Genomic DNA, 41,828 nt, shown 5'->3' on the forward strand with positions numbered 1-41,828 from the left:
GGAGAGATTCAGCGAGCCCGAAAGGCGGGCCAGGACGATGAGGGAGAAAAAGAGGGCCAACTCAGTGAAGCAGGCGAAGGTCACCTCGCGCACCGCCCCCATCCCCTCGAAGGCGGAGCCCGTGTCGAGGGCGGCGGCGGCGGTGAAGAACCGGCCCAGCGCGAGCAGGTAGGCGAACAGGATGAAGTCGCCCGTGAACCCCAACGGGGCTTCCACCCGCCCCACGGGGATGAACAGTCCCGCCAGGACCACCGAGGCCAGCCCCGCGGCGGGCCCCGCGAGGAAGACCCAGGTGGTGGTCCGGCTCAGAACCATCTCCTTCCGGAGCAGGCGCCAGATGTCGAAGTAGAGTTGAAGGAGCGGCGCACCCTTCCGTCCCGCGGCGAGGGCCTTCACCTTGACCACCACCCCGAGGAGGAGAGGGGCCCCGAGCAGGAAGACGACGGGGTGAAGGAGTCGCGCCGTCATGGCTGCAATCCCATCGAGACGGCCAGCAGCGCCACGGCGAACACCGCCATGTACAGGACGTAGACCTGGATGCGCCCCTGCTGGAGGAAGCGGAGCCGGCCGAAGGCGAGCAGGGACCACCGCCACGCGGGGAGGATCCCGCGCTGGAGCGCCACGTCCTCCACGTGTGTCTCGAACCGGGCGGGCGCGGGAAAGGGCCCTTCCAGCCGGGGCGCGTGGAGGCGGGGGCGCAAGGCCCAGGCGAACTGACCCACCAGGAACTGCCCGAAGGAGGAGGCCGTGTACTGCATGCGGGGAGAAGGTGCCACGTAGCCGCAATCCCACGTCCCGGCGAGCGGGGCGGAGCCTCCCCGGCGGCGGAGCCAGAGGAAGGCGAGCGCGGCGCCGCCGATCAGCGCTCCGCCCACCGCGCTGATCCAGCCCACCGGGGCCATGGACAGGAGCAGGGGGTCGGTTCCGGGCGCCCAGGCCGAGATCGCGCGCCCCATGAAGGGCAGGACCGCCCAGGGGAGCAGGCCGATGAGAAAGCATCCCGCGGCCAGGACGATCATCGGAGCGGTCATGGACGCGGGCGGCTCATGCGCGCCCCGGCAGGCGTCCGACCTCGGCTCCCCCAGGAACACCACTCCGTACACTTTCACGAAGCATGCGACGGCCAGGGCGCCCGTCATGGCCAGGAACGGCACCGTGAAGGCGGGCCATGCCCAGAACACCGCGGCATGGCTCGACTGGAGGACCTGGAACAGGCCCAGGTAGATGAGGAACTCGCTCACAAAACCATTCAGCGGGGGGAGGCCGCAGATCGCGGCGGCCCCGATGAGAAACAGGGCCGCGGTCCGGGGCATTGACTTGGCGAGCCCGCCCATGCGGTCCATCTCGCGCGTCCCGGTGGCGTGGATGACCGAGCCCGCGCCGAGGAAAAGCAGGGACTTGAAGAGGCCGTGATTCCAGACGTGGAGGAGGGCACCGGCCAGCCCGAAGGCGATCCAATCCCCCCTCCCGGCCGAGCGGCCCATGAGGGCCAGGCCCAGGCCCATGAAGATGATCCCGATGTTCTCGACGCTGTGATAAGCCAGAAGGCGCTTCAGGTCGTGCTGGGCGATGGCGTAGGCGACCCCCAGCACCGCGCTCGCGGTGCCCAGGAGAAGCAGGAGGCCGCCCCAATACACCGGCGGTGCCGGGAGGATGGCCGTCATGCGCGCCAGCCCGTACACCCCCATCTTGATGAGCACCCCCGACATGAGGGCCGAGACGTGGCTGGGGGCGTTCGCGTGGGCCCCGGGGAGCCATACGTGGAAGGGCATGAGGCCCGCCTTCAGGCCGAAGCCGAGCAGGGAGAGCAGAAAAATGGCCGTCCACGGCCCGGCCGCCTGAGGCGCCGTCTCCAGGGCGGTCGAGCCGGTCGCCGAGTTCCAGAGGGAGAAAGCCGCAATCAGGGCGAGAGAGGCCAGGTGGGTGGCCGCGAGGTAGAGCCAGCCGCTCTCCCGCACGCTCGGCGCCTCGTCCTCCGTCGTGATGAGGAAGAAGGCGGCCACCGCCATCACCTCCCACGCGATCAAGAACAGGACCGCGTCGCGGGCGATGACCACCATCCCCAGCGCCCCGGCCATCAGGCCGAGGAAAAACCTCAGCCTGGCGGCGCTCTCGGGGTGGCGGGCCTCGCTCCAGTAGCCCAGCCCGTATATCGAGGCCAGGGGCGCGGCCACAAGGGTGGGAAGCAGGAAGACGGCGCTCAGGCCGTCGAGTGCCACCGAGAAGCGGCCCATGGGGAGGTTCCAGGCCCAGGAGAGCGCCGGGACGTTCCCGGCCATCGCGGATGCGGTGAGCCCCGCGCCTCCCAGGGCGGCCCCGGCGATCATCCCGGCCGCCGAGAGCCGTTCGCTCCGACCCGCGCCCCGGAAGGGGAGCAGGCCCGGCAAGCCGCTCAGCGCCATGGCGGCGATGCCCGCCAGGATCAATGCCAGGGAAACCCATTCATCCATCAGCGAACCTTTCTTCCGCCCGGCGCGAGCCGGAACGGGGCGAAGCCGGAGGCCGCCTGCGGGGCGCCTCCCCTCGCGGAAATTCATGCAGAGCCGGTATTTTTAGCGTTCTCGGCGGCGAAAAATCCTAAAGAGGAGGGCCGTGGGGCCGCGGAGAGATGTGCAGGGAGCACGGAGGGGCGCCGGCCAGCGGAACGAACTCGGGGGGGAACTGAAAACCCCGGGGCGATGAGGCGCCCCGGGGGGAACTTGACGGTTCTTCTTGCGCTTCCAACTTGCCCTGCCTCCGGAAAAACGGACCCGTTCAGGGCGCAGACCCTGAACGGACCATGCAAGCACGAACTATTGCCCCCCGGGGCGAAAAAGTCAAGCCGCAACCGGGAGCGAGGCCCCTCGTGGAATTTCAGGCCGGGTCCGGCGGGAGCTGTGCATCCGTTTGCCCGGCCCGGAGCCTGTGTCTTTGCTGGCGAATCGGGGAATTGGGGCTCTGCCTCGCAAGGAAGTGAGCAAAGGCTTGCGCACGCGATCTCCTGATAGCCTTGAAATTAAAGGCGCATGGGACGGCACGCGATATGCTCTTGCCGGGACAAGGGAACGTATGTTCGCCACCCTTCTCCCGGAGGAGTCGAAAATGTCAAAAGCGAAGACCGCCTTGCTGGTGCTCGGAATTGCCCTGGGATTGATCTTCACGGCCCTTCAACCCTCTCCCGCGCAGGGGGCGGAGAGGGTCATCTACGTGCAGGCGATGGAGCCCAAGGGGGGCGTCACCGTCGACAAGGAGCCTTTCCCCGGCGGGGAGCTGCCCAAGGGAGGCGGCTACGTCCTCAAGAAGCCCGACGCGAAGGGCCGGTGGGAGGTTTCCACCTACACCTGGAATCCCTCTCAGATCATCGTCCGGAAGGGCGACCGCGTGACTCTCAAGATCATCGGAATCAACGGTGAGAAGCATACGGGGCTCATCGAGCACTATCATCCGAAGCAATTCACCGTGAAGCGCGGCGTCATCACCACGGTGAGCTTCACGGCGAATAAGGCGGGACGGTTCCGGATCGGATGCGACGAGCATAAGCCCAGCATGGAAGGCGAGCTCATCGTCCTGGACAACTAGGAAGGGCCACCCGGGCGCGCCCTTGCACAAGAGGCGCGCCCGGGTCGTTGGGGGCCGGAAAGGGGAGACGAGATGATGTGGCGGGCGGGTCCCATCCTCTTCTTCCTCCTCGTTTCCTTCATGGGGGGGATGACGGACCCCTCCGTTCTCCGCGCTTCGGAATCCGCTTCAAAGTCCATCGCGGAGGCGAGCCTGCTCTTCCGGCGCTATTGCTCGGCCTGCCATGGGCTGGAGGGGCGCGGAGACGGGCCCAACGCGCCTTCCCTCGGGGAAACCCAGCCGCGGGACCTGACCGACCCGGGTTACATGCGGAAGCTGAGCGACGCTCATCTTTTGAAGGTGATCGCAGAGGGCGGCCGGGCGGTGGAGCGTTCGCCCTTCATGCCCCCCTTCGGGCGCACCCTGCCGCCCGGCAGCCTTCGGGCGCTGGCCGCCCATGTCCGCTCCCTGCACGCGCGCAAGGAAAACACGGGCAAGCGGGAGGCGGGCCCCGAGGAGCTGGGTGCCCGCCTCGTCAAGGAACTGGGCTGCGCGAACTGCCACAAGATCGGAAACCTCTCCCCCCAGCCTGTCGCGCCTGCTCTGAAGCGCGCGGGAGAGAAATTCCAGGCACCGTGGCTTGTGGATTTCCTGAGGAAGCCGTCCCGCATCCGCCCCCATGGATATTTGCCCCTTTCCTATTCGAGGATGCCGAGTTTCCGGCTCTCCCAACCGGAGGCGGAGAAACTCGCGGCGTATCTCCTGGCCCAGGGGAAACCGGCCTCCTCGCTCCCGCGGGAAGCCCCGCAGGAGGAAGGGAAGGGGTTCCAGCTGCTCCTGCAGCATGGTTGCCGGGCCTGCCACAACTACGATGAAAACGGGGCCGTGGCGGGGCCCGACCTCGAAAAGCTGAAGGACCGCCTTCGGCTCGAATGGACGGCCCGCTTCATCGAGGACCCCCGGGCCTTTGATCGGGAAGCCTCGATGCCGGCCCTGGGCGTCCCGCCCGCGGATGCGCGCCAGATCGCCGCGCTGCTCGTGAAAGCGGCCGCGCCGAAGAAAAACAGGCCGGAGCTCGCGCAGCAGGGCCGGACCCTCTTCGAGAACCTGGGTTGCCCGGCCTGTCACGAGGGAGCGGATGCCGCGAAGCGGCCCCAGGGCCCGCCCGATCTGACCCACCTGGGGGACAAGCTGCAGCCTGCATGGCTGCGCGGCTTCTTGAAGGACCCCCATCCCTTGCGGTTCTGGCTCAAGGCGCGCATGCCGGATTTCCGGTTGAGCGATCGGGAGGCGGATGCCCTCGCCCGGTATTTCGAGCGCCACGGGAGGGATCCGCGGGCGAAAAACCGTCCCCTCGGCGAGCGGGCGGGGCCCGCGAATCCACTCAGCGTGGAAAAAGGCAAGGAGCTTTTCGAACTCTATGAGTGCGCGAAGTGCCATCCGTCTCCAGGTGCCGCCGTCCAGGCGGACGAGGACGCCGCTTCGCTGGCGCCCTCGCTCCGGGACGCGGGCCGGCGGCTGAAGCCGGGCTGGGTGATGCGCCTTCTCCGGGACCCTCAGTCCATCTACCCTGGAACGAAAATGCCGGACTTCTTCTATAGCGGTGGCCAGCCCATCGAAGAAGACGCCGACGCCAAGATGGCCGCCCTCCGCGACTATCTCATGTCGCTCAAGCCCTAGAGATGACACCCCAGGCCGCCGCCGGGGCGGAGCCCGACCGCCCGGACATCCCCACGCCGAACCCTTTCTTTTCGAAGGGATGTTTCTATAATGGCGGCGATGGCAGCCAGGGGTGTCTTCTGATGAGCGGCCGCGTCCTGAAAAAATTCTCTCTGCTGGGCGCCCTGATATGGGCAGGTTTGACCCTTGCCCTGGCCGTTTTTCTCACATATTTCATCGAGCGCCAGATGTTCCGGGACACCTCCCTGGCGAGCCTCGATTACTTCCAGGCGGTGACCGCCACCCTCCCCACGGAGGCCGAACTGAGGCGGTTCCGCCAAGAGGTCGGCGCCGCCAGGCTGGAGAAGGCGCTGGCGCCTCTCCTGGATGAGCGGAAGACCGTGGCCGTCAAGCTCTACGACGGATCGGGCCGCCTTCTCTACCATTCCCGCGCCCCCGAGCAGGCTGGAAAATCCTTTCCGCGCCACCCCAATTTGGAGAGGGCTCTCGCGGGAGAGAAGACCTTCGGCATATCGGACCTCTCTCACCCGGAGAACGTCGCGGAGCGCCGCCTGGGGATCGGCCATCTGCTGGAGATCTATCTTCCCATCCGCGACTCCGCCACCGGGGCCGTCACCGGGGTGTACGAGATTTACACTTCCTTGGCTCCGTTCTATCAGCGCCTTTGGCGGCAGCGGATGGTTGTCTGGAGCATCGTGGTAGCGGGCGCCCTCACGCTTTACGTGGGGCTATTCGTCCATTTCAAGCGGGCTTCGTGGACCATTCTCGGCCAAGCCCGGGAAATCGGGGAGAAGGCGGAAAACCTGGAGCAGACCCTGGCGGAGCTCAAAAGCGCGCAGGCGGAGCTGCTCCGGAGCGAGCGGTTGGCCACCGTCGGAAAGCTTGCGGCGGGCGTCGCGCATGAGGTGGGCAATCCTCTCGGATCCATCATGGGAATGGCAGACCTCCTCCTTCGCTGCCAGGGCCGCTCCTGCGACAAGGCGGAGTGCGAGGAATACCTTGAACGGATCAACTCGGAGGTCATGCGGTTGAAGGGGATCATCCGGGCCCTGCTGGATTACGCGCGGCCCGTCCCCGCCCGGCTGGAGCCTCTGGACCTGAACGCCATCGCGGAAAAGACCCTGCCTCTTTTCCGAGTGCAGAAGGCCTACCGCTCCGTCCATGTCCGGACCGAGCTTGCGGATCCCGCTCCCCGCGCCTGGGGGGATGAGACGCTTTTGCAGCAGATATTCTTGAACTTGCTGCTCAACGCGGGCCAAGCCATGCAGGGCGAAGGGAGCCTGCTGATTCGCACGTGCAGCGATCCTCCCGAAGGAAGGGCGGACCTCCGCGTGGGTCCTCTCCGGCCAGGGGAGCGGGGAATCTGCGCTCTGGAGGTGCGCGACGATGGCCCCGGCATCGCCCCTGATTTGCTGCCTCGGATTTTCGAGCCCTTTGTGACCACGCGGGGCGCCGGTGAGGGCATGGGCCTGGGCTTGGCGGTTTGCCTCCGCCTCGTCGAGGAGCTGAAGGGCGCGATCGAGGTGGAAACCCGCCGGGGGGAAGGATCGTCCATCCGGATCTTGCTGCCGGGCGCGGGGACGGCCTTGGAAAAGCCAATCTTGGAGAGGCTCCCCGTTGAATAACCGGGAGCGCCTCCTGGTGGTCGACGACGAAGAGAACATTCGCCTTTTTCTTCGGAAGCTCCTTTCCTCGGAAGGCTATGAAGTGGAAGTCGCGGCGTCCGGCGAAGAGGCGGTGAGCGTTTCGTCGGGAAATCCCTTCGACCTGTTTATCCTCGATCTGTTCCTCCCCGGCCAGGATGGGCTCGCGACCCTACGGAGACTCCGGAGAGGGTCCCCCGACGCGCCCTGCATCATCATCACGGCGCACGGCACCATCCCCTCGGCGGTGGACGCGATCAAGTCGGGCGCCGAGGAATATGTCACCAAGCCGTTCCGGGCGGAGGAGATTCTGCATGCGGTTTCCCGCGCGCTGGAGCGGATACGGCTCTCGCGCGAGGTCGCCCGGCTCCGCAGGGAGCTGGAAGACCGGTATGGCATCGGCGGCTTCATCGGAAAGAGCGTTCGGATCGCCGAGATGCTGCGGCAGGTGGAGCGGGTCGCCGCCTCCGTCGCGCCCGTGCTCATCTACGGAGAGAGCGGAACGGGAAAGGAGCTTCTCGCGCGGGCCATCCATTTCGCCAGCCCGCGCCGGAAAGCCCCCTTCGTGGTCATCGATTGCACGGCGATCCCGGAGAATATCCAGGAAAGCGAGTTGTTCGGGCACGCAAAGGGGGCCTTCACGGGCGCCGTCGCATTGAAGCGGGGCCTCCTCGAGGATGCGGACGGCGGCACCGTCTTCCTGGACGAGGTGGGGGACCTCATGCCCGCCACGCAAGGGAAGCTCTTGCGCGCGCTGCAGCAGGGGACGTTCCGCCGGGTGGGCGACAACCGCCCGATCACTGTCGACGTCCGCGTGGTTTCGGCCACGAACAAGGACCTGGCCGAGGAAATCCGCCATGGGCATTTCCGCGAGGATCTTTTCTATCGTCTCTCCGTCGTCCGCCTGGAGGTTCCTCCGTTGCGGGAGAGGAGAGAGGATATTCCGATTCTTGCGGAGCATTTCCTGGAGAGGGCGGCGAAGCGCGGAGCCTCCAGGCGGAGGATCACCCCCGAAGTCCTGAACGCCCTGCTCGCGTGGGATTGGCCCGGGAATGTGCGGGAACTGGAGAATGCGATTGAGCGGGCGTGTCTTTTGTCGCAGGGCGAGGCGCTCGCGCTGGAGGACTTGCCGCCGGAGGTGACCAAGGGAGCCGGGGAGCTGGAGTTGGGGGAGGGCTCCGGGCGGTATTCGTTGGCCCATGCCCTCGCCCGGATGAGCCGCGGGGTGGAGCGCCAGATGATTTCGCGGGCGCTTTCGGCCTGCAAGGGGAACCGGACGGAGGCCGCCCGGTCTCTCGGCGTCAGCCGCCGAACCCTTTTGTACAAGATGAAACGGCTGCACATTAAGTGAGCCGATGGCATGCGTTCCTCGCGGGCGCCGAAGGAGGCGCGCCGGCGTCCCGCCGCCCGAGGCGGGCCTTCCCCGCGAAAGGCCGCCCGCATCGGCCCTTCCCGAATGCGCATGGCGGGGGCCACCGCTTGATGGCGCCTGCGCGTTCGGCACTTTCGGTGCCCAAAGTTTATAAAAACCTCTGTAAATCCGGCCCATTTCCAATTACGGGGGCAATGCCATGCAAAGCCGGTTTCGATTGCCTTGACAAGATGGAGGACAGTGGCGCATATATAAGAGTATAAGTTCTTGTAGTATTTTTTTGCAAACTCATGATGTCTCACCTTTCATTCGGTGAAAAATATAAGGACTACACGCCGCTGATTTCATTCGGGGAGGGCCGCGGCGGAGGAACGGACAGCGGCTCCGGGAATATGAGCCGCCATGGACAGCGACAGCCGGTTTTCCCGGCGAGATGTGAGATCGCCTTTCGGGCGGAGGGTCGAGGCCGTGAGCTTGAACAGGGCGCGCCTGAAATGGCTGACCATTCTGGCTCCGATTGCATACATGCTCATTCTCTCCGTTTTCTTCCTCACCGAACATACGCATACCAATAAGCAATGGCTCCACAACATCTCCATGACGCTGGGCCTGGGATTGATTGGGGTGGTGCCGTTTTCTCTTTTCGTGTTCCACCGTGTCCGGCTGCAAGAGGAGGAGCTCGTCCGCCGGAGCGAGGCGATGGCCGCGCTCGCGGCCATCGGGAAGGCGATCACGGGTTCCTTCGATCTCGAGGTGAATCTTCGTTCCCTCCTCGAGAGGGCGAGGGCGCTCATGGACGGTGAGGTCGCCGTGCTTTGCCTCGTCAACGGCCGGAGCGCATTGGTCCCCAAGGTCCGCCTCGGTCCCCAGGAAATTTTCAGTGAGCACCCCACCGACAGCGATTCCCCCTCAGGCCGGATGGACTGCATTCCCGGCCACATGAGTTCCCTCGGGATTTCCAGGGAAGATTTGGCGTGCTTCGGAATCAAGGATGGAGCGGTCAGGACGCTCTTGAAGGCGCCCATGCTGAACGAGGGAAAGATCATAGGCGCGCTGTGCATCGCCAGGACGACGTACCGCCTTTTCTCCTCCATCGAGGAGGAGGTGTTGAACGACCTCGCCACTTTGGCCGCCATCGCGGTTGAGAATGCCAGGCTGCAGGAGCAGCTGAAGAGCATGGCGCTGATAGAGGAACGGCAGCGAATCGCCAGGGAGATGCACGATGGGCTGGCGCAGGATCTGGCCTACCTTCACACCAAATTCGCGCATCTCGAGCAAAAGATCGCTTCGAGGCAGATCGACGAGTCCCTGGCCGATCTCAAAGAGATGAAGCAGGTCGCCCGGGAGGCATACGAGGAGGTCCGCCAGGCCATCCACGGCTTCCGAAGCATGGTTCCCCGCGGGCACGGCCTGATCGCCGCCCTGACCGATCATCTCGATCAGATTGAGGAACGCTCGGGGATCTCCATGAAACTGGCGGTGGCGGACGACGCGGCTTTACGGTTCCGCCCTTGGGTGGAAATCCAGCTGTCCCGGATCATCCAGGAGGCCTTGGCGAACGTCCGCAAGCATTCTCAGGCCAAGCATGCCTGGGTGGCCTTTCATGCGGAAAATGAAGTCGCGAAGGTCATCATCCGGGATGATGGCATCGGCTTTGAGCTGGACGGACCGGCCCGTGTCCATGGGCGGTCTTTCGGATTGAAGATCATGAAGGAACGGGCGGAAGAAATCGGCGGGGATCTCTTCATCTCCTCCGAGCCGGGGCAGGGGACGACGGTTGAGGTGCAATTGCCCCTTGGCTCCTGAGAGGCATCCATGGATTCCATCAGGCTGCTTTTGGCCGATGATCACGTCCTCTTCAGGCAAGGATTGGCCCGCATGCTGCGGGAAGAACAGGGCTTCGACATTGTGGGGGAGGCCAGGGATGGGAGGGAGGCGATAGAGAAGGCGAGGGAGCTTATGCCGGACCTGATCTTGATGGACGTGTCCATGCCCCATATGAACGGCATCGAGGCCACCCGCCGGATCAAGGAAGAGCTGCCCTACGTGAAGATTGTGATGTTGTCCGCCTCGGATGAGGATTCGGACCTTTTCGAGGCCGTCAAGAACGGCGCCCAAGGATATCTTCTGAAGGACATGGAGCCCGGGGAGCTATTCGACATGGTGCGCGGCAGCTTTCGGGGGGAAGCGCCCATCTCCCGGAGAACCGCGAGGAAGATTCTCGGCGAATTGAGCCGTCATCCCCTGCCCCCCCGGGGGGGACACCCGTTTCAAGAAAAACTGAGCCCCAGGGAGCAGGAGGTCCTCGAGCACCTGACGAAGGGCCAGACCAACAAAGAAATCGCCTCCTCCCTCGGCATCAGCGAGAACACGGTGAAGAATCACCTGAAGAACATCCTGGAGAAACTCCACCTGAAGAACCGCGTCGAGGCGGCCGCTTACGCCTTCCGGGAGGGCCTGGCCGACGAACAAAAGCACAAGGCTTGAAAGGCGCGGCGATGGCTGCCTGATCGCGGTCCGGAAAATCGCGGGATCTCTAACCCCGCGATGCCGCTTTCCCGCTTCTCGAAGGTAAATCCCCCCGCGTCCTAACCCACTGTTCTTAAAAGAAAAATCAACGCGCTGGCCCGATAGGGCTATCCGGCGGATAGCCCTTTTTATCTTTGCAAATGACCCTTCGGAGCCTTGGGAAAAGGGGGGGAAGTGCTAAATTATAGATAAACGGGTCTGATACTACACATTTCCGCTGTTGAAGAAGAGAAAAAGAGAAAGGGGCCTGGCCCGGGATGAGAAGGGTGGCAAGCTGGTTCATCGTTGCCGTGGCCGTGATGAGCGGCGCGTACTGGCTCAACGCGGGCGCGCGCCCGGCGGTGGTCCAACCAATCGACTTCAGCCATCAAAAGCACCTCGCCATCAAGCTGCCCTGCGCCATGTGCCACAGGTTCTACGCGGCCCGCCAAAGCTCGGGCCGGCCCGGGGTCGCAATCTGCGCCATGTGCCATGCGGCGACGGCGCCCAAGAGTCCGGAGATGGTGAAGCTCCGCGGCTTCATCGACCAGAAGCGGGAAATCCCTTGGCAGCGGGTCTACAAGGTCCCGGAGCACGTCTTTTATTCGCACCGGACGCACGTGGTGGATGCGAAGGTGGAATGTGCCGTCTGCCACGGAGCGGTCGAGAAGCAAACGGCCGCCCTAACCGGCCCCCTCAAGCCGATCTCGATGGATGCGTGCATGAGCTGCCACCGGGATCGGAAGGTGACGAACGACTGCAACGCGTGCCACAAGTGAGGAATATTTGAGACCCTTCAGCCGGAGAAACTTTCTCAAGATAGCGGGCGTCGCCGCCGCCGGGACGGCGGGAGTCGCCCTGGGCCGGGAGCGCGGGCCTCTTCCCGAAATCGGCGATCCGTGGCCGGACCGGGACGAGCGCTGGGCGGTTTCGGTCTGCCAGCTCTGCCCCGGCGGATGCGGGATTCGCGCCCGGGTGGTGGACGGGCGCGTGGTCAAGGTGGAGGGGAACCCCTTCCACCCCGTGAACCGGGGGCGTTTGTGCCCTCTCGGGCAGGCGGCTCCCCAGCTTCTCTATCATCCCGATCGGTTGCGAGTCCCCCTGGTGCGCGAAGGAGGGGGGGAGCTTCGTCCCATGCCGTGGGAGGGCGCCATCTCCCTGGTCGCGCGAAAGCTGAAAGAGTTGCGGGATCGGAGAGAAGCCCACACGGCGGTTTTTCTTTCGGGCTCCTGCCGCGGCCTGAGGGAGAAGTTCCTGCGGCGCTTCATGGCGGCCCTCGGCTCGCCGAACTATATCAGGGCCGGGAACATCTCCGCCGAGAATCCCGATCCGGCGCATGAGATGGCATGGGGAGCCGACCGCCCTCTCGCGCCGGATCTTTTCGCGGCCCGCTCCATCCTCTCCTTCGGCGCGCCCCTTCTCGAGGGCGGCCCGTCGCCCGTCTACCAGATGCGCGCCTACGGCCGCCTTCGCCAGGGAGATGATCGCCCGAAGGGGGTCCTGATCCAGGTCGAGGCCAGGCGGTCGGCCACGGCCGAGCGGGCGGACAGATGGGTCACGGTCCGCCCGGGAACCGAGACGGCGTTCGCCCTGGGAATCGCCCACGCCCTCATTCTGGAGCATCTCTACGACGAAGATTTCGTGGAGCGCTACTGCGAGGGTTTCAACGACACGGCCGGGCCGGACGGCGCGGCCGTTCCCGGGTTCCGCGCCATCGTGCTGCGGGAGTTCACCCTGCCCCGCGTGAGCGAGGCCACGGGCGTCTCGCCGCAGACGATCCTGCACGTCGCGCGCACCTTCGCCAAGAATCAGCCGGGCGTGGCCGTCGGGCCCTCCGAGCTGGCGGCCGGGTCGCCCCGCCTGGGATTTCGGCTCGCCGTGGAATACTTGAACGCCCTCGTGGGCAACTTCGGCAAGGCGGGAGGAATGCTTCTCCAGGGAAAGCCGCCTCTCGGGGAATGGAAAGCTCCCAGGAGCGACGCGCTCACCAAGGAGTCGCTCGCCCAGCCCAGGATTGACGGGGCCGAGGAGGGCATCTACGCCCTCGCCGGCGATTCGAGCGAATCCCTGCCGGAGCGGATCCTCTCGGGCAGGCCCTATCCCGTGAAGGCCCTCCTCGTGGCGGGGCTCGATCCCCTCTTCGACCATCCCCGCGCCGGGGATTTCACGAAAGCCCTCGATCGCGTGCCTTTCGTGGTGAGCTTTTCCTCGATGCCCGATGCGGTGACCCGCAAGGCCCACGTGGTTCTGCCGGACGCGGTGTACCTTGAGCGCTGGGCCGAGGATTCCGTCGCCCACCTCGCCGGCTTCAACGCCGTGAGCCTGGGCCAGCCCGTGGTCCGCGGGAACGACTCGCCGCCCGCGCTGGAGGACACCCTTCTCGCGGCAGCCAAGAAGATGGGCGGCTCGATGGCCGGAAGCTTCGAATGGAACACATTCGCCGACGCAATCCTTGAGGCGGTGAATCCTCTCGCCGAGGCGGGCCGCGGATATGTCGCCTCCGATCCGGTCAAGGAACGGTTCCGGATGATCCTCACCCGCCAGGGGTACTGGCAGCAGGAATTCAAGGACGCCGGCCAGTTCAAGGAGGCGCTCTTGAAAAGTGGCGCGTGGTGGGAACCGATGGGAGAAGGACAAGGCGCGGCTTCGTCGCCCGTCCATCCCGTGCGCAAATTCCAATTTTTCCCGGGCCGGCTTGACCGCCTCCTCTCGGGTTTCGAACCCCGGGCCCGGCGGGCGGCCGAGCCTCTCTTCGGCATGAAAACGACCGAGTCAAGGCTCCTCCCTGAAAACCCCCTTCCGGCGCAGCGGGCGAAAGGGGAATTCGAACTCATCCTGTTCCGCCCCTTGCCTCTGATCTCGGCCGTCTCGGCGGAGCTCCCCTGGATGCAGGAGCAGCTGGCCCCCCATGCGATGGGCAAGTGGGACAGCTGGGTGGAAATCCACCCGGACGACGCGGGACGCCTCGGGCTGCGGAACCACGACGAGGTCGAGCTGCATTCAAAGGCCGGGCGCCTTCGCACGAAAGTGCGCGTTTTCACGGGGATCAGGCCGGGGACCCTGGCCATGCCGGTCGGACTGGGCCGCGAGGAAGGCGGCCGGTGGGCGAAGGGCCGGGGAGCCGACCCGAGAAAGCTCGGCCGGATGGAGAAGGACCCGGTCTGGGGAATGGGCGTCTTCGACGCCGCGCCGGTTCGAATTCGACGGATTTCCTGAGGATAAGTCTTCATGGCGCGCTGGGGAATGGTCATTGATTTGGACCGCTGCACGGGCTGCGGCGCCTGCACGGCCGCCTGCAAGGCGGAAAACAACATTCCTTTCGTGGGTCCTGAGGAGTCCGCCCGGGGCCGCGCCATCAATTGGATGGAAATGATCCCGATGGAAGAGCACGGCGAACACGGCGCGGAGGCGCCGATGATGCCGCGTCCGTGCATGCACTGCGACGACCCGCCTTGCACGAAAGTCTGCCCGGTCTACGCCACGTATTCGACCCCCGAGGGCATCGTGGCCCAGAATTTCGCGCGCTGCATCGGCTGCCGCTTCTGCATGGCCGCCTGCCCCTACACGGTCAAATTCTTCAATTGGTTCGAATACCGCGCAAACGGCACCCTCGGGAACCCCGACGTTTCGACGCGGCCCGCCGGAGTCGTCGAAAAATGCACCTTCTGCCATCACCGGCTCCAGCAGGCCCGGGAGCGCGCCCGGGCGGCCGGCCGCCCCTTCCGGGCCGGGGATTACGTCCCGGCTTGCGTGGAAACCTGCCCGTCGGAAGCCATCGAATTCGGGGATCTGGATGATCCCCGTTCGCGTGTCTCAAGGCTTCGGCGCAGCCCGCGGGCCCGGCCCCTGCTCCCCGAGCTCGGAACCAAGCCCAAAGTCGTCTATCTGGTGAGAGAGGAACGGCATGAGATCACGTGACGCCCTGGGCTCCGACGCTCATCTCCTCCGCCCGATCGAGGAAACGGGAAGGGGATTCTATGTCGCCGTGGGCTTCCTTCTCGCCGGAGTGGCCGCCGGCGCCGCCGCCTACTGGTTCCAGCTCACCCGCGGCCTGGGGGTGACCGGGCTGAATCAGCCCGTGAGCTGGGGCTTCTATGTGACCAATTTCGTCTTTTTCATCGGAATCAGCCATGCCGGCACGCTCATCTCCGCCATCCTCCGGATGAGCCAGGCCGAATGGCGCCGGCCCATCACCCGCATGGCCGAAGTGATCACTGTCATGGTCCTTTTCATCGGCGCGGGAAACATCCTTCTTGATCTCGGGCGCCCGGATCGCGCCTTGAACGTCCTCCTTTACGGGCGCTACCAGAGCCCGCTGCTCTGGGACGCGACGAGCATCTCCGCCTATCTGACCGCCAGCGTGTTCTACCTGTACCTGCCGCTCATACCCGACATCGCCATCCTGCGGGACCACTCCTCCAAATACCGCCTCTTCTACACGGTGCTCGCCCTCGGGTGGGCCGGCACAGAGGGGCAGATACGAATACTCAACCGGGCCGTCGCCATCATGGCGGTCTTGGTCATCCCCATCGCGGTGTCGGTGCACACGGTCGTTTCCTTCGTGTTCTCGATGACGCTCCAGCCGGGATGGCACAGCACGATCTTCGGTCCCTATTTCGTCGTCGGCGCCATCTTCAGCGGAATCGCCGCCCTCATCATCTTCATGGTCGTTTTCCGCCGCGTCTACCGGCTTGAGAACTACCTGCGCCACGTCCACTTCAACTACCTGGGCCTCCTGCTCATGACAATGAGCTTCCTGTGGTTCTACTTCACCTTTGCCGAGTACATTACGGGGTTCTACGGAAACGAGCCCGAGGAGATGAAGGTCTTCTGGGTGAAGTTCACGGGCAATTACGCATTCTTCTTCTGGGCGATGGTGGCCTGCAATTTCGTCGTGCCGATGATCCTGCTGGGAATCCGCCGGTTCCGCACCATCCTGGGCATCCTCGTCGCCTCCATATTCGTGAGCGTCGGCATGTGGCTCGAGCGCTTCATCATCATCATTCCGACGCTCTCCCACCCGCGCCTTCCCTTGGATACGGTCGGTTATATGCCGACCCTTGTCGAATGGGGCCTCATGGTGGGGTGCTTCTCCTTGTTCAGCCTTTTCTACCTGCTCTTCACGAAGATATTCCCCATCATCTCGATCTGGGAGATCAGGGAAGGACGGGAGGCCGGTCTCCGGGAAGTCGAAGAGCGCATTCGAAGCTACCTGCCGGAAGAAGGGGAGCCGGTGGCGGCCAGGCGCCTCATCGCAGAAGGAATCGAAAATGAATGAGGAGACGCCGGAAGCGGGAAAGGTCTGGATGATTCAGCTGGGAATCCTCGCTCTGTTCTGGGTGTTCGTCATCGGCATCATCGCCTGGATCGTCAGGCTCATCCGGATATCGCTCCAGCTGCGGGATATCCCTTCCGCCTCCATCGGAATCTCGCTGGTCGCCATCCCCGTCTTTATCCTGCTGCTGAGCCTCGCCAACTACGTGTTTTGGGGACTGCGTTCGGCCGCCTCGCAAGGGGAGCGGTCTGCCCATGCAGGGAAAGGAGGCATCGATGAACGCTAAGAATCGGCTTCGCTGGACGCTCATGTTCATCATTCTTCTTGCTTCCGTTCCTTCCGCCTCCCTTGCCGCCGGCCCCGCCGCCGTCTTGCCCGACAACCCTGTCGGCGGAAGCATGGTATTCGTCGAAAAGAGGTGCATCCTCTGCCATTCGATACAGGGATATGGGGGGACGAGGGGACCGGACCTCGGGCGGCTCCAGCTCAGCGGGGGCTTCCTGGCGATGGCGGGCATCATGTGGAACCACGCGCCGAAGATGATCTCCGCCTTGGCCCAGGAGAACATGTCGTTCCCGCAGTTCTCGACCTTGGAGATGAGCCAACTCGTCGCTTTTCTCTACACGCTGAACTATCTCGATCCCCCCGGGGATGCGCGCGAGGGAGAGGAGGCCTTCGCCGCGAAGCGGTGCGTTTCCTGCCACAGCGTGGGCGGGGCGGGCGGAAAGGTGGGTCCCGCCCTCGACCAGTACGGGCGTTTCGCTTCGCCTGTCTTTGTGGCCACGGCGCTTTGGAACAAGGGGATCCCGATGTCGGAGGCGATGGAGCGGGAGCGCATCCTCCGGCCCACGCTCAGCGGCCGGGACGTGCGCAATATCGTGGAATTCATCCAGGCCCGTTCCCGCATATTTCCCGCTCCAGAGGTGCTGTTGCCGGTGTTCGTCCGCCCGGGAAACCCGCGCGAAGGAGCCTCGCTGTTCGTATCGAAGCAGTGCGTGAACTGCCATGCGGCCGACGAGATGAAGCCGGGGATTGGCCCCGCCTTGGCGGCGCGCAAGCTCAAGGTGAGCCTCTCGACCATCGCGGGCCGGATGTGGAATCACAGTCCGGAGATGTGGGCGGTCTGGAAGAAAAAGGGGATGTCTCCCATATCGTTCACGGTGGATGAGATGGCCGACGTGACCGCGTTCCTCTATTTCCTGCAATTCCAATCCCCCCAGGGAGATCCGGCCAGGGGCGCCGCTGTTTTCGCCGAGCAGGGGTGCGCGGGATGCCATAGCGCGGAGGGAAGCCGGAAGCCCATGGCGCCGGACCTGCGCGCCAAGGGGCCATGGGCGAGCGACATCGATCTCGCCCGGGAGATGTGGAACCATGCGGGCAACATGTATGGCACCCTCCTCGGCTCCGCGCGCGAGTGGCCGAAGCTCACCGAGCGGCATGTGGCCGATCTCTTGGCCTACGTCCGTTCGATTGGGGGGACACATAGGGCGAAGAAATAAACCGCCGTCTCCATTCGCCTGGAAGAGCGGCGGATGGGCATGCGGATTTCCCGCGGCCGGAGGAGCTTGGCCGAGGCCGGCATGGGCGGGCGTGGCTCTAAACTTCGTGCCGGGAATTCCGGCGGAGGAGGATGAGATGGGGCGTTGTTTGGCGGCCGGCGGAGCGGCGGTTTTGGTCTTCTCCTGGCTTGCGGTCGGAGCGGCATCCGTGCAGGGCGACTCGGCCAAAGGGAAGAAAACCTACGACACGCTGTGCGTGGGCTGCCACGGGGAGACGGGAAAAGGCGATGGGCCCGCCGCGGCCGCCTTGAATCCCAAGCCGAAGGATTTAAGCAATAAGACCCTCATGTCGGCCCTGACCGACGCGTTTCTCTATGAGATTACCGCCAAGGGCGGCGCCGGCGTCGATCGATCCCCATTGATGCCCGGCTGGAACGGTACCTTGAAGGAACAGGACATTTGGGATGTCGTCGCCTACATGCGGAGCTTGGCCAAGTAGGCTGGTTCCCATTGGCGCGCGTCCCGGGCGTTCTCTCACGGCTTTCCCGCCGGCCGATCGAGCCGGCGGTAGGGGAGCCTGGCGAGGTGGATAGGGAGAGAGGATAGGGCGGAGAGGGGAGAACGGTTCCGGCCAGGCTGAAGAAGCCCCTTATGCCTGCCCAAGACGAAAAACGCGGACAGGCTCGGTGACGTTCTTGAAGTTATGTTCACCTAATGACTCCAGCCGGAACCTCTCATGCAATCGATCCGCGGTTTCCGGCCCGAGAAGCGCTTCCCCTCCAGCGGCCTGGGCGCATAGCCGGGCGGCGATGTTCGTCACCTGCCCCGTCGCCGTGAACGTCCATCTTTCCCCCGAGGCCCCGCGTATCTTCGTGGAGCCGACCAGGCATGCGCCCGAGTTGACGCCGATGCGCACCCGGATCGGGGGAAAGGCCGGATCGCGCTCGGCGTTGAGCGCCTCCGCCGCCCGCTGGATGCCGAGAGCGGCCCGGACGGCCTCCTGGGGGTGGACGCGGGGGGAGCCGGACCGGAATAGGGCCATCAGGCCGTCTCCGGCCGTCTCGGTGACGTCCCCCCCGTGGCGGCGGATGAGGTCGAGGAAGCGGGCGAAGCAGCGCTCGATGAGGCAGTTCAACTGCTCCCCCGCCATCGCCTCGCTGAGCGAGACGTAGCCGGCGATGTCGAGGAACATGACAGTCACGTCCTGTTCGGTCTTTTCCAGGGCGGCGTCCGGCTCGCGCTCCAGCAGCTGAACCACGGCCGAGGGGACGAACTTGTTCAGGACATCCCGCGCCCGCTCCAGCCGGCGCAGGTTCGAATGGGCGAGCTGGTAGCCCTGGAAGACGAAGCTCACGAACACCGCCCCGACGCCAAGCAGCCCGCCCACCAGGAGTATCAAGGAGGTCTGGCGGAAGGCCTGCTGGCGGATCTTCTCGAATTCGGCCACCCGGATGGCCGCCACCGCGGTGAGCTTCTCCATGTCTTCCGGCCAGGCTTTTTCGGGCCTCCCGCCGTGCATGGTTTCCATGCCGGCCGTGGGAACCTCGCGGCCGCCTGCGTCCTTTAGGCGGCGCCCGAAGACGACGACGCTCCCGTCCCAGGGTGTCCGGCGGGCTTCTCCTCCGCCGCCCTCCGAAACAAAATCCAGAAGGGAAGGCATGTGCTGCCCGGTCTGCTCCGGGTCGCTGTGGGCGAGGATGGCGCCCGCCTCGTCCAGGATCGCCAGGTATTGGACATCCTCTTTCTTGGCCAGTTCCCGGAGGAGGACCTCGAAGCCCTCCCGATTCCAGCGCAGGTGCATCTCGGCGTGGACGGAGGCCTCGAGCGCGCTGATGAGGGCGGCGCCGCGAAGCGCCACCATCTTCTCGACGAATTCCGTCTGGCGCCGCGAGGAGCTGTAGAAAAAGAAGACGAGCAGCGTCAGAAGGACGCCCGTCGCGAAGGCGATGCCCCAGAAGGACGCAAAAGGCCGGTCCCTGAAAAATCCGGCTGCGCGGTCCATCGGCCCTCCGGTGGTTCCGCTCAATGCGAAGAATGCCCCGCGTCCCCGCCTGATGGCGCGGCCCGCAGGCTCTCCGCCCGCAGGAAGAAGCTTCCCTCGGTCACCACGGACTCCCCGGGAACGAGCCCTTTGAGGACGGCGTAGAAGTCCCCCATCAGCGGGCCGAGCTGGACCATGCGCTGAATGAATTTGCCCTCGTCGTCCTTGGCGGGAATGTACACCACCTGCCGCTCCCCGATGGTCTGGACGGCGGCCCGGGAAACGGTCAGCACCTTTTTCCCGTCCGGCGTAGCGAAGGAGACCGTCATGTACATGCCGAGCCGCAGCCGGCCGCCGGGGTTCGGGACCTCCAGGCGGACCTTCGCCGTCCGCGTCTGCGGGTCCACCCGCGGGTCGATGTAGGTGACGCGTCCCCGGATGGAAAGGCCGGGATAGGCCGGGGAGGTCAGGCTGGCATCCGACCCGACCGCCACCGCCTCGAAGTCCCTCTCGTAAATATCGGCCACCACCCACACATCCGAGAGATCCGTCACCGTGAAGAGCTCCTGACCCATCCCCACCACTTGGCCCAAGTTCGCCGTACGGTTGATGATCACGCCGTCGATGGGGGCCGGGACCGTCACGTGCGAGACGATCTGGCTGGGACTCTTGAGGCCCTCGACGTGGGCGCGGCTCAATCCCAGGATGAAGAGGCGTTGCCGCGCCGCCTCGATCTCGGTGACGCGGCTCTCGCGGACGGCCGTGATTTCCTCGAATTCTTGACGGCTGGCCGCCCCAATCTCGACCAACTGCTTCACCCGCTGGAGCTTACGTTTGTCGGCCTCCGCCATGGCGGTCAGGGAGAGGTATTTCGCCTGGGTCTCCGCCAGGTCGTTGCTGAACAGGGTCGCCAGGGGCTCCCCCCGCCTGACGGGCTTCCCGAGCTCCACGTGCACCTTGATCACGATTCCGCCCACGATGGGGACGACCTTGACCTCCTTGTAGCTGTTGGGCGTCACGACCCCAGGCACCCGCACGTCGCTCTTGGATTCGACGGCCCGTACCTGGGCCGTCTTGATGCCGGCCTTCGAGACGGACTCGGCGGTCAGCGTGACCTCGGCCTCCGCCGGGACCTGTGCCTCGGCGGGAGGGCCGGGCGGGGCGGGGGCCCCGGAGGTGCCGGCGGGCGCCTGCACGACGGAGGGAGTGCGGGCCAGGCCGTCAGTCCCCCTTCCATACGAGAAGAGACTTGCGATCAATGCTCCCGCCGCGATCAGGGCGGCTCCGCGAAGAACTCTCATCCATCTTCCCGCGCGGCTGCGCGGCGAACGGGACTCCCCATTCCGTCCGAAGTTCCCAGGCATCTCGTCTCTCCTGTCAACGGGCTGCGCCCGCGTGGGCGCGCTCGATTTCGGTGGCGGCGTCGAAAATCTGCTTCAGGGCCTCCGTGAGGCCCATCTCGACCTCGATGTATCTTCTCTGCTCGGCGATGGCGTCGAGCAGCGACGTCCGTCCCAGCTCGTATGTCTTCCACACGACGTCCAGGTTGCGGCGCGCGATTTCCCAAACGCCCCCTTGGTAGATCTCCAGCGAGCGCTTGGCGGCCTCGTACTGGGCCAGCGAGGCGGCCACCTCCTGGCGGGCGGTGAGCCGGGCGTATGCGAGCCGGCGCTCGGCGGACTTCGCCTCGGCCATCGCCGCGGCGATGTTGCCCTGGTTCTGGTTCCGGAAGGGGAGCATGATCGTGAGGCCCACGCCCACGAAATGGAACGTGTCCTCGATGTCCCTCATGGCGCCGGCTTCGGTCAGCCCCATGAGGTTGAAGCCCGACTTCATCCGCTGATAGCCCACATTGAAGCTCGCGTCCCACTTTCCTTCGGCCTTCTCCTTCTCGATCTTGGCCCGGGCCAGCTCCGTCTCCGTCCGGGCGAGGGCCACGTCCGGCCGCGCCTCGATTTCCGCATTCGGGACTTCCTTGCGCTCCAGGGCGGGGGGGAGATTGGACAAGGAGCCGTTGAGCGCGAGAGGCGACTCGGGAGCCATGCCGGCCAGCGTCTTGAGCTGCAGGGTCGCGATCTCTACGCGGCTCCGGAGAATGCGACGGCTCGCCTCCAGGCGGTTGACCTCGACCTGGAGCAGGCTCTCCTCGAGCGAGGGCGCGGCGCCCTTGCGCACCCGTTCGCCGAGGACCCCCTGGGCGCGCCGGTTCGCCTGCAGGAGCTCCTCCGTGAAGCGGAGATTCCGCCGGGCGGCCAGCACCTCGCCGGCCTTCATCCGGACCTCGGCCCGCATCTTCCGTTCTTTGTCGCTGAGCTGCTTCCGTTTCATCTCGGCCTCCCGCTCGGCGACCCCGACCCGGCCCTCCAGGCGGCCGTTCAAATCCAACGGAATCGTCACCCCGACCCCGACATTGTTGTCCGGGCTGTAGACGCTCTTTTGCCCGCTGAATTCGAGCATCGGGTTGGGACGGAGCCCCGCCTGCCGGAGCCGCCCTCCCGCGGCTTCCACCTCGGCGCGCATGGCCTGGATCTCCGGATTTTGCGCGAGGGTTTGGGTCACCAGCCCTTCTACGGTGAATTCGCTCTTGCCCTCCAGCGGCTGCGCGCCGGGCGCTCCCGCGCCCATGAAGGTCCATCCGAGGAATATCGAGACGAAGAGGAGCTTCCGCATCGCAGCCGCCCGCCTACCGGACCGGGACGGAGAGGCGCGCGGAGCCTTTCCCGGCGGGCCCGTCCCACGTGATGGTCACCTGCCGCGTGCCGGAATCGGGGAAGCTGATGGTTCCGAGATACTGTCCCGGTGCTTTGCCCGGCGTCAGGGAGGCCCCGGCGATCATGGGAGCCATCCCCGGCATCGCCATGCTCGTGCTGAGCGTGACCTTGCCCGCGTCGATGGGCTTCTGGTTCGCGGAGGACTTGAACTCCAGGATGAATGAGTTCTTCCCCTGCTTCCACTGGCCGGACTCGCTGAGAAGGGCGATGGCGACGTCTTTCGTCTTGTGGGAGCGGATGGGTTTGAGCTCCGCCCCCGAGGCCGCGCCTCCGGCGAGGGACACGGACAGAAAGAGAATTCCGGCGGCGATCCAGAGCGGGGAGCGGTTCTTAGGCATCGTGTTTCTCCTTTGAGTTGTGCGCCTGGCGGCCAGGCGAATCGAAGCTAGACAACGGCATCCTGCGACTGCTCCGCGCGCGCCTCCTCGTGCCGCAGCTCGCGGCTCCTGAGCCAATAGAAGATGACGGGCGTGACGATGAGCACGTGGGCCAGGGAGCTCACCATGCCGCCCAGGACGGGGGTGGCCAAGGGCTTCATTATCTCGGCGCCCGTCGAGGTGCTCCACATGATGGGCAGGAGGCTCGCCACGATGGTGGAGACGGTCATGACCTTCGGCCTCAGGCGAAGCAGTGCCCCTTCGATGACCGCCTCCAGAAGGGTCTGGGGGGTGAGGCGGCCGCCCATCTCCTCCCGCTTCCGCTCCACGGCCTCCTCCAAGTAGATCACCATCACGACCGCCGTCTGGACGGCCGTTCCGAACAGCGCGATGAAGCCGACCCAGACGGCCACCGAGAAGTTGTAGCCAAGGGCGTAAAGGAGGAAGACCCCCCCGACGAGGCTGAAGGGCACCATCAGGAGCACATGGGCCGCCTCGAGGAAGGAGCGGTAGGTCAGGTAGAGGAGCACATAGATCACCAGCAGGACGACGGGCAGCACAATCTGGATGCGCTCCTTCGCCCGGATCTCGTTCTCGTACTGGCCGCTCCACTGGAAATAGTACCCTTGCGGCAGATTGACCGCCCGCGCGACGACCGGCCGGGCCTCGTCCACAAAGCTCCCGACGTCCCGCCCCCGCACATTGAGGAGCACGGCCACCACGAGCAGTCCGTTCTCGCTGGAGATCATGGAGGGGCCGGCGACACTGCGGATTTCGGCGAGCTGGGCGAGGGGAATTTGCGTGCCGTTGGGGGCGGAGACGAGGACGCTGCCGAGCGCGTGCGGCGTCGCCCGGAATTGGGGGGCGTAGCGGACGCGCACGGGGAAGCGCTGCCGTCCCTCGATGGTCAGGGTCAGGTTGTTCTCCCCGATCGCCGTCTCCACGACATCCTGGATGGCGCCGATCGTGATCCCGTAGCGGGCCGCCGCCACCCGGTTCACGCGCACGTCCAGATAGGGCGCCCCGGTGACCTGCTCCGGATACACGTCGGCCGCGCCGGGAATCTTCCTGAGGACGTCGGCCACCGCCCTCGCCCTCCCCTCCAGGGTCTTGAGGTCGCTTCCGAATATCTTCAGGCCCACCTCGGAGCGGATTCCCGTCGAAAGCATGTTGATCCGGTTGATGATGGGCTGGGTCCAGATGTTCGAGACGCCGGGAAGGGTCGTCGCCTCGTCCATCTCGCCGATGAGCTTCTCCCGTGTCATCCCCGGCCGCCATTGGGACTCCGGCTTGAGGCTGATGATGGTCTCGGTCATGTTGACGGGGGAAGGATCGGTCGAGGTATCCGCACGCGAAACCTTCGCCACGACCGAGGCGACCTCCGGGAACTTCTGGATGGCTGCATTTTGCTTCTTGACGATTTCGGTGGCCTGGGGAAGCGAGACGGCGGGATCGGTGACGGGCATGAACAGCAAGTCCCCCTCGTTCAGGGGAGGCATGAACTCCTTTCCGATTCGGGGGAAGAGCGCCGCCGCGGCGATGATGAGCAGGAAGGCCGCGGCGATCGTCAGGACGCCGTGCCTCAGGGACCAGTTCAGGATCGGCCGGTAGAGCGCCATGAGAAACCGCATCACGATGTTGTCCTCCTCTCCCCGGATACTGCCCCCGATCAGCAGGCTGCACAGAACCGGCACAAGGGTGACGGAGAGGATGGTCGCGCCCGTCATCGCCAAGGTTTTCGTATACGCCAGGGGATGGAAGAGCTTTCCCTCCTGGCCGGTGAGGGCGAAGACCGGCACAAAGGCGAGGATGATGATCACCATCGCGAAAAAGATGGGCCGGCCGACGAGCCGGGTGGATTCCAGGACCGTCTCGAAAACCCGGCGGCGATCCTTCGGGTCCACGCCCCGCTTCTCCATGAAACGGTAGGCGTTCTCTGTGACGACGATGCCCGCGTCCACCAGAACGCCGATGGCGATGGCGATGCCCGCGAGCGACATGATGTTCGAGCTGATCCCGAAATAGCGCATGAAGAGGAAGGAGATCAGCACGGCGAGCGGAATCGGTATCGTCACGATGAAGATGGAGCGGATGTTCATCAGGAAAACGATGTTGATCAGGGTGACGACGGCGGCCTCCTCGAGGAGCGTCCACTTGAGCGTGTCGACCGAGCGCTGGATCAGCGCGGATCGATCGTAGAACGGGACGATTTTCACGCCCGCCGGGAGGCCCGCCTCTAGGTCCTTGATCTTCTCCTTGACGCGCGCGATCACGTCGATGGTGCTCACCCCGTAGCGGGCCACGACGACGCCCCCCACCGCCTCCTCGGTGCCCTTGACGAGGGAGCTGACCCGGAAGGCGTTCCCGATCTTCACCTCCGCCACCTGGCGGACGAAGATGGGCACTCCGTTTTCCGAGCCGACGACGATCTCTTCGATGTCCTTCACGCTCTCGATCAGGCCGAGCCCGCGGACCACGGACCACGTGCCCGCCGCCTCGACGACGTTTCCGCCCACGTTCCGGTTGCTCCGCATGACGGCGTCCACCACCATCGAGAGCGGAATGCGGAACGTCCGCAAGCGGTTCGGGTCGACGTCGATCTGGTATTGCTGGATTTCCCCCCCGATGCTGGCCACCTCGGCCACGCCGGGCACGGCGTTGATCTGATAGCGGATGAACCAGTCCTGCAGGGAGCGCAGGTCGCGCAGGGAGCGGCCTTTTCCCTCCACCGTGTACCAGAAGACGTGCCCCACCCCGGTCGCGTCCGGGCCGAGGACCGGGACGACGCCCTGCGGGAGGTTCTTGGAAACCAGGTTGAGGCGCTCGAGGACCCGCGTGCGCGCGAAGTAAAGATCCACGGAGTCCTCGAAAATCACGTAAATCATCGAGAAGCCGAACGCCGAGGAGGAGCGCACGACGCGCACGCCGGGGAGGCCCTGCAGGCTCACCGTGAGGGGATAGGTGATCTGGTCTTCGACTTCCTGAGGGGACCGCCCCGTCCAGTCAGTGAAGACGATGACCTGGTTGTCGGATAGATCGGGGATGGCGTCTATCGGCGTCGTCCGGAGGGCCCAGTATCCCCATCCCCCGATGAGGACGAAGAGGCCGATGACCAGAAAGCGGTTCCGCAATGAGACTTCAATGAGCCAGTTGATCATGAGTGACCTTCTTCAGGGCCCGTCGCATGACTCCAGGCCGGAAGTTTTTCCCTTGGCGGATCTTCTCAGGCGCCGCCCGAGCCGGGATGAATGTGGTTCCAGGGGTTCCGGCGCTCGGGGTTGCGAACTTCCCGGCCCCAGTGAACGAGGGCGAACGCCGCCACGAACAGGAGAACCGCGATCCCGAACGGCGCGAACTGCCAGAACATGATTCCCTCCTTGCGGCCGGCGGCTTCTCGGGTTTTTGGCGGAGAAAGGGCCTCCGGAGGCATCGGTTTCCCCGCATCCTGGATGAGGGCGCGGAGCCGGTCCGAGCAGGCGCTTCTTCGCCATGCGGGAGTGGCGTCGTTTCCCTCGCGGACCACCGCTGCCGGACCGCGCTCATGGGAGCAGATGCTCTCCGGGCGCGGCTGTTCCTTCACACGAGGAACAGGCTGCCGCGGACGCCTGTCGGGCGTCAGGCCTATGAGAGGAAAACTACGCCTGGAGGAGGAGGGACTTCGGAACGGGATCGGGGATTTGAGGAAGCGCCATCACCGGATTCTGGCTTGGGCGCGGCGCATAGGCTGCATAGGAATCGCGGAACTGCAGGGATTCGCCGGGGGAGGGAAACAGCATGCATATCCCGAGGGAGCATAGCTTTCCGGTGGTTTCGTGCATCGTGTTGGCGTCGTGTCCGGACGGGTGGGGCGTGCCCGCGTCATGGACCTCGGAGGAGGCCATGGCGCACATGGGCCGGCCCCCCGCGGCCATGTGAGAGGCCAGCGCGAACGGGCTCCAGAAAATCCAGAACGCCAGCAGCACAATCGCCGTTACGGTTCGCGTATACATACCCGCCTAATGTACGCCCTCACGATATGGCGTCAAGCGAAAAGGAATATGGGTCGGTATCCCTTCTCCCGCTCATGCGCCGGGCATTGGAAGCGTCGTCCCTGCCCGAGACTCTTTGGTTCTTAGTTGCAAATCCAGGGCCAACGAAAGGGCATGGCCGCGAGACTGAAGGAGGGCAGGCTTTTTCCCGGTCGTCTGGATTTGGATTGAAAGAAAGTGACGGAGGGGAGGGGTCTATCGAAAGATCGGACGAGGCGGGAACAGACATGGGCCGGCACTGGCGAGACATTTTGCCTCGCGCATATGGCCGGGTCCTGCCCTTGGGCTAGACCCTCACGGGTGCTTCCCAGCCACTGGTGTTATGCGGGCTGCCCTTGAGCACGGGGGCCTTTCTCACTTCGCTGCCACCCTATCGAGTTGCCGGTACTGGATGGCCTCGGCCAGGTGGGCGGGGGCGATGCTCGCCTCTCCGGCGAGGTCGGCGATGGTCCGCGCGAGCTTCACGCCCTGGGATGGGAAACCCAGGAATCTGGGGAGCGCCTCAAGGCCTACCGCTGGGCAAGGGGCCTGACCCAGGAGGAGATGGCCCGGAAGGCCGGGGGGACCCTGGCGAGATGGGAGAGGGGATGGGGAGCCCGCCCCTAGCAGATTTTGAGAGAGAGGAGATATGAGACAAAAGGCCTCATTCCCTTGGGGGTGACCCTACTCTATTTGGTTACACACTAGCGCTTCGGATTATCGGGTGACTCCAGCTATATTACACATTATCAAGCATTTTCCTGCCTTTCTTTTTTGTCGGCTTCGGGTTTTTGTGACTTTGATTCACCAGGCCGGCATTGGAACAGATATTGCCTGTCATTCCTAAGCCAGGGCAAATCAATTGGCTAATGCGGGGGGCGGAATGGTTGTCCGGTCATTGAAAGCGAAACTTTTCGTGGCCGTGGTTCTCCTGGGGGTATTGCCATTTTCTTTGAGCGTGGTGGTGGAGGCCTATCTGGCCCATCGGAGGCTCATTGCCGAGACGAGGGAGAGGCTGGCGACGGCTCCTCTGCCGGTTCTCCGGCGGATGGAGATTCTCCTCTTCGCCCGCTGGAATGATGTGCACCTCCTTTCCCATATGCCGCTCTTTCAGGATTCGGAAGGTGTGGGATATCAAGCCGCGATTCTGCGGCGCGCGGCGGATCTCCATCAGCCCGATGCCTGGCTGGCGCTGGCCAACGAGAGGGGGCGCATTCTCGCTTCCAGCGATGAAAAATTTATGGACACTGATGCAAGCGAATCCCGCTGGTTTCGAGAGGCGGGTAAGATATCCTTCCGCGATTGGAGGGAAGCCGCCCGTTCCATGTACATCAGCGAGCCTTATGTTCCCCCCTCCGGCGACGGGCGGCTGGTGATGTGTTTCAATTCCCCCCTATACGACACAGGGGGGCGCTTCCGAGGGGTGGTCCACAGTGAGATTAAGCTGAGCGCTCTGATCCCGTTCCTCTCCAGTCTGCGCATGGGCAAGACTGGGCGGGCGCTGCTCGTCCGGGGAGACGGAAAGATATTGCTCGACGACCAGAACCTCCTCCCTCCCATAGCGAGGACCGTCGCTGGCCATCCAGCCTTCGTCCGGGTTCTCGCGGGAGAGATGCCGGTGGTGCGCGACCGCGATCTCGATGGCGACGCCGCTCTCGTGAGCGCCTTTCCCATCAGAGGATTCGGGCAGTATCCTGGAGTCAAGTGGTTCGTTCTTGTTTCCCAGAAGGAAAGTGAGATATTCGCCCCAGTGAGATCCATGTTTCTCATTCACTCCACGGTGGGTCTTCTGGGGGTAGGTTTCATCTTCCTAGGAGGATTTTTCCTCTTCGACCGAAAGATCTCGAAGCCGGTGGGCCAGCTCATGGAGCGCGTCCACTCCCTGGAGACGCAGGGACCCATGCCCGAGGAAGACACAATGAACTATTCCGAGGATGAGATCGGGCGGCTGGAGCGCGCCTTCAGCGACATGGTCCACAGCCTATCGATAAAGGAAAAGGCCCGGAAGGAACTCCAGGAGCGGCTCGTCCAAAAAGAAAGGCTGGCCGCCATCGGAGAGATGGTGGCGGGGGTGGCCCATCAAATCAAAAATCCCCTAGCCACCATCAAAGTCGTGTCACAGGCGCTTAGTGAGGAATTCTCCTCTCATGCTTCTACCCAAGTCGCTCTTTCTCGGATTGACAAAGAGGTCAATCGGCTGAATCGCCTCCTGCGAGCATTCTTTGACTTTGCGGCGCCCGGGGAGCTCCAAAAGAGCCCGTGCGATCTTCGGGCACTCGTCCAGGAGGCGCTTGCCCAGGTGGAAGAGAAGCGGGTGGAAGCAGGCGTGGAGGTCAAGGAGAAATACGCTGGTCCATTTCCCCTTCTTTTGTTGGATCCGCAACAGATGCTCCAGGTGTTCATCAATCTTTTCCACAATGCGGTTCAAGCCATGCCGACAGGCGGTGTCTTGTCCATCGACGCCGGGGTGGACGGAGAAGGGGAGGGAGCGGCGCGCGGTGTAAGGGTCAGGGTATCCGACAGCGGGATCGGGATTTCGTCTGAAAATCTGGGCAAAATCTTCCAGCCATTCTTCACCACACGGTCCTCGGGCATCGGGTTGGGGCTTTCCCTCGTTTTCAAGGTTGTCCAGAAGCACGGGGGCGAGGTGCGCGCCGAAAGTCAGCCGGGGCGGGGAACCACATTCGAGCTTTTCCTTCCCTGCGGGGAGCCGCTTGCCGGTGCAGGAGGCCAGACCCGATGAAGAATTCATCTTACCCTAGCCGGCGGGAAACGATTGGCGCCACAGAGAGGGGAGAGAGCCCAGGGGCCGTCCGGTTCCCGCGCAGGGTGCTCGTTGTCGAGGACGATCAAAATTTGCGGGAGAGCCTCCGGGAAGTTCTGGAGAAGATGCAATGCAAGGTGGAGGCGGTGGAGTCGGGGGAGGAGGCTCTCGGGCACCTTCGAAGCCAACCAGTGGAGTTGATTCTACTGGACAATCGTCTTCCAGGCAGGAGCGGTATTCAGGTTCTGCGGGAAATCCGGGAGGCGGATGAGGACACCTTGGTCATCATGATGACGGCGTTTCCGGAGATCCGCATGGCGGTCCAGGCCATGAAGGAAGGCGCCTATGATTATATTCATAAGCCCTTTGAGCTGGAGGAACTTCGCATCCTGGTTGAAAGGGCTTTGGAAACCACGAACTTGAGGAACGAGGTGATCCGTCTGCGTCACATGAGCGGACTCCGGGAGACGGAAACCACGCTCTGGGGCGATTGCCCGGCCATGCGCGAGCTTCGAGACCTCATCCAGGTGGTGAGCCAGACGCCCGATACCACTGTGCTCGTCCAGGGAGAGAGCGGAACGGGAAAGGAACTCGTGGCCAATGCCATCCACACGCTTAGTGAGCGGTGCAAGGGGCCGCTGGTGAAGTTGAACTGTGGCGGAGTCCCCGAAACCCTCTTGGAATCCGAGCTCTTTGGCCATGAGAAGGGGGCCTTCACCGGCGCCGGGGCGGCCAAAAGAGGGCTCATGGAGCTCGCCGACGGGGGGACTCTTTTCCTGGATGAGCTGGATAGCATGAGCCTCGGCATCCAGCCGAAGCTGTTACGCGTCCTGGAAGAGCGTGCTTTCAGGCGCGTGGGGGGGATAAGGGAAATTCCCGTGGACGTCCGAATCGTCGCGGCGACCAACCGGGATCTGAAGGCGATGATCGCGAAAGGCGAGTTCCGGGAAGATCTTTTCTACAGGCTCAACGTGATGACCGTCTTTCTTCCTCCCTTGCGCGAGCGGGCAGGGGACATCCTCACGCTCGCCCATCTCTTCTTGGCCCGGCATAGTTCAAAATTGAGAAAAGAAATCACCGAGATCAGTCCCGCTGCCCAGCAGATATTGCTTCTTTACCCGTGGCCCGGGAACGTTCGAGAGCTCGCGAACGTGATGGAGCGGGCGGTGATTCTGACGCGAGGCTCGAGCATCCTGCCGATGCACTTGCCCATTGAAATGCAGCGTATCGATGCCCTTCCGGAGGCGGCCGGCCTGCCGGCCGATCTTTCCGAGACTGATTTATCGCTGGAGGCTTGGGAAGAAGCGCATATCCGCAGGGTCCTCGATCTCTCAGGGCGTAATAAGTCTGAGGCGGCGCGGCGGCTGGGCATCTCTCGTTCGACTCTCCTTGAAAAGCTGAAAAAAGCGCAGCTCCCAAGTTCTTTCCCTGAATGATTTTCAGTCAGGCGCCCGGAAATCGGGCGATCCGCAAAACCTCCCTGAAGTGCTTGCTCTCTCCGGCGAATTTCCCTGTCGCTCGTTCATGCTGTACGGAATTCGGCCAATCCTTCGGGAAGCGGGCCTCCCTCCCTGTGCGCCTTCGCCCGCCAGACGGCGGCCGGGCCCACTTACGAACCGCGTCAAATTCAGGGAAAAAGGCCTAAAAGAGCCTTTGGTCGTAAATTCTTTCCCCACCCCGCCCCCCGGCACCTCCCTTGCTCTTCCATGCGTAACTGAATCCGGGGTGCGCCCCCGTATGGATCGGCGCGGCCGGCAGGTCTGAAGAGGAGGCTCGATGATGAGGTATGGAAAGGTGTGGTTTTTGGCTTTGCTGCTCGGGGGGAGCCTGCTTCTGGCGCCTCCCGGAAGTCAGGCGGGCGGCCTCGACGCGGTCAAGGTAGGGGCGCCCGCTCCCGATTTCACGCTGCGCGATTGGAGCAGCGCCCAAAAGGAGCACACCCTGAGCGAGCTCAAGGGGGAAAAAGTGGTGGTGCTCCACTTCGGGAGCTCGAGCGACTGGGGCTATGTGAAGCAGATCGGCCCCATGAACGAGCTTTACAAGAAGTTCCGCGGGAAAGGGGTCGCCTTCTACACGATTTACGGCCCTGAAACGGACGGAAAATGGCAGCCCAAGACGGACTTCGACCGGCTCGAACGGGCGAGAGGCCTCCGTTTCGCCTACGGCCTGCAAACGCATGGGCGCATGCTCGTCCCTGTCCTGGCCGACGAACTCGACAACCGGACTTTCAAGGCCTACGGGGAGACGCCCAACAGCGTGATCATCATCGACAAGGAGGGGAAGATCGTCTCCAAGATGGCCAATGCGGATGTGAAGGCGGTCGAGAAAGCCCTCAAAAATCTGGTCAGTGAGTAGGGAGGAGAAGGCATGTCTAAGTTAACGCGGTTCGGTCTGGGCCTCGCCGCTCTCGGCCTTCTGGGCTGGGCGGTTCCGGGGCACGCGTACACCCGGGAGGAGCTGGCGAAGTACGAAGAAAAGGCCATGATGGCGCCCGAGTGGACCCTTCAAGGCATGGACGGCAAGACATATAGCCTCAAGGACTACCGGGGCAAAGAGTACGTCGCCATCCAGACCGGGAGCTCCACCTGAACGATGTACAACGCGCAGTGGTCTGCTGCGCAGAAGCTCATCAAGAAGTGGGACGGGCGCTTCAGCAAGCTCCCTCTCAAGATCTTCACCCTGTACAACCAGGAAGCCCACCTCGACTGGCAGGCGAAGACCCTCGATGAGCGCACCGAGCGCGCCAAATGGCACGGCAAGCTCTGCGCCCTGACCACGAGCCAGGAGCAGATCGAGTCGGTCGTCGTGGACAACCCCGACAATAAGACCAACATCGCCTACGGCCAGAATCCCAACGGCATCACGATCATCGATCCGGACGGGAAGATCATTTATTACCGCGACTGGTTCCGCTACGGCGAAGTGGACAAGTTCTTCGAGGATCTCTTCAAGAAGAAGACGGCGAGTCAGTAATTGATGTCAGAACCCTTCACCCGGGTTGTTCACGCGCCCGGGTCGAAAGGACATAAACCCGCTCTTGGCTTTCACCGAGGGCATGAGGTGCCGGGCGATGAGACAAATCTTTCGGATGTTGAGCGGTGTTTGGATATTGGCGCTGGCGCTCGGTCCCGCCGGCGCGGCGGCGGCGGAGAAAATCCCTCTCGCCTACAAGGGCCAATCGGCCGCTCTCAGCTACCAGATCGACGTGAAGTCCCACCACGTGGTTTTCGACCATGGCGGGGGCGGCTGGCGCGGAAAAACCCCCGAGCGCTCCCATCACGAGATCCTGAACTTCGATCTCAAGTCGCAGAAGAACCCGGGCGGAGTGTTGAGCCAGATCAGCACCTTCACCGGCGTCAACGGCAAGGGTTCAAAGCTTTGGGGGAAAGAAGGCGATGTGCCCGTCCTCTGGCTCAAGCGCGAACAGATCGTCGGCAGCAGCCAGCTCATGGACATGGACGCCCTGGGGAAGGTGGTGAAGGCCACCGGCGCCCCCCATTTCATGTCGCCGGGCTATAAGCAGAAGCCCGACCCGGATGGGCCCCCGATGGACCTGTACCGGGTCCTGACGATGATTTTCCCGCAGTTTCCGGCTAAGGCCGTCGGCGTGGGCGACTCCTGGGTGGTGCGGGACAGGTTCATCGTCGGTCCCGCCGAGGACAAGGCCGACGCGAATATCCAGCAGCGGAGCCACAAGCTTGAGGCCAAGATCCGGCGTGACTTCCGCCTCACCTTCAAGGGATTCGAGGAGCAGAAGGGTTACCGGGTGGCGCGGATCGCGTTCGAGGGCAAATTCGGCACCGACATCAAGGGAATCGAGCCGAACAACGGCCACTACATCACCGCCACGGGCACGGCGGCGGGGGAGTTCCTGTTCGCCCCGGAGCAGGGCCTGCTGGTCGGGGCCGACTTCAAAAGCAAGTTCGACTTCAGCTACGCCACCGACGGTGTGCTCGTCGGGTACTACCTCACGCCCAAGGAGCGGATCAGCCTCCTTCTCGAGGACCGGACGACCCCGCCCATCCCTTGGCGCGCGGAGCAGCAGGTCCGGTTGGAATTGAAAAAGCAGACGGCGGGTATCGATCCGTCCGTGAAGAGAGCGTCCCGCTAGGGCCTTGGCGTGAAGGGGAGAAGAAGGATGTGGAGCCGGCTTGTTAGGAAAGCGGCCGCCGTCGCGGGATCGGCCCTCCTGATGGTTCTTGCGGCCACGGGAACCCAGGCGGCAGGTGTGGGCGAGCCGGCTCCCTCCTTCACCCTCCTCGACGCAGTTTCGAAGCGGGAAATCCGGCTCCACGAGTTCCGGGGACGTACCGTGGTGATGTGGGTGTGGGACACGGTTTGCCCCCTCTGCCTGGACGAAGGCAAAGCCATTGACCAGTTTATCGCCGGGCGCCCGGACCTCGCGGGACTCCTCGTCATCGAGCGGGGCGACGAGATGGATCTCGAAATCGAGGGGCAGATCTACCAGCCCCGGATGCATCTCCTGGTGGACAAGAAGGCGGCGGTCGAGAAGAGCTACGGCCTCACCCGGCTGCCCGTGCTTATCATCGTGGATCGGACCGGGCGAGTTCGATACCGGGGATCGTACGACGGGAATTGCCGGCTGGCGGAGCACATTGCCCGCATCGAGGCCGCAACGGTTTTACGTGGCTGCCTGTGACTTTCAGGAGAAGGAAATGATCGTCTTGAATCGCCTCAAGGGGGCAAGTCTGGCGGGCCTCTTTCTGCTCGGGCTGACAGGTCTCGCGCTGGCGGCCTCCCCGCCGAAGTCCAAGGAGCCGCAGAAAAAGGCCGCCAAGGAGGCCGTCGCGGTACCGGGCGCGGCATCGGCGGACCCGAGGTGGAGCGAGAAGCACCGGAAATATGAAGAGAAAAACTGGGCATTCGATATCGTGAACGGCAACATCCGCTTCTCCCACGGCAATCACAAGAACCGCGACCGGTGGTTCCGGGCCTACTTCCGGCAGGGGTACTCGTGCGGAATCTGCCACAGCACGGCCGTGCCCCAGGATGACGGAAAAGGGTATGTGAAGATGAGCAAGGGGGACCCCCTCGCGACGGTTGAGGATATCCGGGACGCGAAGGACGAGGCGTACGCGTATGGGGTATCCATGCTCACTTGCTTGGGCAACTGCCACAACGGCTTCACGGCGCCCAACAACTGCGACTGGTGCCACCTGCCCCAGAGCAAGCCGATCAAGGAAGGGCAGAAGGAGATCAAAAAATGGTAAGGGGGAAAACGCGCTGGTTTGCCTGGACGGGGGCCCTCCTCCTGTCGGCGTCCCTGGGCTTTATGGCATTCCAGTATCTTTTCGCCCCGGCCGGAGAGAGTGCCCCCGACCTTCGCCTCCAGAATCTCGCTGGTGAAGAGATTCGCCTCTCTCAGTTGCGGGGGAAAACGGTGGTGGTCAATTTCTGGGCCACCTGGTGCCAGCCTTGTGTTTACGAGATTCCAGAACTGGCCCGCTTCTCCGAGTCCCAGCGCGACCGGAACGTGGTCGTCCTCGGGGTGGCCATGGACAAGAACGTGGACAAGGTGCGGGACTTTGTCCAGCGGTTCAAAGTCTCCTATCCGATCGTGATCGGAGATATCGCCACCGCCCGGCTTTGGCAGGTACGGGGGCTTCCGATGACCTTCATCATATCTCCGGCGGGGAAGGTCGATCGGGTAATACCGGGAGGAATCACCCAGGCCGCCTTGGAGGCGGCCATCCGGCCGCGTGCGGGAGGAGCCTCCTGATGCATGCCCGGCGGGATTTCCGGAAATTCTTCTCGGCCCTGTGCGCGGCCCTCATGGCAGTGGCCGTGTCGCCCGCGCCCTCGCTCGCGGTGGAGCTTTGCCAGCAGGCCCCCAATTTCAAGGCGTACGAGGTGGTGCAGGAAGAGGACTTCGACTTCCACGCCTACCGGAAGGGAAGCGTGACGCTCTTCTGGATCTGGGATTGGGCCAAGGAGTGCCCCGTCTGAGGGCCGGCGGGGAAGGCCCTCGGTGAGAGGGTCCAGCGTTTCTCGAAGCGGGGGGTCAAAGGCGTCCTCCTCGTCGAACGGGCGGATGAGAAGATGGTGGCCCTCGCAGCATACGGCATCTTCGGGGACAGCGTGCCCTACGCGACGGCGGTGGATCGCGGAGGAAAGACGGCGCGCGCGTACGGGCTCGATCCCGATCGCCTTCCCGCTATCTTCATCCTCGATCGGGCGGGCCGCATCCGCTACATCGGTTTCGAGGAAGACGTGAAGGCTCTCCTCAAGCAAACTGATTCCGAAATTGACCGCGTTGCAGATGCGCTCCTGAGAGAGAAGGGGCGGGATGCGGCTGACCTCCAGGGGATAAAGGGATTCAGTCCCCGCTGCGAAACAAAAGGGAGATCGTAAGATGAAGGGCTTCCGCGGCCGGTGGGTGGCGGCAGGGGTGCTCGCCGCAGTCGCCTTCTTGCCTTTCCAAAACCCCGTCGTAGCGCACGCGGAAACCGCCTCGAAGGGCCCCGCCCTCGATGGGGAGCGGCTGATACGCGATCTCAACTGCGCGGCCTGCCACCAATTGGGAAAGGGCCTCAAAAGCTCCTTTCCCGAGAACCACCAGGTCGGGCCGGATCTGAGCCACGAGGGAGAGAAGGTGCGCCCGGAGTGGCTCTTTGACTTCCTGAAGGATCCCCGCCCTCTCCGGCCTGGAATCGAGGCCCGGATGCCCAAATTCCGGCTCTCCGACGAGGCCGCGCTCGGCATCACGCTTTATCTCTCTTCGCTTCGCCCGAAGGGCGCCGCCGCCGAGGCGGATTCGCGCCGGAAGCCTTCACCGCCGTCCCCTGGCCATCTGGCGGAGGGGAAAAAATATTTTGACGACCTGGAGTGCGCCAAGTGCCATTTCCCGCCCGGCCAGCGTCCGGCGGCTGGCCTTTCCGTGCAGGAACTGGGGCCCGATCTGGGCCTGGCGCGCGCCCGTTTGAATCCCGACTGGGTTCTCCGCTGGCTCAAGACTCCTCAGGCGATCCAGCCCGGGACCAAGATGCCCAATTTCTTCTATGACGACGCCGGCCAGCCCCTCGACGAGAACGCCGAGAAGATGATGATCGGTGTGCGGGATTATGTGATGCAGGCTGGAGAGGCGAAGCCCTCCCCGAACTTCCGAAAGGCCCTGGAGCGCCTCCCTTGGGTGACCGTGGCCCGCGGGCGGGAGCTCATGGTGGAGCTCAACTGCGTGGGCTGCCACCCGGTGGAGGGCCTCCCGAAGCCGAAGAAGGTGGGACCCGCCCTCGCCTTCGAGGGGGACCGGGTGAAGCCGGACTGGCTCGCCCAGTTCCTGCGCGAGCCGCGGGTCATTCGTCCGATGGAGCCGGCCGCCATGCCCGACTTCCGGCTGTCGGGGGGCGAAGCGGCAGCCGTCGCCGAGTTCATCGCAGCCCGCTGGAAAGAGGAGGCCCGCGACGCTTCGGCGGTGGGAGAGCAGAGCCTGACGGCCGCCCTGGCCGTCAAGGGAAAGAGCATGTGGGAGCAAGAGCTGGGCTGCTCCTCTTGCCACCGGTTCGGAGAGAAGGGCAGTATCGGAGGGCCCATCCTCACCGGCCTAAGCGAGCGCCTCAATCCCGCATGGCTGTTCCGTTGGGTGAAAGATCCCAAGCACTTCCTGCCCAACACTCCGATGCCCAGGGTTCCTCTCACGGACGATGAGGCGAAGGCGATTGTGGCCTATCTCTTCAGCCGGAGATAAAGGAGCGCCGACGTGCCGGTTGCCACAGTAGGCCTGACGACGGCGTTTGCGGCCGGGCTGCTCTCCTTCCTTTCTCCTTGCGTTCTGCCGCTGGTTCCTGGCTACGTGGCCTTTATCTCAGGGGTTTCCCTTGAGGAAATGGAAAAGGCGGTAGACCGGACGCGGAATATGAGGAAGGCGGTAGCCGCTTCCTTGCTCTTCGGGGCGGGTTTCACGGTCGTTTTCGTCCTCATGGGCGCCACCGCCACTTTGGCGGGGCAATTCCTCTTCAGCCGGTTCCTCTTTCTCCAGCGCGCGGCGGGGGTTCTTATCATCCTCTTCGGACTTCATGTCCTGGGGATTCTCCCGATTCGCTTTCTGTACCGGACGATGGCGGTCACTGTCGAGCGGCGCTCCGTAAGTCTGGGGGGAGCCTTTTTCGTTGGGGTGGCCTTCGCATTCGGATGGACGCCCTGCATCGGCCCCGTCCTCGCGGGCATTCTGGCATTCGCGGGCACCCAGCAGACCGTTCAGGAAGGAATGCTTCTGCTTTTGACTTACTCTTTCGGGCTCGGCATCCCTTTCCTCCTCACCGCCGTAGCCATGAACATGTTCCGGACGGTCCTCCAGCAGGTGCGCAAGTATATGCGCCATGTGGAGCTGGGCAGTGGCGCCCTGCTGATCCTCATCGGTGTTCTCATCGCCACTGACAACCTGTCTTGGCTCGCTTACACGCTGGGCATACCGGGAATCGCTCAATAAATCTCTTTTTCACCTTCCCGCCGGCCTGTCGAGCTGCCGGTACTGGATGGCCTCGGCCAGATGGGCGGGGGCGATGCTCGCTTCTCCCGCCAAGTCGGCAATCGTTCTCGCCAATTTCAGCACCCGGTGGTAGGCCCTGGCCGAGAGGCCGAGCCGCTGGACGGCCATCTGGAGGAGCCTTTTTCCCTCGGCGTCCGTCCGGCAGAAGCGGTTGACGAGGGCCGCCCCCATGTGGGCGTTGGAGTGAATCCCGGTTATTCCCTCGAAGCGGGCGCGCTGCACGGCGCGGGCGGCCTCGACCCGGGCGCGGATGGCTTCTGAGGATTCCCCCTCGGGCTCCTCGGCCAACTCCTTCCAGGGCAGCCTCGGCACCTCGATGTGGATGTCGATGCGGTCGAGCAAGGGCCCCGAGAGGCGCGAGCGGTAGCGCTCGACCAGCTTGGGGGTGCAGGAACAGGCCTTGGCGGTGTCTCCCAGGTGGCCGCACATGCAGGATTCCGTGGCTCTTTGGGCGGTTCCGGTTCAAAGCCACGAAACCGGTTTCGTGGCGGTACCCGAAAACCCTCGATTCCATTGGCGATCACCTCCGGCGGGTCCGCCTCGACCGGGGGCTGCTCCAAAAACAGGTAGCAGAGCAGCTTGGCGTGAACGCCCAGACGGTCACCAATTGGGAGCTGGGCCGGACGCCGCCAGATTTGCCCTTCATTCCGAAAATTATCCAGTTCCTGGGATACACCCCCTGGGACGGAAAGGCCCGAGCGCCCGGCGAGCGCCTGAAGGCCCTCCGGTGGAGTCTAGGAATGACTCAGGAGACGATGGCTCGGCGGCTGGGGATGGACCCCACCACCCTGGCGAGGTGGGAGAGGGGAGAGAAAGGACCGACGGTCAAGAAATTCAGATGGTGCGTTGAGACCATTTTTCTGCTGACCGGGGTACCCCTTACTGACGGAGGCGCTCCCGGTGCCTGACCCAGGAGGAGATGCCCGGGGGCTGGGGGTGGACCCGGGGACACTGGTGAGGTGGGAGAGGGGGAAGGGGAGGTCGGGGGACGACTTCAAAAAGCATGATCGCCGGATTCCTGGGCTTCTGGCGGGGATGATAACCTTCAAGAAACTTAAAGGCCTCAGCCCGGAGTCTCAGAAGACGGACCGGCGGGCGAGGGCAGATGCTCCTCCTTGCGGAGAGGCAGCCGGATGATGAACGCAGTTCCCCTCTCAGCTTCGCTCTCCGCCCAGATTTTCCCGCCATGAGCGTCGACGATACCGTGCGACACCGAAAGGCCAAGACCGGTGCCTTTGTCCTCGGACTTCGTGGTGAAAAAGGGGTCGAAGATCCGGGGCAGTATGTCCGGAGGGATCCCCGTCCCCGTGTCCTCGACCCGTAGCTCCATCCAGGCCTTGCCGTCTTCTGCCAGGGTCCGCGTGGACACCGTCAGCGCGCCGCCCTTGGGCATGGCGTCCAGGGCATTCTTGAAAAGGTTGAGCAGCACTTGCTGTATCTGGTATCTGTCGCCGTCGACCACCCCCTCGGAGTCCAGGTTCAAGGTCAGGCCCACGCTTCCCAGCCGGAGTTCGGACTCCAGCGGCCGGATGGATTTCTGAATCGCTTCGTTGAGGTCGAAGGGCTCGAACTGGGGCGGTTCATCCCGGGAGAGGCGCCGCATGTCGTCGCAGATCCGCGCGATCCGCTGGACGTTTCGGACGAAGACTTCCGCGGTCTTCCATTCCGGTGAGCCCTCCGCGCTCTCGGCGAGCATCCGCTGCGCATAGAGGCCGATGATGTTCGCGGGGTTCAGGATTTCATGGGCGACGCCTGCGGCCATGGTGCCGAGCGAGGAGAGCTTTTCCATGCGGACCATCACCGCATGATTTTTCTTCAGCCTTTCGAGGGCGTCGGCCAGCCCGGTGTGCGCCTCGGCGTTTTCAAACGCGATGGCCACTCCCTCGGCCAGCGCCGTGATCACGTACAGGTCATCCTGGGAGAATCGCCGGCCCGGCTCCGCCAGGCACGACAGGATCCCGATGAGCTTCCCGGCGCGTGTTTTCAGGGGGACGCCGAGGAAAGTCCCCACCCCTTGTTCCTTCGCCCAGTCCCGCCTGACCCATGACGGGTCGGAGAGGACGTCGGGGACATACACCGTCTCACCTGCCTGGGCCGTCCTGCCGATCATGCCCTGGCCGAAGCGGTACCTCATACCCCTTTTTTTCCGGAGGTCCTGGTAGACGCCTTTCTCTGTTTGCAGGACCAGCTCGTCTCCGTCCACGAGAAAAACGGCCGCGTCCCGCAGGGACAGCGAGTTGAACGCCGAGTCCACGGCGAATTCGAGGACGCGGTCCGGCTCCAGGCTGGTGCCGATGATGTGGGTGAGCTGCTGGAGGGTTTTCAGGCGATCGATCAGCGCCTCGCGCTCGGCTTCCACCCGCCTGCGGTCCGTGAAATCCTCCAGGATCGCGATGGTGCCGGCAGGCTCCCCGCTCCCGCCGGGCAGGAGACTGGTCGAGACCCGCAGGAGAATGGGGGAGCCGTCTTTTTTCCTGCGCTCGACCTCGACCCCTCTCAATACCCGTCCCTCGCCCACTTTCCGGAGGTTCTCCCGGAACTCGTGCATCTTCTCCTCCGGCACGTACGGAAGGAGGCGGCCCACGGCTTCCGCCGCCGTCCATCCCAGCAGGCGCTCCGCCGCGGGATTCCATAGATAGACAATCCCTTCCATGTCCGTCTGGACGATCGGGAGGGGAGAGGACTCGATGAGCGTCTCCAGGGATTCGGTGGTTCTCCGGAGTGCCTCCTCCGTCCGCTTGCGCTCGGTGATGTCCTCGAGAATGGCCAGCACCCCCGCCGGATTTCCGGCCGCGTCGGTGACCGGCGCGCTCGAAATCCGGGTGTGGATGCGGGAGCCATCGTTCCTCTGCAGGGGGATCTCCAGGCCATGCATGGGACGGTCCGTCACCGTTTCCTGGATTCCCTGCAGGAAGCGCTCCAGCGAATCCTCCGGCACGTCCGGGGGAGTGCGTCCGAGCGCCTCCTCGGCCGCCCAGCCGAACGTGTCCTCGGCGGCGGGGTTCCACAGCGCCACGCGGCCTTCGCGGTCCAAGTACATGATGGGAAGGGGCGCCGACCGGATCAATTCATGAAGCATCTGAGACGACTCACTTGCTTTCTGTTCCGCTTCCCGTGTGGCCGTGCGGCTTTCTTCCAGGGCATGGAACTGCCGCCCGATGACGCTCTTGAAGTAAAGATATGATGGAAGGGCGGCGGCTATGGCGAAGGAGATGTTCTCCAGGAATTCATCGGCCACGAAGAAAGAGGAGGGCAACGAACCTTGCAAGAAATGGTGATACGCCCAATGAAGAATGGAAGCGGTCAAGAAAATCAGAAGGGCAAGAAAAAACGCCTGGGCCGATGGGCTGAATGCGGTTCGGTCCCCGCGCGGGGGCAAATGTCCATCGCTTCCCTTTGAGGGTTCCTCCGGCATCGTCTGTTTCCTTTCCGGGCGCTGTCTAAGAAATCCTCCTTCCCCGCTTCCGGGTCAAGGCCCCAGAGGTCGCAACTGATTTGGCCGGCCTTTTTGTCCGCTTGGCAGGCCCCGGCACAGAGATTTCACGCCCCCGCAAAGCCTTGAACTTGCGGAATTTTACGTTTGGGACAAAATTATCTCAATGTGTTCCGGGAGGGTTACTCGTCCGCGTGGGAAATTCTATAAAATGATGCAATTACGCTGGAGCGAATCCACTTTCTCTTACTATAATGCCCGCGTTCCTTGGGTCTTTCGGCGCGGGAATGTAAGCGGGTGAGAAGAATGAAGCGAGTCGATATATATAGGAAAGATCCGAGGGAGAGCGTTTTGGCTTTTGTAATTGACGGCATACGATTTGCTCTCTCTCTCTCTCTCTCTCTCTCTCTCTCTCTCTCTCAATAATAGCCTTGCCTCTTTAATCCGCCCGCCGTTGGGCGGAATCTTTGCGGCG

Annotated in this window: 37 protein-coding genes and 2 pseudogenes (1 of these 39 cut by a window edge); 27 read left to right on the forward strand and 12 right to left on the reverse strand. The window is 63.9% G+C overall.

Going from position 1 to position 41,828, the window contains the following annotated elements; genetic code table 11:
- Positions 1 to 468: the 5' portion of an NADH-quinone oxidoreductase subunit H gene (locus tag HYZ11_01555; GenBank protein MBI3126276.1), read on the reverse strand. It extends 450 nt beyond the left edge of the window; 468 of the gene's 918 nt are visible here — the first part of the coding sequence; its start codon is at positions 466 to 468; its stop codon lies beyond the left edge, outside the window.
- Entirely contained in the window at positions 465 to 2,450 is a 1,986-nt protein-coding gene (locus tag HYZ11_01560; protein ID MBI3126277.1) for a hydrogenase, read from the reverse strand. Before HYZ11_01560 ends, HYZ11_01555 begins: the two co-directional genes overlap by 4 nt.
- A 631-nt stretch (positions 2,451 to 3,081) precedes the next feature.
- Between HYZ11_01560 and HYZ11_01565 the strand changes: the two genes are divergently transcribed.
- The 13 genes from HYZ11_01565 to HYZ11_01625 all read left to right on the forward strand — a co-directional run bounded on the left by HYZ11_01565 (position 3,082) and on the right by HYZ11_01625 (position 18,013).
- Entirely contained in the window at positions 3,082 to 3,558 is a 477-nt protein-coding gene (locus HYZ11_01565) for a hypothetical protein (GenBank protein MBI3126278.1), read from the forward strand.
- A gap of 72 nt (positions 3,559 to 3,630) precedes the next feature.
- Positions 3,631 to 5,217, forward strand: a complete 1,587-nt coding sequence (locus HYZ11_01570) for a c-type cytochrome (GenBank protein ID MBI3126279.1) — start codon at positions 3,631 to 3,633, stop codon at positions 5,215 to 5,217.
- Between the two features lie 122 nt (positions 5,218 to 5,339).
- Entirely contained in the window at positions 5,340 to 6,842 is a 1,503-nt protein-coding gene (locus tag HYZ11_01575) for a hypothetical protein (protein MBI3126280.1), read from the forward strand.
- Complete coding sequence (locus HYZ11_01580) at positions 6,835 to 8,211, forward strand: sigma-54-dependent Fis family transcriptional regulator (GenBank protein ID MBI3126281.1); 1,377 nt, start codon at positions 6,835 to 6,837, stop codon at positions 8,209 to 8,211. Before HYZ11_01575 ends, HYZ11_01580 begins: the two co-directional genes overlap by 8 nt.
- 423 nt (positions 8,212 to 8,634) lie before the next feature.
- Positions 8,635 to 10,038 (forward strand): GAF domain-containing sensor histidine kinase, encoded by a 1,404-nt coding sequence (locus HYZ11_01585; protein MBI3126282.1) that lies wholly within the window; start codon positions 8,635 to 8,637, stop codon positions 10,036 to 10,038.
- A 9-nt stretch (positions 10,039 to 10,047) separates the two neighbouring features.
- Entirely contained in the window at positions 10,048 to 10,719 is a 672-nt protein-coding gene (locus HYZ11_01590) for a response regulator transcription factor (GenBank protein ID MBI3126283.1), read from the forward strand.
- Between the two features lie 308 nt (positions 10,720 to 11,027).
- The gene (locus HYZ11_01595) at positions 11,028 to 11,519 is read left to right on the forward strand and encodes a hypothetical protein (protein MBI3126284.1); all 492 of its coding nucleotides are present in this window, start codon (positions 11,028 to 11,030) and stop codon (positions 11,517 to 11,519) included.
- A gap of 7 nt (positions 11,520 to 11,526) precedes the next feature.
- Complete coding sequence (locus tag HYZ11_01600) at positions 11,527 to 13,956, forward strand: molybdopterin-dependent oxidoreductase (GenBank protein ID MBI3126285.1); 2,430 nt, start codon at positions 11,527 to 11,529, stop codon at positions 13,954 to 13,956.
- A 12-nt stretch (positions 13,957 to 13,968) separates the two neighbouring features.
- Positions 13,969 to 14,658: a 4Fe-4S dicluster domain-containing protein gene (locus tag HYZ11_01605; protein ID MBI3126286.1), complete on the forward strand. Its 690-nt coding sequence runs from the start codon at positions 13,969 to 13,971 to the stop codon at positions 14,656 to 14,658.
- A complete protein-coding gene (gene nrfD, locus HYZ11_01610) occupies positions 14,645 to 16,018 on the forward strand; it encodes a polysulfide reductase NrfD (protein ID MBI3126287.1) in 1,374 nt (457 codons plus the stop codon). Before HYZ11_01605 ends, nrfD begins: the two co-directional genes overlap by 14 nt.
- Positions 16,011 to 16,301 (forward strand): hypothetical protein, encoded by a 291-nt coding sequence (locus tag HYZ11_01615; protein ID MBI3126288.1) that lies wholly within the window; start codon positions 16,011 to 16,013, stop codon positions 16,299 to 16,301. Before nrfD ends, HYZ11_01615 begins: the two co-directional genes overlap by 8 nt.
- Positions 16,291 to 17,514 (forward strand): c-type cytochrome, encoded by a 1,224-nt coding sequence (locus HYZ11_01620; protein ID MBI3126289.1) that lies wholly within the window; start codon positions 16,291 to 16,293, stop codon positions 17,512 to 17,514. The genes HYZ11_01615 and HYZ11_01620 overlap by 11 nt, the downstream gene beginning before the upstream one ends.
- Positions 17,515 to 17,605: 91 nt before the next feature.
- Positions 17,606 to 18,013, forward strand: coding sequence for a cytochrome c (locus tag HYZ11_01625; GenBank protein ID MBI3126290.1), 408 nt, complete (start codon positions 17,606 to 17,608; stop codon positions 18,011 to 18,013).
- 150 nt (positions 18,014 to 18,163) lie between these two features.
- Here HYZ11_01625 and HYZ11_01630 read toward each other — a convergent pair whose 3' ends face one another.
- The 8 genes from HYZ11_01630 to HYZ11_01665 form a co-directional block, all read right to left on the reverse strand.
- Positions 18,164 to 19,516, reverse strand: coding sequence for a hypothetical protein (locus HYZ11_01630; GenBank protein ID MBI3126291.1), 1,353 nt, complete (start codon positions 19,514 to 19,516; stop codon positions 18,164 to 18,166).
- 20 nt (positions 19,517 to 19,536) lie between these two features.
- On the reverse strand, positions 19,537 to 20,796 hold the full coding sequence (locus tag HYZ11_01635; protein ID MBI3126292.1) for an efflux RND transporter periplasmic adaptor subunit: 1,260 nt from the start codon (positions 20,794 to 20,796) through the stop codon (positions 19,537 to 19,539).
- A gap of 76 nt (positions 20,797 to 20,872) precedes the next feature.
- Positions 20,873 to 22,165, reverse strand: a complete 1,293-nt coding sequence (locus HYZ11_01640; GenBank protein ID MBI3126293.1) for a TolC family protein — start codon at positions 22,163 to 22,165, stop codon at positions 20,873 to 20,875.
- A gap of 13 nt (positions 22,166 to 22,178) precedes the next feature.
- Positions 22,179 to 22,604, reverse strand: a complete 426-nt coding sequence (locus HYZ11_01645; protein MBI3126294.1) for a FixH family protein — start codon at positions 22,602 to 22,604, stop codon at positions 22,179 to 22,181.
- Positions 22,605 to 22,651: 47 nt separating this feature from the next.
- Positions 22,652 to 25,801 carry an efflux RND transporter permease subunit gene (locus HYZ11_01650; GenBank protein MBI3126295.1) on the reverse strand — a complete coding sequence of 1,050 codons (3,150 nt, stop codon included), beginning with the start codon at positions 25,799 to 25,801 and terminating at the stop codon, positions 22,652 to 22,654.
- A 65-nt stretch (positions 25,802 to 25,866) separates the two neighbouring features.
- On the reverse strand, positions 25,867 to 26,010 hold the full coding sequence (locus HYZ11_01655; protein MBI3126296.1) for a hypothetical protein: 144 nt from the start codon (positions 26,008 to 26,010) through the stop codon (positions 25,867 to 25,869).
- A 268-nt stretch (positions 26,011 to 26,278) separates the two neighbouring features.
- The gene (locus HYZ11_01660; protein MBI3126297.1) at positions 26,279 to 26,632 is read right to left on the reverse strand and encodes a hypothetical protein; all 354 of its coding nucleotides are present in this window, start codon (positions 26,630 to 26,632) and stop codon (positions 26,279 to 26,281) included.
- Between the two features lie 393 nt (positions 26,633 to 27,025).
- Positions 27,026 to 27,301, reverse strand: coding sequence for a hypothetical protein (locus HYZ11_01665; GenBank protein ID MBI3126298.1), 276 nt, complete (start codon positions 27,299 to 27,301; stop codon positions 27,026 to 27,028).
- Between the two features lie 265 nt (positions 27,302 to 27,566).
- On the opposite strand from HYZ11_01665, the gene HYZ11_01670 reads away from it, so the two are divergent.
- The 13 genes and pseudogenes from HYZ11_01670 to HYZ11_01730 all read left to right on the forward strand — a co-directional run bounded on the left by HYZ11_01670 (position 27,567) and on the right by HYZ11_01730 (position 37,860).
- A complete protein-coding gene (locus HYZ11_01670; GenBank protein ID MBI3126299.1) occupies positions 27,567 to 29,393 on the forward strand; it encodes a hypothetical protein in 1,827 nt (608 codons plus the stop codon).
- On the forward strand, positions 29,390 to 30,850 hold the full coding sequence (locus HYZ11_01675; protein MBI3126300.1) for a sigma-54-dependent Fis family transcriptional regulator: 1,461 nt from the start codon (positions 29,390 to 29,392) through the stop codon (positions 30,848 to 30,850). Before HYZ11_01670 ends, HYZ11_01675 begins: the two co-directional genes overlap by 4 nt.
- 340 nt (positions 30,851 to 31,190) lie before the next feature.
- Positions 31,191 to 31,769, forward strand: coding sequence for a redoxin domain-containing protein (locus tag HYZ11_01680; GenBank protein ID MBI3126301.1), 579 nt, complete (start codon positions 31,191 to 31,193; stop codon positions 31,767 to 31,769).
- 12 nt (positions 31,770 to 31,781) lie between these two features.
- On the forward strand, positions 31,782 to 32,003 hold the full coding sequence (locus HYZ11_01685; GenBank protein ID MBI3126302.1) for a hypothetical protein: 222 nt from the start codon (positions 31,782 to 31,784) through the stop codon (positions 32,001 to 32,003).
- Between the two features lie 3 nt (positions 32,004 to 32,006).
- The gene (locus HYZ11_01690) at positions 32,007 to 32,387 is read left to right on the forward strand and encodes a hypothetical protein (GenBank protein ID MBI3126303.1); all 381 of its coding nucleotides are present in this window, start codon (positions 32,007 to 32,009) and stop codon (positions 32,385 to 32,387) included.
- Positions 32,388 to 32,484: 97 nt separating this feature from the next.
- Positions 32,485 to 33,525, forward strand: a complete 1,041-nt coding sequence (locus tag HYZ11_01695; protein MBI3126304.1) for a hypothetical protein — start codon at positions 32,485 to 32,487, stop codon at positions 33,523 to 33,525.
- A gap of 27 nt (positions 33,526 to 33,552) precedes the next feature.
- Positions 33,553 to 34,074 carry a redoxin family protein gene (locus HYZ11_01700; GenBank protein ID MBI3126305.1) on the forward strand — a complete coding sequence of 174 codons (522 nt, stop codon included), beginning with the start codon at positions 33,553 to 33,555 and terminating at the stop codon, positions 34,072 to 34,074.
- 16 nt (positions 34,075 to 34,090) lie between these two features.
- Positions 34,091 to 34,645 (forward strand): hypothetical protein, encoded by a 555-nt coding sequence (locus tag HYZ11_01705; GenBank protein MBI3126306.1) that lies wholly within the window; start codon positions 34,091 to 34,093, stop codon positions 34,643 to 34,645.
- The gene (locus tag HYZ11_01710) at positions 34,639 to 35,154 is read left to right on the forward strand and encodes a TlpA family protein disulfide reductase (protein MBI3126307.1); all 516 of its coding nucleotides are present in this window, start codon (positions 34,639 to 34,641) and stop codon (positions 35,152 to 35,154) included. The genes HYZ11_01705 and HYZ11_01710 overlap by 7 nt, the downstream gene beginning before the upstream one ends.
- Positions 35,154 to 35,381: a hypothetical protein gene (locus HYZ11_01715; GenBank protein ID MBI3126308.1), complete on the forward strand. Its 228-nt coding sequence runs from the start codon at positions 35,154 to 35,156 to the stop codon at positions 35,379 to 35,381. Before HYZ11_01710 ends, HYZ11_01715 begins: the two co-directional genes overlap by 1 nt.
- Before the next feature lie 12 nt (positions 35,382 to 35,393).
- Positions 35,394 to 35,786 (forward strand): annotated as a pseudogene (locus tag HYZ11_01720) (redoxin family protein).
- Position 35,787: 1 nt separating this feature from the next.
- Positions 35,788 to 37,119, forward strand: a complete 1,332-nt coding sequence (locus HYZ11_01725; protein MBI3126309.1) for a c-type cytochrome — start codon at positions 35,788 to 35,790, stop codon at positions 37,117 to 37,119.
- 12 nt (positions 37,120 to 37,131) lie between these two features.
- The gene (locus tag HYZ11_01730; GenBank protein ID MBI3126310.1) at positions 37,132 to 37,860 is read left to right on the forward strand and encodes a cytochrome c biogenesis protein CcdA; all 729 of its coding nucleotides are present in this window, start codon (positions 37,132 to 37,134) and stop codon (positions 37,858 to 37,860) included.
- Between the two features lie 9 nt (positions 37,861 to 37,869).
- Here the strand turns inward: HYZ11_01730 and HYZ11_01735 are convergent, their stop codons facing one another.
- Positions 37,870 to 38,349 (reverse strand): ATP-binding protein, encoded by a 480-nt coding sequence (locus tag HYZ11_01735; GenBank protein ID MBI3126311.1) that lies wholly within the window; start codon positions 38,347 to 38,349, stop codon positions 37,870 to 37,872.
- Between the two features lie 5 nt (positions 38,350 to 38,354).
- On the opposite strand from HYZ11_01735, the pseudogene HYZ11_01740 reads away from it, so the two are divergent.
- Positions 38,355 to 38,591, forward strand: a pseudogene (locus HYZ11_01740) (helix-turn-helix transcriptional regulator).
- 392 nt (positions 38,592 to 38,983) lie between these two features.
- Here the strand turns inward: HYZ11_01740 and HYZ11_01745 are convergent.
- Positions 38,984 to 40,999, reverse strand: coding sequence for a PAS domain S-box protein (locus HYZ11_01745; protein ID MBI3126312.1), 2,016 nt, complete (start codon positions 40,997 to 40,999; stop codon positions 38,984 to 38,986).
- Between the last annotated feature and the right edge of the window lie 829 nt (positions 41,000 to 41,828).

This window comes from Candidatus Tectomicrobia bacterium, assembly GCA_016192135.1.
Classification (GTDB): domain Bacteria; phylum UBA8248; class UBA8248; order UBA8248; family UBA8248; genus 2-12-FULL-69-37.

Bases quoted from the DNA above. Each gene is read 5' to 3' on its own strand.
- HYZ11_01680 (MBI3126301.1), top strand. From the start codon at position 31,191: ATGATGAGGTATGGAAAGGTGTGGTTTTTGGCTTTGCTGCTCGGGGGG.
- HYZ11_01690 (MBI3126303.1), top strand. From the start codon at position 32,007: ATGTACAACGCGCAGTGGTCTGCTGCGCAGAAGCTCATCAAGAAGTGG.
- HYZ11_01650 (MBI3126295.1), bottom strand. From the start codon at position 25,801: ATGATCAACTGGCTCATTGAAGTCTCATTGCGGAACCGCTTTCTGGTC.
- HYZ11_01685 (MBI3126302.1), top strand. From the start codon at position 31,782: ATGTCTAAGTTAACGCGGTTCGGTCTGGGCCTCGCCGCTCTCGGCCTT.
- HYZ11_01575 (MBI3126280.1), top strand. From the start codon at position 5,340: ATGAGCGGCCGCGTCCTGAAAAAATTCTCTCTGCTGGGCGCCCTGATA.
- HYZ11_01735 (MBI3126311.1), bottom strand. From the start codon at position 38,349: ATGTGCGGCCACCTGGGAGACACCGCCAAGGCCTGTTCCTGCACCCCC.
- HYZ11_01635 (MBI3126292.1), bottom strand. From the start codon at position 20,796: ATGAGAGTTCTTCGCGGAGCCGCCCTGATCGCGGCGGGAGCATTGATC.
- HYZ11_01745 (MBI3126312.1), bottom strand. From the start codon at position 40,999: ATGCTTCATGAATTGATCCGGTCGGCGCCCCTTCCCATCATGTACTTG.
- HYZ11_01630 (MBI3126291.1), bottom strand. From the start codon at position 19,516: ATGGACCGCGCAGCCGGATTTTTCAGGGACCGGCCTTTTGCGTCCTTC.
- HYZ11_01660 (MBI3126297.1), bottom strand. From the start codon at position 26,632: ATGTATACGCGAACCGTAACGGCGATTGTGCTGCTGGCGTTCTGGATT.
- HYZ11_01710 (MBI3126307.1), top strand. From the start codon at position 34,639: ATGGTAAGGGGGAAAACGCGCTGGTTTGCCTGGACGGGGGCCCTCCTC.
- HYZ11_01715 (MBI3126308.1), top strand. From the start codon at position 35,154: ATGCATGCCCGGCGGGATTTCCGGAAATTCTTCTCGGCCCTGTGCGCG.
- HYZ11_01725 (MBI3126309.1), top strand. From the start codon at position 35,788: ATGAAGGGCTTCCGCGGCCGGTGGGTGGCGGCAGGGGTGCTCGCCGCA.
- HYZ11_01570 (MBI3126279.1), top strand. From the start codon at position 3,631: ATGATGTGGCGGGCGGGTCCCATCCTCTTCTTCCTCCTCGTTTCCTTC.
- HYZ11_01695 (MBI3126304.1), top strand. From the start codon at position 32,485: ATGAGACAAATCTTTCGGATGTTGAGCGGTGTTTGGATATTGGCGCTG.
- HYZ11_01620 (MBI3126289.1), top strand. From the start codon at position 16,291: ATGAACGCTAAGAATCGGCTTCGCTGGACGCTCATGTTCATCATTCTT.
- HYZ11_01645 (MBI3126294.1), bottom strand. From the start codon at position 22,604: ATGCCTAAGAACCGCTCCCCGCTCTGGATCGCCGCCGGAATTCTCTTT.
- HYZ11_01655 (MBI3126296.1), bottom strand. From the start codon at position 26,010: ATGTTCTGGCAGTTCGCGCCGTTCGGGATCGCGGTTCTCCTGTTCGTG.
- HYZ11_01605 (MBI3126286.1), top strand. From the start codon at position 13,969: ATGGCGCGCTGGGGAATGGTCATTGATTTGGACCGCTGCACGGGCTGC.
- HYZ11_01585 (MBI3126282.1), top strand. From the start codon at position 8,635: ATGGACAGCGACAGCCGGTTTTCCCGGCGAGATGTGAGATCGCCTTTC.
- nrfD (MBI3126287.1), top strand. From the start codon at position 14,645: ATGAGATCACGTGACGCCCTGGGCTCCGACGCTCATCTCCTCCGCCCG.
- HYZ11_01705 (MBI3126306.1), top strand. From the start codon at position 34,091: ATGATCGTCTTGAATCGCCTCAAGGGGGCAAGTCTGGCGGGCCTCTTT.
- HYZ11_01565 (MBI3126278.1), top strand. From the start codon at position 3,082: ATGTCAAAAGCGAAGACCGCCTTGCTGGTGCTCGGAATTGCCCTGGGA.
- HYZ11_01700 (MBI3126305.1), top strand. From the start codon at position 33,553: ATGTGGAGCCGGCTTGTTAGGAAAGCGGCCGCCGTCGCGGGATCGGCC.
- HYZ11_01640 (MBI3126293.1), bottom strand. From the start codon at position 22,165: ATGCGGAAGCTCCTCTTCGTCTCGATATTCCTCGGATGGACCTTCATG.
- HYZ11_01615 (MBI3126288.1), top strand. From the start codon at position 16,011: ATGAATGAGGAGACGCCGGAAGCGGGAAAGGTCTGGATGATTCAGCTG.
- HYZ11_01590 (MBI3126283.1), top strand. From the start codon at position 10,048: ATGGATTCCATCAGGCTGCTTTTGGCCGATGATCACGTCCTCTTCAGG.
- HYZ11_01675 (MBI3126300.1), top strand. From the start codon at position 29,390: ATGAAGAATTCATCTTACCCTAGCCGGCGGGAAACGATTGGCGCCACA.
- HYZ11_01560 (MBI3126277.1), bottom strand. From the start codon at position 2,450: ATGGATGAATGGGTTTCCCTGGCATTGATCCTGGCGGGCATCGCCGCC.